Annotated in this window: 61 protein-coding genes and 6 pseudogenes (1 of these 67 cut by a window edge); 13 read left to right on the forward strand and 54 right to left on the reverse strand. The window is 68.8% G+C overall.

Features of this window, described 5'->3' with window-relative positions:
- Positions 1-38 precede the first annotated feature (38 nt).
- The 4 genes and pseudogenes from OIE74_RS14645 to OIE74_RS14660 all read right to left on the reverse strand — a co-directional run.
- Positions 39-1280, reverse strand: coding sequence for a helix-turn-helix domain-containing protein (locus tag OIE74_RS14645; RefSeq protein WP_329383045.1), 1242 nt, complete (start codon positions 1278-1280; stop codon positions 39-41).
- A gap of 84 nt (positions 1281-1364) precedes the next feature.
- The gene (locus tag OIE74_RS14650) at positions 1365-2516 is read right to left on the reverse strand and encodes a DNA-binding protein (RefSeq protein WP_329383047.1); all 1152 of its coding nucleotides are present in this window, start codon (positions 2514-2516) and stop codon (positions 1365-1367) included.
- A 314-nt stretch (positions 2517-2830) separates the two neighbouring features.
- Positions 2831-3040 carry a DUF397 domain-containing protein gene (locus OIE74_RS14655; protein WP_329383050.1) on the reverse strand — a complete coding sequence of 70 codons (210 nt, stop codon included), beginning with the start codon at positions 3038-3040 and terminating at the stop codon, positions 2831-2833.
- Positions 3037-3645, reverse strand: a pseudogene (locus OIE74_RS14660) (DUF5753 domain-containing protein); the annotation flags it as partial. The gene OIE74_RS14655 and the pseudogene OIE74_RS14660, both read right to left, overlap by 4 nt.
- Before the next feature lie 27 nt (positions 3646-3672).
- On the opposite strand from OIE74_RS14660, the gene OIE74_RS14665 reads away from it, so the two are divergent.
- Entirely contained in the window at positions 3673-4125 is a 453-nt protein-coding gene (locus tag OIE74_RS14665) for a hypothetical protein (RefSeq protein WP_329383052.1), read from the forward strand.
- Positions 4126-4976: 851 nt separating this feature from the next.
- Here OIE74_RS14665 and OIE74_RS38625 read toward each other — a convergent pair.
- Positions 4977-5349 (reverse strand): annotated as a pseudogene (locus OIE74_RS38625) (ABC transporter ATP-binding protein); the annotation flags it as partial.
- 103 nt (positions 5350-5452) lie between these two features.
- Here OIE74_RS38625 and OIE74_RS14670 point away from each other — a divergent pair.
- Positions 5453-5830, forward strand: a complete 378-nt coding sequence (locus OIE74_RS14670) for a nuclear transport factor 2 family protein (RefSeq protein ID WP_329383055.1) — start codon at positions 5453-5455, stop codon at positions 5828-5830.
- Positions 5831-6024: 194 nt separating this feature from the next.
- On the opposite strand, the gene OIE74_RS14675 is transcribed toward OIE74_RS14670, so the two are convergent.
- From OIE74_RS14675 to OIE74_RS14685, 3 genes are all read right to left on the reverse strand, one after another.
- Positions 6025-7086, reverse strand: coding sequence for a WxL protein peptidoglycan domain-containing protein (locus OIE74_RS14675; protein WP_329383057.1), 1062 nt, complete (start codon positions 7084-7086; stop codon positions 6025-6027).
- Positions 7087-7175: 89 nt separating this feature from the next.
- Positions 7176-9152: a metallophosphoesterase family protein gene (locus OIE74_RS14680; protein ID WP_329383060.1), complete on the reverse strand. Its 1977-nt coding sequence runs from the start codon at positions 9150-9152 to the stop codon at positions 7176-7178.
- 150 nt (positions 9153-9302) lie between these two features.
- A complete protein-coding gene (locus tag OIE74_RS14685; RefSeq protein WP_329383064.1) occupies positions 9303-10544 on the reverse strand; it encodes a HupE/UreJ family protein in 1242 nt (413 codons plus the stop codon).
- Between the two features lie 178 nt (positions 10545-10722).
- Here OIE74_RS14685 and OIE74_RS14690 point away from each other — a divergent pair, with 178 nt between their 5' ends.
- The gene (locus tag OIE74_RS14690; RefSeq protein ID WP_329383066.1) at positions 10723-11394 is read left to right on the forward strand and encodes a hypothetical protein; all 672 of its coding nucleotides are present in this window, start codon (positions 10723-10725) and stop codon (positions 11392-11394) included.
- A 24-nt stretch (positions 11395-11418) separates the two neighbouring features.
- On the opposite strand, the gene OIE74_RS14695 is transcribed toward OIE74_RS14690, so the two are convergent.
- Positions 11419-12282 (reverse strand): LysR family transcriptional regulator, encoded by an 864-nt coding sequence (locus tag OIE74_RS14695; RefSeq protein WP_329383070.1) that lies wholly within the window; start codon positions 12280-12282, stop codon positions 11419-11421.
- Between the two features lie 93 nt (positions 12283-12375).
- Here OIE74_RS14695 and OIE74_RS14700 point away from each other — a divergent pair, with 93 nt between their 5' ends.
- Positions 12376-13113, forward strand: coding sequence for an SDR family oxidoreductase (locus OIE74_RS14700; RefSeq protein WP_329383073.1), 738 nt, complete (start codon positions 12376-12378; stop codon positions 13111-13113).
- A 29-nt stretch (positions 13114-13142) separates the two neighbouring features.
- Here OIE74_RS14700 and OIE74_RS14705 read toward each other — a convergent pair whose 3' ends face one another.
- The 3 genes from OIE74_RS14705 to glmS are packed head-to-tail and all read right to left on the reverse strand — an operon-like array spanning position 13143 to position 16897.
- Positions 13143-14597: an NAD(P)H-hydrate dehydratase gene (locus OIE74_RS14705; RefSeq protein ID WP_329383075.1), complete on the reverse strand. Its 1455-nt coding sequence runs from the start codon at positions 14595-14597 to the stop codon at positions 13143-13145.
- 54 nt (positions 14598-14651) lie between these two features.
- Positions 14652-15020 carry a holo-ACP synthase gene (locus OIE74_RS14710; RefSeq protein ID WP_329383078.1) on the reverse strand — a complete coding sequence of 123 codons (369 nt, stop codon included), beginning with the start codon at positions 15018-15020 and terminating at the stop codon, positions 14652-14654.
- A gap of 29 nt (positions 15021-15049) precedes the next feature.
- The gene (gene glmS, locus OIE74_RS14715; protein ID WP_329383080.1) at positions 15050-16897 is read right to left on the reverse strand and encodes a glutamine--fructose-6-phosphate transaminase (isomerizing); all 1848 of its coding nucleotides are present in this window, start codon (positions 16895-16897) and stop codon (positions 15050-15052) included.
- A 187-nt stretch (positions 16898-17084) separates the two neighbouring features.
- Between glmS and OIE74_RS14720 the strand changes: the two genes are divergently transcribed.
- The 3 genes from OIE74_RS14720 to OIE74_RS14730 all read left to right on the forward strand — a co-directional run bounded on the left by OIE74_RS14720 (position 17085) and on the right by OIE74_RS14730 (position 21042).
- Complete coding sequence (locus OIE74_RS14720) at positions 17085-18962, forward strand: hypothetical protein (RefSeq protein ID WP_329392300.1); 1878 nt, start codon at positions 17085-17087, stop codon at positions 18960-18962.
- A gap of 88 nt (positions 18963-19050) precedes the next feature.
- Positions 19051-20058 (forward strand): type I pantothenate kinase, encoded by a 1008-nt coding sequence (coaA, locus tag OIE74_RS14725; protein ID WP_329383083.1) that lies wholly within the window; start codon positions 19051-19053, stop codon positions 20056-20058.
- A gap of 27 nt (positions 20059-20085) precedes the next feature.
- Positions 20086-21042 carry a DUF389 domain-containing protein gene (locus tag OIE74_RS14730; RefSeq protein ID WP_329383085.1) on the forward strand — a complete coding sequence of 319 codons (957 nt, stop codon included), beginning with the start codon at positions 20086-20088 and terminating at the stop codon, positions 21040-21042.
- 18 nt (positions 21043-21060) lie between these two features.
- Here the strand turns inward: OIE74_RS14730 and glmM are convergent, their stop codons facing one another.
- The 4 genes from glmM to OIE74_RS14750 form a co-directional block, all read right to left on the reverse strand.
- Positions 21061-22428, reverse strand: a complete 1368-nt coding sequence (glmM, locus tag OIE74_RS14735; RefSeq protein ID WP_329383088.1) for a phosphoglucosamine mutase — start codon at positions 22426-22428, stop codon at positions 21061-21063.
- A gap of 219 nt (positions 22429-22647) precedes the next feature.
- Complete coding sequence (gene rpsI, locus OIE74_RS14740; RefSeq protein WP_329383091.1) at positions 22648-23175, reverse strand: 30S ribosomal protein S9; 528 nt, start codon at positions 23173-23175, stop codon at positions 22648-22650.
- 42 nt (positions 23176-23217) lie between these two features.
- A complete protein-coding gene (rplM, locus tag OIE74_RS14745) occupies positions 23218-23661 on the reverse strand; it encodes a 50S ribosomal protein L13 (RefSeq protein WP_189107638.1) in 444 nt (147 codons plus the stop codon).
- Positions 23662-23905: 244 nt separating this feature from the next.
- Complete coding sequence (locus OIE74_RS14750; protein ID WP_329383093.1) at positions 23906-25537, reverse strand: ABC-F family ATP-binding cassette domain-containing protein; 1632 nt, start codon at positions 25535-25537, stop codon at positions 23906-23908.
- Between the two features lie 75 nt (positions 25538-25612).
- On the opposite strand from OIE74_RS14750, the gene OIE74_RS14755 reads away from it, so the two are divergent.
- Positions 25613-26494 (forward strand): hypothetical protein, encoded by an 882-nt coding sequence (locus tag OIE74_RS14755; protein ID WP_329383096.1) that lies wholly within the window; start codon positions 25613-25615, stop codon positions 26492-26494.
- On the opposite strand, the gene truA is transcribed toward OIE74_RS14755, so the two are convergent.
- The 31 genes from truA to rpsJ form a co-directional block, all read right to left on the reverse strand.
- Positions 26462-27370: a tRNA pseudouridine(38-40) synthase TruA gene (gene truA / locus OIE74_RS14760; RefSeq protein WP_329383098.1), complete on the reverse strand. Its 909-nt coding sequence runs from the start codon at positions 27368-27370 to the stop codon at positions 26462-26464. The two genes, OIE74_RS14755 and truA, sit on opposite strands and share 33 nt — an antisense overlap.
- Before the next feature lie 82 nt (positions 27371-27452).
- Positions 27453-27992, reverse strand: coding sequence for a 50S ribosomal protein L17 (rplQ, locus tag OIE74_RS14765; RefSeq protein WP_329383100.1), 540 nt, complete (start codon positions 27990-27992; stop codon positions 27453-27455).
- A gap of 133 nt (positions 27993-28125) precedes the next feature.
- On the reverse strand, positions 28126-29148 hold the full coding sequence (locus OIE74_RS14770) for a DNA-directed RNA polymerase subunit alpha (protein WP_003956430.1): 1023 nt from the start codon (positions 29146-29148) through the stop codon (positions 28126-28128).
- A gap of 116 nt (positions 29149-29264) precedes the next feature.
- Complete coding sequence (gene rpsK, locus OIE74_RS14775; RefSeq protein WP_003956432.1) at positions 29265-29669, reverse strand: 30S ribosomal protein S11; 405 nt, start codon at positions 29667-29669, stop codon at positions 29265-29267.
- A 64-nt stretch (positions 29670-29733) separates the two neighbouring features.
- A complete protein-coding gene (gene rpsM / locus OIE74_RS14780) occupies positions 29734-30114 on the reverse strand; it encodes a 30S ribosomal protein S13 (RefSeq protein WP_329383102.1) in 381 nt (126 codons plus the stop codon).
- A 188-nt stretch (positions 30115-30302) separates the two neighbouring features.
- Positions 30303-30416, reverse strand: a complete 114-nt coding sequence (gene rpmJ / locus OIE74_RS14785) for a 50S ribosomal protein L36 (RefSeq protein ID WP_003956441.1) — start codon at positions 30414-30416, stop codon at positions 30303-30305.
- 55 nt (positions 30417-30471) lie between these two features.
- Positions 30472-30693 carry a translation initiation factor IF-1 gene (gene infA / locus OIE74_RS14790; RefSeq protein WP_003956442.1) on the reverse strand — a complete coding sequence of 74 codons (222 nt, stop codon included), beginning with the start codon at positions 30691-30693 and terminating at the stop codon, positions 30472-30474.
- Between the two features lie 177 nt (positions 30694-30870).
- Positions 30871-31707: a type I methionyl aminopeptidase gene (map, locus tag OIE74_RS14795; RefSeq protein WP_329392301.1), complete on the reverse strand. Its 837-nt coding sequence runs from the start codon at positions 31705-31707 to the stop codon at positions 30871-30873.
- Positions 31708-31875: 168 nt separating this feature from the next.
- Complete coding sequence (locus OIE74_RS14800; protein ID WP_329383105.1) at positions 31876-32538, reverse strand: adenylate kinase; 663 nt, start codon at positions 32536-32538, stop codon at positions 31876-31878.
- Positions 32538-33857 (reverse strand): preprotein translocase subunit SecY, encoded by a 1320-nt coding sequence (secY, locus tag OIE74_RS14805; protein WP_078075536.1) that lies wholly within the window; start codon positions 33855-33857, stop codon positions 32538-32540. Before secY ends, OIE74_RS14800 begins: the two co-directional genes overlap by 1 nt.
- Positions 33858-34121: 264 nt before the next feature.
- Positions 34122-34577 carry a 50S ribosomal protein L15 gene (gene rplO, locus OIE74_RS14810; protein WP_023539328.1) on the reverse strand — a complete coding sequence of 152 codons (456 nt, stop codon included), beginning with the start codon at positions 34575-34577 and terminating at the stop codon, positions 34122-34124.
- Position 34578: 1 nt separating this feature from the next.
- Positions 34579-34761 carry a 50S ribosomal protein L30 gene (rpmD, locus tag OIE74_RS14815; protein ID WP_329383108.1) on the reverse strand — a complete coding sequence of 61 codons (183 nt, stop codon included), beginning with the start codon at positions 34759-34761 and terminating at the stop codon, positions 34579-34581.
- Entirely contained in the window at positions 34761-35363 is a 603-nt protein-coding gene (gene rpsE / locus OIE74_RS14820) for a 30S ribosomal protein S5 (RefSeq protein WP_023539330.1), read from the reverse strand. The genes rpmD and rpsE overlap by 1 nt, the downstream gene beginning before the upstream one ends.
- Positions 35364-35409: 46 nt before the next feature.
- A complete protein-coding gene (gene rplR, locus OIE74_RS14825) occupies positions 35410-35793 on the reverse strand; it encodes a 50S ribosomal protein L18 (protein ID WP_329383110.1) in 384 nt (127 codons plus the stop codon).
- 2 nt (positions 35794-35795) lie between these two features.
- Entirely contained in the window at positions 35796-36335 is a 540-nt protein-coding gene (rplF, locus tag OIE74_RS14830) for a 50S ribosomal protein L6 (RefSeq protein ID WP_329383113.1), read from the reverse strand.
- 21 nt (positions 36336-36356) lie between these two features.
- Complete coding sequence (rpsH, locus tag OIE74_RS14835; protein ID WP_023539333.1) at positions 36357-36755, reverse strand: 30S ribosomal protein S8; 399 nt, start codon at positions 36753-36755, stop codon at positions 36357-36359.
- Between the two features lie 264 nt (positions 36756-37019).
- The gene (locus OIE74_RS14840) at positions 37020-37205 is read right to left on the reverse strand and encodes a type Z 30S ribosomal protein S14 (RefSeq protein ID WP_003948630.1); all 186 of its coding nucleotides are present in this window, start codon (positions 37203-37205) and stop codon (positions 37020-37022) included.
- Between the two features lie 2 nt (positions 37206-37207).
- Positions 37208-37768 carry a 50S ribosomal protein L5 gene (gene rplE, locus OIE74_RS14845; RefSeq protein WP_329383115.1) on the reverse strand — a complete coding sequence of 187 codons (561 nt, stop codon included), beginning with the start codon at positions 37766-37768 and terminating at the stop codon, positions 37208-37210.
- The gene (rplX, locus tag OIE74_RS14850; protein WP_329383118.1) at positions 37768-38091 is read right to left on the reverse strand and encodes a 50S ribosomal protein L24; all 324 of its coding nucleotides are present in this window, start codon (positions 38089-38091) and stop codon (positions 37768-37770) included. Before rplX ends, rplE begins: the two co-directional genes overlap by 1 nt.
- A gap of 2 nt (positions 38092-38093) precedes the next feature.
- The gene (rplN, locus tag OIE74_RS14855) at positions 38094-38462 is read right to left on the reverse strand and encodes a 50S ribosomal protein L14 (RefSeq protein ID WP_023539336.1); all 369 of its coding nucleotides are present in this window, start codon (positions 38460-38462) and stop codon (positions 38094-38096) included.
- Positions 38463-38581: 119 nt separating this feature from the next.
- On the reverse strand, positions 38582-38872 hold the full coding sequence (gene rpsQ, locus OIE74_RS14860) for a 30S ribosomal protein S17 (protein WP_329383121.1): 291 nt from the start codon (positions 38870-38872) through the stop codon (positions 38582-38584).
- Positions 38872-39096 carry a 50S ribosomal protein L29 gene (gene rpmC, locus OIE74_RS14865; RefSeq protein ID WP_031230018.1) on the reverse strand — a complete coding sequence of 75 codons (225 nt, stop codon included), beginning with the start codon at positions 39094-39096 and terminating at the stop codon, positions 38872-38874. The genes rpsQ and rpmC overlap by 1 nt, the downstream gene beginning before the upstream one ends.
- Positions 39096-39515 carry a 50S ribosomal protein L16 gene (gene rplP, locus OIE74_RS14870; protein ID WP_023539339.1) on the reverse strand — a complete coding sequence of 140 codons (420 nt, stop codon included), beginning with the start codon at positions 39513-39515 and terminating at the stop codon, positions 39096-39098. Before rplP ends, rpmC begins: the two co-directional genes overlap by 1 nt.
- Positions 39516-39520: 5 nt before the next feature.
- Positions 39521-40381, reverse strand: coding sequence for a 30S ribosomal protein S3 (gene rpsC, locus OIE74_RS14875; RefSeq protein WP_329383124.1), 861 nt, complete (start codon positions 40379-40381; stop codon positions 39521-39523).
- Positions 40381-40728 (reverse strand): 50S ribosomal protein L22, encoded by a 348-nt coding sequence (gene rplV, locus OIE74_RS14880; protein WP_189107821.1) that lies wholly within the window; start codon positions 40726-40728, stop codon positions 40381-40383. Before rplV ends, rpsC begins: the two co-directional genes overlap by 1 nt.
- A 43-nt stretch (positions 40729-40771) precedes the next feature.
- Complete coding sequence (rpsS, locus tag OIE74_RS14885) at positions 40772-41053, reverse strand: 30S ribosomal protein S19 (RefSeq protein ID WP_003966956.1); 282 nt, start codon at positions 41051-41053, stop codon at positions 40772-40774.
- 14 nt (positions 41054-41067) lie between these two features.
- Positions 41068-41904 carry a 50S ribosomal protein L2 gene (gene rplB / locus OIE74_RS14890; protein WP_329383126.1) on the reverse strand — a complete coding sequence of 279 codons (837 nt, stop codon included), beginning with the start codon at positions 41902-41904 and terminating at the stop codon, positions 41068-41070.
- A 47-nt stretch (positions 41905-41951) separates the two neighbouring features.
- On the reverse strand, positions 41952-42269 hold the full coding sequence (rplW, locus tag OIE74_RS14895) for a 50S ribosomal protein L23 (RefSeq protein WP_078075546.1): 318 nt from the start codon (positions 42267-42269) through the stop codon (positions 41952-41954).
- A complete protein-coding gene (gene rplD, locus OIE74_RS14900; protein ID WP_329383129.1) occupies positions 42269-42931 on the reverse strand; it encodes a 50S ribosomal protein L4 in 663 nt (220 codons plus the stop codon). Before rplD ends, rplW begins: the two co-directional genes overlap by 1 nt.
- A gap of 4 nt (positions 42932-42935) precedes the next feature.
- The gene (gene rplC, locus OIE74_RS14905; RefSeq protein WP_329383132.1) at positions 42936-43580 is read right to left on the reverse strand and encodes a 50S ribosomal protein L3; all 645 of its coding nucleotides are present in this window, start codon (positions 43578-43580) and stop codon (positions 42936-42938) included.
- 14 nt (positions 43581-43594) lie between these two features.
- The gene (rpsJ, locus tag OIE74_RS14910; RefSeq protein WP_003948644.1) at positions 43595-43903 is read right to left on the reverse strand and encodes a 30S ribosomal protein S10; all 309 of its coding nucleotides are present in this window, start codon (positions 43901-43903) and stop codon (positions 43595-43597) included.
- Positions 43904-44588: 685 nt separating this feature from the next.
- Between rpsJ and OIE74_RS14920 the strand changes: the two genes are divergently transcribed.
- Both OIE74_RS14920 and OIE74_RS14925 read left to right on the forward strand, forming a co-directional pair.
- Entirely contained in the window at positions 44589-44780 is a 192-nt protein-coding gene (locus tag OIE74_RS14920; protein ID WP_329383134.1) for a DUF1059 domain-containing protein, read from the forward strand.
- Positions 44781-44838: 58 nt separating this feature from the next.
- Positions 44839-45540 carry a methyltransferase domain-containing protein gene (locus OIE74_RS14925; protein WP_443076117.1) on the forward strand — a complete coding sequence of 234 codons (702 nt, stop codon included), beginning with the start codon at positions 44839-44841 and terminating at the stop codon, positions 45538-45540.
- Here the strand turns inward: OIE74_RS14925 and OIE74_RS14930 are convergent.
- The 3 genes and pseudogenes from OIE74_RS14930 to OIE74_RS14940 form a co-directional block, all read right to left on the reverse strand.
- Complete coding sequence (locus OIE74_RS14930; protein ID WP_329383141.1) at positions 45529-45738, reverse strand: DUF397 domain-containing protein; 210 nt, start codon at positions 45736-45738, stop codon at positions 45529-45531. The two genes, OIE74_RS14925 and OIE74_RS14930, sit on opposite strands and share 12 nt — an antisense overlap.
- Positions 45739-45768: 30 nt before the next feature.
- Positions 45769-46662, reverse strand: a complete 894-nt coding sequence (locus tag OIE74_RS14935; RefSeq protein WP_329379891.1) for an IS982 family transposase — start codon at positions 46660-46662, stop codon at positions 45769-45771.
- A 55-nt stretch (positions 46663-46717) separates the two neighbouring features.
- A pseudogene (locus tag OIE74_RS14940) lies at positions 46718-47578 on the reverse strand (helix-turn-helix domain-containing protein); the annotation flags it as partial.
- Positions 47579-47710: 132 nt separating this feature from the next.
- On the opposite strand from OIE74_RS14940, the pseudogene OIE74_RS14945 reads away from it, so the two are divergent.
- From OIE74_RS14945 to OIE74_RS14955, 3 genes and pseudogenes are all read left to right on the forward strand, one after another.
- A pseudogene (locus OIE74_RS14945) lies at positions 47711-48091 on the forward strand (ATP-binding protein); the annotation flags it as partial.
- 183 nt (positions 48092-48274) lie between these two features.
- The gene (locus OIE74_RS14950; protein ID WP_329392302.1) at positions 48275-49135 is read left to right on the forward strand and encodes a hypothetical protein; all 861 of its coding nucleotides are present in this window, start codon (positions 48275-48277) and stop codon (positions 49133-49135) included.
- A gap of 123 nt (positions 49136-49258) precedes the next feature.
- Complete coding sequence (locus OIE74_RS14955) at positions 49259-49879, forward strand: HD domain-containing protein (RefSeq protein ID WP_329383143.1); 621 nt, start codon at positions 49259-49261, stop codon at positions 49877-49879.
- Between the two features lie 268 nt (positions 49880-50147).
- Here the strand turns inward: OIE74_RS14955 and OIE74_RS14960 are convergent, their stop codons facing one another.
- The 4 genes and pseudogenes from OIE74_RS14960 to OIE74_RS14975 form a co-directional block, all read right to left on the reverse strand.
- Complete coding sequence (locus tag OIE74_RS14960) at positions 50148-50831, reverse strand: GOLPH3/VPS74 family protein (protein WP_329383145.1); 684 nt, start codon at positions 50829-50831, stop codon at positions 50148-50150.
- A 176-nt stretch (positions 50832-51007) separates the two neighbouring features.
- A pseudogene (locus OIE74_RS14965) lies at positions 51008-52258 on the reverse strand (poly(A) polymerase); the annotation flags it as partial.
- 247 nt (positions 52259-52505) lie between these two features.
- Complete coding sequence (locus tag OIE74_RS14970) at positions 52506-52868, reverse strand: hypothetical protein (RefSeq protein ID WP_329383148.1); 363 nt, start codon at positions 52866-52868, stop codon at positions 52506-52508.
- A gap of 358 nt (positions 52869-53226) precedes the next feature.
- Positions 53227-54767: pseudogene (locus OIE74_RS14975) on the reverse strand (polymorphic toxin-type HINT domain-containing protein); its annotated part runs 5039 nt beyond the window's last position; the annotation flags it as partial.

Raw genomic sequence — 54767 nt, forward strand, 5'->3', positions numbered from 1 at the left:
GACTTATGTCCTCAGCCGGGGCCGAGCGCCACCGCCGGTCACAGTGGCAGGCCGATCCGGTGGGCCAGGCCCCGCAAGTCCCGGGAGATGTTGGCCGGCAGTTGCCGGTCGGTGAGGAACTCGACGGTGTTTCTCACCGGCGCGTTGGCGTGGATGCGCTGGGGGGCGATCCGCTCGGCGGTCAGCAGGGCCGCGACCGCCTCGGCCTCCCGGCCCCGCAGATGGGCCAGGGACCGGCCCAGATCGGCATGGAAGGCGGCCTGCCGCCCCGGAGCCTGTTCCAGGGCCTCGGGATGCACCCTGCCCCCGGCGGTGACGGCATCGCCGTGCAGACCAAGGTCGGTGTTCAGGCTCACCTGGTGGATACCGACGTTGGTGGGGCCGAAGTTCAGGTGCCAGGCCCGCGTCTCGCCGGTGCTGCTGGCGAGGTTCGCGGCCTCGGCGAGGTGGCCGCGGACTTCAGCTGCCCGGGCCTTCCCGGGCCGGTGCCGGTCCTGGGTCAGCGAGGTGGCGGAGATCAGGTGGAGTTCGCCGAGCAGAGCATGCGCGTCTGGGCTGTTCAGATGTGCTTCCAGGCTGTTGGCGGCGGCGGTGGCCTGGGCCAGGGCCTGGGTAGGGCTGCCGACCGACATCAGCACATGCGTGTGGAAGAAGCCGGAGAGTGCGGAGTAGACCGGGTCGTCGAGTTCCGCGATTCCCTGGGCGGCGCGGGTGACCGCGATGAACGCCAAGTCGGTATAGCCGAGGTTCTTCAGCAGCAGCGTGCAGGCCGGGTGGTAGGCGTCCGCCAGCAGCTTCAGCAACTCGCGCCGGGCGCCTCCGACAGCGGCCTCGGCCGCAGCATGCAGGTCGGACAGCAGCGCGGGCAGCCCGGCGGCGAGGGTGCCGTACTCGGCAGAGTGGTAGAGCCGATTGGCCTTCTCCACTCGCTCGGCCAGGACCGACGCCGGAACCTGGGGCGGGCGGCGGTCCGGCGGGGTGGCCATGGTGATCCCCATCAGCGTCAGCCGCAGGGCCGGGATCGCCTCATGGGCCGCAGTCGCGTGCGGGGCTGCCGGGGCGAAGGGCTGACCAGTCAGCTCGGACGGGGCGACCTGCAGGGCCTCGGCGAAGGAGGTGATGTGACTGGAGCGGTCCAGCAAGCGCCGACCATTCTCCACCATCGACAGATAGCCGACCGAAACCCCGGCCAGGCCCGCGAGGTTACGCAGGCTCATCCCCCGCTGGCGACGGGCCGAACGCAAACGCTCGCCGATCCGCCTCGCCTGCTCTTCGTCCATCGCCCCCGCCTCAACTCCCGTACCTCAGCCGTAGCGTAGGGCGAGCCTGGCGCCCCAGGGGTCTTTCCCGCCAAGACGGGGGCGTCACCGCACCCCAGCCTGCTCGGCCAGATTCCGCACCGCTGTGGCCTGGACGGTGTCGGTGGTGCGGGCGGCGAGCACGGCGACCAGTTCCCGGGCGAAGGGGTCCAGCCGCAGCCGTAGCGGCGCCGCCGCGTCGGCCTCGACGAGCCGGGCGACGGCCCCATCGGTGTGACCCTGGCGGGCCTCGGCCGCCGCGGCGACCAGCAGCAGGCCCGAACGCTGGGCACCGCCGAGTCCCGACTGATCCGTCGCGCGGGCGCGGCTCGCGGCCTCGGCGGCGTCCCCGTACTCGGCGGCGACGGCGGCGCGCGCCGCGTTGACCAGGGTCGACTCCCGCACGTCGGCGGCCCGTTCGGTGGCCGTCGCAATGAACTTGTCGGCCTCCGTGCGGCGTCCGGCCATGGCCTGGGCGACGGCGGCCAGCGCCGGAAGCTCCCACCCGGCTCCGGCGTCCTCGGCACGTACGGCGCGGGCCAACGCGTACTCCGGCAAGCCGAGGTCGATCAACAGCCGCACCTCCTCGACCAGCACCGGCAGCGGTTCCCGGGGACCGGGGCTGGCCCTGTGTAGCAGCATCCAGGCAAGTTCCTTGTAGCCCAGGCGCCGCAGCAGCCCAGCGCCCAGCACATGCACCCGGACCCGCAGCCGCATCGCCTCCTCCCGGCAAGACGGCGAGGCAGCGGCAACCGCTTGGTCCGCGCCGTCGATCAGCTTCGGCAGCGCGAGCGCAAGGCCGACCTCATCGCCGGCCGCATCGGCCTGTGCGGCGGCCCGGGTCCGCTCACCCAGCTCATCCAGCATCAGACCGGCGGCCGTATCCGGGTGCGGGCGAGCGATGCGGCGCCGCAGATGGAAGGCGACGGCCCGCACCGCCGCGTGCTCCTCCCCGCGCGGCGGGTAGGGCTGTCCGGTCAGGTCCGCGACATCCAGCCGCAAGGCGGCGGCCAGCGCACCCAACCGACCGCGGCGGTCCACCCACTCCCCGCCCGTCTCCAGCCCGGCAACGTAATCGAGCGGCAGCCCGGCGCCGGAGGCCAGATCCTCGCGGGTCAGTCCGCGGCGAAGGCGCCAGACACCCAGGCGGGCCCCGACCGGGCCGCGGGCGGCCGTCTCGTCCAGCTCGCGCATCACCAGATTGCTCGCATACCCCACCGCCCGGACCGTGTGCTCTGCCAGGGCAGAGGCCCGCTCATGTCGCTCAGGGGATCTCCGCGATGAGCGCGTATGCCCTTCGCGCGACACATTAGTCACACCGCTGAAGGCGATGCGCGTCCGGCGGTTGATGCGTCGGGTCAGGACCCGGATCTGATTGGCGTAGGCGACCAGGGTTCCTTCAGATCGCGGACCTCGGAGGCATGTTCTCGGCGAAGCTCGCGCTCCGCCTTCTTCATCCGGGCTACCTCCGCCCGCAGTTCCGAACACGGAGTCGAACTCCTCCGCCACGAGGTCGCCAGGGCGAGGTGAGGTCAGAAGGAGCCGAACTGCCCTGCCTTGACGCCCGCGACGAACGAAGCGAAGGAGCCGGTGGTGAAGTCGAGGACCGGGCCGGCCACGGACTTGGAGTCACGGACGGGGACGATGCCGCGGGTCGCGGCGAGATTGGCGGCGACCTCGACGCATGCGCCGCCGTTGTTGCTGTACGAGGACTTGAACCAACGCGGGGTCTCGGTGCTCACGGGGTGCCCTTTCGTACCTCATTGATCATGGCCACGGATGCAGCTTGTGACAGCGCTTCGGCCTGTAGTTGATGGTAGGCCGTCAGCATGGGCAGCACGAACGTACTTTCCCGTTCAAGATGCCCTCGTTGAGCCGACTCGGCGTACGACATCAGCGAGCGATCCGGCATCGTCAGAATGTACAGCGGCAGATCGAAGGGACGGCGGGCACCCATGTCGAAGGGGGCGACTTGGAGGACGGTGTTCGGCAACGCGGCGAACTCCACCAAGAGCTTCAACTGAGCGTCCATGACCCCGGGTTCCCCGATGGGCCGACGGATGCAGCTTTCGTCCAGCATCACGAACACCATCGGCCGATTTTTTCTGGCGAGCGAAGCTTGTCGCTCCGCAACGAGCGCGACCCGCTCAAGCGCCTGGTCTGCGGTGATCGCTCCCCGTTTGACGGCACTGTCGGCAAGTACGTCCGCGTACTCCGGAGTCTGGAGCAAACCGGGGATGACTCCTACCTCGTACAACCGGATCTCAGCCGCTCGGCCTTCATGCCCCACGTACTCCGGGAAGCCTTCCAACAACGACCCCTGTCGGATGTCGCGCCATTCGCGCTCGACCGCCACGGAAACCTCTGGATCCGCATGCAGGAACCCACCGAACCCGGCCGTGTCCGCTACGACTCCCTGCACCCCGCCCGCCAACGCGCCTGCATGGAACAACTCCTCTGCCAGATCTGCGCCCAGCCCGCCGACCGTAACAAACACGGCTGGCTCTTCATCGACTGGCGCCGCCCGGACTCACCCCCCACCTGGCCCGAGAAATCCATCACCGCCATGCCACCCCTCTGCACCGAGCACGTCCAACTCTCCCTGCGCCAATGCCCCTTCCTCCGCCACACCGAACACGCCGTACTACGCGTACGCAAACCCCACCTCCACGGAATCTCCGGCACCCTCTACCGCCTCACCCAACACGGCTGGCACACCTCCGAACGCGACACACTCACCCCCTACAACAAACCCCAACACCCCGGCATGCTCGCCACCCGCCTCCACCGCCAACTACGCCACGTCACCGTTGTAGAGACCCCTTGAGGAAGGCACTCATTCGCCAGGGAGTCGCCGCGGTGGCAACCACTCCGAGTTGGTGGGCACGCCCGTGGTGATCCCTCCGCTGCCGATGGAGGGCACCGCGATACGGGTACCGCCGAAGAAGGCCGAGAGAAGGGCAACAGCGGCCACTCCGGCCAGGACTGTTGCTCCCCGGTGGACCGACAGCGGCCGATTGACTCGGTGAACACCTGGTCGGCCATGGCAATCGCCGCAGGACGTACGTGTCCTTCGGCGATGTCGAAGCCGCGGTCGCCCCACCGGGTCCGGCGCAGCCCGAACTCGTAGAACTCCTCGGGTGCCTTCATCCAGGGGTGGGCAGACTCGTTCAGGCGCGCGGCCATGCGGGTCAGCTCCGGCAGGTACTTGCGGTGCTCGGGCCATACGCACACCTGCGGCGCACTTTCATCGGCACGGTCGCACACCGGGCCGACCGCCGAGGCCGGGCGATCCTCGCGCAGGTCGCCGGCGGCCGGCACTGCGAGCAGCCCGGCGAGTGACGCGGCTGCCGCGCCGATGACGACGAGGCGGATGAGCGGTGGGGTTCCCCAGCGGGGCATCCGGCGTTCGGCACCCCTGCGCAGCGGCGGTGCCGCCACCGCCAGCACAGCGAGCACCAAGGCGAACAGCAGACGTATGGCGACCGGGAGTTGGTGCGGTTGTTGGTCCGGCGGCCCCGCGAGGACGTTGAACTTGAAGGGGAGCGCCAGCATGCTGATGAAGCAGCCCAACGCACAGACGATGGGACCGTCCAAAAAGAACCGCGAGATCCACGGCGATCATCACCGGAAAGGCGATCAGTAGCGGGGAGCGCCGCAGTTCGATGCGGTAGGCGTTCAGCACGCGGCTCCCTCGCTCGGTCGGCGGTCACCGAGAACCGTCATGTAGCCCCTCTCCAGGGGACCGTCGCTCAGCACAAGCACGGTGTCGCAGGCAGCGCCCACGTCCTCCACCAGGTGGGTACTGAGCACGATGGCAGCCCCCGCCCGCGCGGCGGAGCATGCCGCCGGGCAGCGACTTCATACGGTCCCGGGCCCGATCGGCAAGACCGACGGCGGCAAGGGCCTCCCGGGTTGCGGACTCGGCCTCTTTGGAGGGAACTTCACGTAACCAGGCGCAGTAGCGGACGAAATCGCTGACGGAGAAGGCCGGGTAGTAGCCGAAGTCCTGCGGGAGATAACCGATGCGAGGACGGGCTCGGTGGCGCCCCGGCACCGCGGGCTTTAACTGGTGCTGTGACCGGGATGGTCCACCGTGATCGGAAGGCGGCTCGCGGGACAAGCGCACGCGCAACGGCTGGTATTACTGGGGTATGCAGGAAGAGACGGCACGCTCCGCGATCGACACGTTCATCTCCGCGTTCAACGCCTCGGACGACAGCTATGTGACTGCCCTGCTCTCCCAGGCCCTGACCTCAGACGTGGTCTTCTGGGGGCCGTTGGGTCGCAGCGAAGGAGTCGCGGCGGTCGAGCGGTTCGTGCTGGACATCCGGCGCCACCCGGCGGGGACCGGCACGATGGTGCGCTGCTCAGCGGTGGACATGCCTGACGAGTGGGCCCGGTACCAGTGGGTCTTCACCACGCCGGACGGCGGCCCCCGCCTGGCGGGAACGGACGTCGTCCATCTGCGGCGCGGCCTCATCGACCAGGTCATCGTCTTCGCGGGGGAGATCGAACCGTCCGCCTCCTGAGTCGTCCTTCTGGTGGTTCGGCTCAAGGCGGTGACCAGGTGGTGTGGGTTTCCCTGTAAGGGCTGCTCGGCGCCGGGGGTGCCTCCTTCGCACCCGAGTCCACACAAGGCAGCACCTCGCGAACCACACTTGCGTCTGACGCCATGGCGAGCGTGCGTGCCAGGGGTCGCGAGCCCGGCAAGATCGGCAAGACCCTACGACGTCCGCTCCTTCTCGCGCAGCGCCTGCTCCACCGCGTCCTGGACGCGGGCGTCCTCGCGGGCCCTGCGGCGGGTGCGGGTGCGGCGGCGGAGGAGGAACGAGGCGACGGCCGCAGCGATCAGGAGGATGATCAACAGCAGCAGCGTCCACGGGACGGCCCAGCCGTGAGCCGTCGACTCGGTCGGCTTCAGTGCCGTGGTGGAGCCCGCTGCGTCCGTGAGCAGGGGGGTGAGCGTCGCTGTCGCGGAGAGGGTGACCCCGGGGGTCACTCCGTGGACGGGGACCTTCACCTTCCAGCTCTCGCCCGGCAGGAGTTCCGGTGGTGCGGCGATGTCGCCCGCCTTGGCGCGCAGCCAGCCGAACGGGCCCGCGACCGAGACCGATTGGCGGGCCGAGAGCAGGGCGTTGCCCGTGTTGTGGATCGTGTACGTGACCGTGGCGTCGCCCTTGGCGAACGGGTTGAGCGAGCCCGCGTAGTCCACGTCCAGGTTCTCGATCGAGAGCTTCGGCTTGAGCTCGCCGCTGACCCGGAGCTTGACCCGGATGCCCAGGCGCCGGTCGACGTTGATGCCCTCGGCGTCGTCGGCCTGCTTCAGGGAGGTGAGGACGCCGCCCACGTAGTCGCCGGGCGTGGCGTTGGCCGGGACGCGCACCGTGAAAGGGACTTCGGCGGACTTGCCGGGCTTGATCACGAGGCTGTCGCGGGCAGCGTGTGCCCAGGCACCGACGCCGAGGGACTTCTTGTCGCCCGTGAGCAGGTCGAGTTGGCCGGTGTCGGTGGTGAAGCCGTCGGCGGCGTACACGGTGAGTTCGAGCGGGGACTCGCTGCGGTTGGCGACGACCATGGCGTCCTTGATCTCGCCGCCGGGGTTGACGGTGTAGCTGTAGCTGGAGCGGTCGTCGCCGTACCCGTTCGCGGCCGTCCTGACCGTCCAGGTGACGTCGCCGTCGGCGGCACGGGCGGGCCCGGCGCACAGGCCGGCCGTCGCGAGGGCCATGAGCGCGATGAGCAGGAGGAGGGGGCCGGGCTTCCGGCGCGTTGCGGGCGTGAGCATGATGGGTTTCCTCTGGCACGGGAGGCTCTGGAACGGGAGGCGGGGCAGACCGCCCGAAGGCGCCTGCCCCGCCAGTGGAGCGGGTCGGATCAGCTGCTCAGAGCGGTGATCGTGAGAGTGGCGCGGTAGCCACCCTTCGCGACGCTGTCCGGGATCTTCAGACCCAGGTCGGCGCCGAGCTTGGCCGTGCCCCGTGCGTGGCCCTGGTCGGCGGAGCCGAGGCCGCGTGAGACGGAGAGACCCTCGCCCTGGTCGTCGTAGCGGGAGGCGACCTTGACGCCCGCCTTCGACCCCGCGCCGTTCACGAGCACGCGCGGCGTCCAGCCGAGGTAGGAGCCGGAGAACGTCTTGCCGGCGTCCTTGAAGTCACTCACGTTGGCCGAGATCGACCAGGGGGCGAGCGAACGGCGGCTGTCCGAGACGGCGATCGGGTTGATCTTGCCCGCCGCCTCGAAGTGGGTGCCGCCGGTCTCCTTGGCGGTGCCGAGGTCCACCAGGCCGTTGTAGCCGTCGATCGTCCAGCCGAACTCGCCCGGGGCGACGTTCGGGACGTCGACCTGGAGGTCCTGGCCGTCACCGTGGTACGGGTGCACCGTCACCTTGTCCACGAGGGAGCCGACCGGCTGGCCCTCAGCGGTGTTGTTGCACCAACTGCCCTTCTCGACGGCGGCGTTCGGAGCGGCACAGGTGCCACTGCGGACGTTCTCGACGACGAGCTTGTCGTTGCGCACCTGGACCTTGACGTAGGTGCGGACGTGCTCCTGGTTCTGGACCGAGTTGTACCAGTAGCTGTCCGGGTTCAGCGGGTCCGGGCCGTTGCCTGCGCCGCTCGTGCCGCTGCTGTCCGGCTTGGTGATGTCGTAGTACTTCGAGCCCGAGGCGGAGTTGCCCGTCACGTACAGGACACCGCCGGGACCGGCGTACACGTCGGAGGCACCGGGCTGCTCGGCCGGGTCCGCCTTCTCGCCGTTCTTGATCAGGTAACTGCGCGAATAGCTGTGGTCGTGTCCCTGGAGCACCAGGTCGACGCCGAGCTTGGAGAACGCGGTCGGGAAGTCCGTACGGCGGATCTTGTTGTCGCCGTCCTTGGCGTGGGAGGCCGGCGAGTAGATCGCGTGGTGGTAGGTGAGCACCTTCCACTTGGCCTCGGCGCCGTGCTTGTTGATGATGTCGGTGACGTACGCGAGGTGCGCCGCGTCGCCGCCGCCGCCCTGGGAGGTGGCGTAGCTGTTGCTGTTGAGGTCGATGAACAGCACATCCTTGTAGATGTACCAGTAGTCACCGCCCGAGGTGTTGGACGCCGGGTTGCCGTTGGAGTACAGCGGGGCCGAGCGGTCCGTGTTCGGGGTGGAGAAGTGCTGCTCGTACGCCTTGCCGCCGACGTCGTGGTTGCCGATGGTGGCGGCCCAGGGGTACTGGCGCAGCTTGTCGGGGGCCAGGAAGGAGTTCCACTGGGACTCGTTGTTCGCGGTCTCGACCTGGTCACCGCCCGACACCAGGAGTTCGGCGTCCGGGTTGGCCGCGAGCGACACGTCCACGGTGTCCTGCCAGCCGGCCTGGTCCTTGGCGAGGTCGCCGGACGAGCCGATCTGCGGGTCGCCGTAGAACAGGAAGTCGTACTCGCCCTCGAAGTCCTGCGTCTTGAAGGCGTACGCCTTCGACCAGTTGCCCTCGGTGCCGACGCGGTAGGAGTACTGGGTGTGCTCCTTCAGGCCGGTGATCGTGGCGTGGCGGTTGAAGCCGCCGCTCGTGGCGATGTTCGCCGCACCGATGGCGTCGAAGGTGGCGGCGCCGGCCGGGAACTCGCCGTCGGCCAGCTCCGCGGTCGGGGCGACCTGGAGCTTCTGCGCGGTGTCGGCGGAGGAGTACCAAGTCACCGTGCGCTGCGACTCGTTGGCGCCGACGCCGAGGATGATGCCGGTGAGCGTCGCGGGCTCGGCCGCACCGGCGGGGGTCGTCATGCCGCCGCCGAGGGCGACGGCCAGGCCCAGGAATGCCGCGGCGGCCCCGGTGGCCACACGGCGTCGCACGGGCCGGGAGGCCCGCGAGGAAGGTCTGAGTGTCATTAGTTTACGTTCCTTTTACCCACATGGGTGGATGTATTGGGCATCCACAACGTCGCCGCCGTTGGTGAACCTTGGACGACCGCGGCTAGCGGGTCAGTTGAACTTCTGGACCTCTCACAACCCCCATCACCGTGCGAGTCACCGTCCGAGTCACAGCCCGAACAGCCGTTGCGTGAACCAGACCAGCCCCATGACGCACACACCCGCGGAGATCACCCCGGTCACCCAGAGGCCGGTCATCGGCGCCCGGCGCCGCAGCACGGCCAGCAGCGGGAAGACGAGGGCGATGATCGCCAACTGCACTGCCTCGATACCGACGTTGAACACCAGGAGCGACCAGAGCAGGGTCCATGAGAACGCCTCGTCGATGCCGAGCGCACCCGCGAAGCCCAGGCCGTGCACGAGGCCGAAGCAGAACACGACGGCGAGGCGCAGCCGGCCCGCACGGTCCAGACCGAGGCGACCGCGTCCTGCGGCAAGAGCGCCGAGTTCGCCGAGTTCATCGAGTTCGCCGGCGTGACCGCCCCGCCGCCCGATCCGCCAGAGGTACCAGCCGGCCACCACCGCGATCGACAGCGCGATCACGGGCTCCACGACACTCGACGGCACATCGACCAGACCGAGCGCGGCGAGCATGAACGTCACCGAGTGCGCGAGAGTGAAGCTGGTCGCGGCGAGCACGATCTCGCGCAGCCGCCGGGACCCGGCGATCAGCGCCAGCAGGAACAGGATGTGATCGATCCCGCCCAGCAGATGCTCGGCGCCCAGCCGGAAGAACTCCCAGAACCGCTCGTACCACGCCTGCCCCAGGGAGAACGAGGGATGAGCGGCGTCGAGCGCGGCGCTGCCCGACCGGCCGCCGATCTCGTACGTGACGATCGTCTTGGTGCCGGTGACATAGGTCTCGGCGTCGGGGAACAACTCGCTGCGTATCCCGCGGTCGTCGCCCTCCCCGGGACAGTCCCAGTCCAGCCGCAGTTCGGCGTACGGCACGCCCTCCTGCCGGCCCATCGTGAAGTCGCCGACCCGGGTCGGCGTGCATGCACCGCCGTCCGAGGTGACCGAGAAGCGCTTCGTGACATACGAAACGGCCGACTCCGCATGGGTGTTGAGCGCGGCGGCCTGAGCGCCGGTGTCACCGTCCTCGAACGCCGCGTTGCCCGTACGGAAGAGGGGGTCGTCCCCCTCGGTGTCGGCGGCGGACACGACGAACAGGTCGTACTCAAGCTTCAGTTCGGTGCGTATATGACCCTCTTCGCCCGACGTGACGTCGGCGTAGACGGTGGAGGTGAATCCGTGGGCCTGCGCCGACGGGGCGAGGCCGCCGAGGCTCAGGAGAGCGATCACCGCGGCGGTGACCCCGACGAGGGCGCGGCGGAGGTGTCTTGACATGTGACTGGCTCCTTCAGGTTGCCAGTGCACGGTGGACGTCATGGATGAACACGGACCGGCCGGTCGGCGAAGACCGGAAAAACAAGCGCGATGACGACACCTGCTGATGAAGGAGTCAGAAGACGGGATAGCAGGATGTAGGCGAACCGTCCGCCATCTCTCTCGGAGGAAGATCGCCTTGCGCCCCCCGCTTCGGGCCGTCGCCGCGCTGGCCGCGACAGCCGCGCTGGTCACCGGATGCAGCTCCGGCGACGACTGGTCCCAACCGCGCCCCGAGCCCACCCCCGTCGGCACTCTCGGCCAGGGGTTCACCGGCCCCGCCGCCTCACTCGCCCCCGAGGCGACCGCGACACCGCGGCCCGGGTCCTGGGACGGGGTCCATCCCCCGGAGGACTACCGCGTGGTGCTCCTCACCACGGGTGACGACCGTCCGGCCAAGGCCCTCGTGACGGCGGTCCGGGAGTGGGGCGAGGAGGAGGACGTCGACCTCAGAACGGTCGTCGCGGACAACCCGCACGACCTCATACCGAGCATCACCGAAGCGATGGAGATGCACCCGGACCTCGTCATCAGCGCGGGCAACGACCTCATCGACCCCCTCGCGACGGTCACCCCCAACCACCTGTCGCAGCATTTCCTCGTCGTGGGGGCGGAGCTGGCCGAGCCCACCGGCAACGTCACGGCGGTCGACTGGACGGGCGCGTCGTTCCGCGGCGAGGGGCTCGGCGCGTCATCGGCGTACGACCCCGCCTCGTTCACCGCCGAGCGCTGCGCGGCGGCCGTCAGGGCGGGCGTCGCGGCTGTGCTGGGCGGCCTGACGGGGATCGTGATCTGGCTCGACAAGGTCTAGTACGGCGCCGCGGGGCGTACGCGGTCAGAGCCTGGTGGCCGTACGCACCAGCCCCGCGAGCGCGAGCGAGCGGCTGTGCGCCGGCCAGGCGATATGCGTGGTGACGGGCGGCGCGTCGGTCAGGGGTACGGCGGCGTGCTCGGCCCACAGCCAGGCGCGGGCGGAGTCGGGGAAGACGGCCATGGTCCGCCCGAGGGCGATCAGTTGGGCCAGCTGCGTCTGGTCGTGGATCTCCGGTCCTGGACCGGGGGCGTACGTGCCGTGGCGCGGCCAGCGGGCGTGCGGAAGACCGGGAAGGTCGCTGACGTCGGCCATGGTCAGCGTCTCGCGCGCGGCGAGAGGGTGCCCGGCCGGCAGGACGGCGATCTGCCCCTCGGACATCAGTGCCTCGCTGTCGAACCCGGCGAGTGAGTCGAACGGCGCGTGCATGAACGCCACATCGGCGCGGCCGTCGCGCAGCATCTCTTCCTGCTCGCACATGCCGCTCGGCAGCACCTCGATGGAGGCGGCGTCGGGCTCGGCCGCGTAGGCGGCGAGGAGCTTCTGGAGCAGTTCGTGAGAGGCGGCGGCCTTCACCGCCAGCACCAGGCGGTTGCGGGGGCCGCCCGGACCGTCGGCGCCACCGGCGCGACGGGCGCGGCGAGCGGCGGCGGTGGCCGCGTCGAGCGCCGCGCGGCCCTCGTGCAGCAGGACCTCTCCGGCGCCGGTCAGGGAGACACCGCGGCGGTCGCGCTCCAGCAGGGAGACGCCGAGGCGCCGTTCGAGCCGCTGGATCGCCCGGGACAGCGGTGGCTGGGCCATCCCGAGGCGCTCGGCGGCGCGGCCGAAGTGCAGTTCCTCCGCGACGGCCAGGAAATACCTCAGCTCGCGGGTCTCCAAGGTGTCCATCGCCCCACCGTAACGCGGTGATACCCGCCGGGTATGACAGAGCACCGTATCGGTGTTGGCCGCACCGCTCCCCCGCGAGCCAGCATCGACGTCATGAGCGAAACAAAAATCGCGCTGGTGACCGGCGCGAACAAGGGAATCGGCTACGAGATCGCGACCGGGCTCGGCGCCCTCGGGTACCGCGTGGGTGTGGGAGCCCGCGACGGGGCCCGGCGCGATGCCGCCGTCGAGAAGCTGCGCGCGGCCGGGGCGGACGCCTTCGGCGTACCGCTGGAAGTGACCGACGACCGCAGTGTCATCGACGCCGCGGCACTGGTCGAACGGCAGGCCGGGCGGCTGGACGTCCTGGTCAACAACGCCGGCATCTCCGGTCCGATGGGCCCGGGGTGGGAGCAGGACCCGACCACGCTCGACCTCGACGTGGTCCGCACGGTCGTGGAGACCAACGTCATCGGTGTCATCCGGGTGACCAACGCGATGCTGCCGCTGCTCAGGCGCTCGGCGTCGCCGCGCATCGTCAACGTCTCCAGTTCCGTCGGCTCCCTGACCCGGCAGGCGGACCCGGACATCGAGATCGGGCCCGTCATGGCGGCCTACTCACCGACGAAGACATTCCTCAACGCCGTCACCGTGCACTACGCCCGGCAGTTCGCCGACACGAACATCCTCATCAACGCCGCCTGTCCGGGGCTGGTCGCGACCGATTTCACCGGCTTCCAGGCGCCCCGTACGCCCGAGCAGGGCGCGGCCACGGCGATCCGTCTCGCCACGCTGCCCGACGGCGGCCCGAGCGGTTCGTTCTTCGAGGACGCCGGCGTCGTCCCCTGGTGATCCGGGCCGTATGAGGGGGCGCGGACAGGTCACCCCTCCCGCGACACGTCCCGCCACGCCCCCCGCAGCGCGGCCCCCACGTCCTCCGCGCTCACCGGTGCCCCCTGCGCCGCCGCCCGCGCCGCCAGGCCGTGGAGGTACGCCCCCACCGATCCCGCGTCCCGCGCCGTGAGGCCCGCCGCCAGCAGCGAACCCGTCAGCCCCGAGAGCACGTCGCCGCTGCCCGCCGTGGCCAGCCACGGCGTGCCCGTCGGGTTGACGCGGACCGGGTCCGCGGTGTCCGGGGACGCGACCAGGGTCGTCGAGCCCTTGAGCAGTACCGTCGCGCCGTAGCGCGCCGTCAGTTCCCGCACCGCCGCCAGCCGGCCCGCCTCCACCTCCTCGCGGGGCACCCCCAGCAGCGCGGCCGCCTCCCCGGCGTGCGGGGTGAGCAGCGTCGGTGCCGTACGCGCCCGTACGGCACCGGCGTCCAGCCCGCGCAGGCCGTCCGCGTCGATCAGGACCGGTACGTCGGAGGCCACGGCGTCCCGTACGCCCGGCTCGTCCCCGAGGCCGGGCCCGACCACCCACGCCTGCACGCGGCCCGCCTTCGCCGGCGGCCCCGCGTGGACCAGGGTCTCGGGGAAGCGGGCGATCACCGCGTCCCCGGCGGGCCCCACGTACCGCACCGCGCCGGCGCCCCCGTGCAGCGCGCCCGCCACCGCCAGCACCGCCGCCCCCGGATAGCGCGCCGAGCCGGCGACGACACCCACGACCCCCCGCCGGTACTTGTCGCTCTCCCCCGTCGGCACCGGCAACAGCCGTGCCACGTCCGCGTGTTGGAGCGCCTCCAGCTCCGGCACCGACGGCAGCACCGCGCCGAGCCCGATGTCCACGAGCCGTACCGCGCCCACGTACTCCCGCGCCGGGTCGATCAGATGCCCCGCCTTGTACGTGCCGAACGTCACCGTCGCGTCCGCCCGCAGCGCCTCCCCCACCACCTCGCCGCTCCCCGCCTCGACCCCGCTCGGCAGGTCGACGGCCACCACCACCGCGCCGGAGCCGCGCGCGGCCCGCGCCACCGGCACCGCGTCCGGCCGCAGCCCGCCGCGCCCGCCGATGCCGGTGATGCCGTCCACGACGAGATCCGCGGCGGCCAGTACGTCGAACGGGTCGGACGAATTGTCGAGGAATCGTCCGCCCGAGCCCACCAGCGCCGTGAGCCCCCCGGCGTGCGCCCGTCCGGGGTTCAGCAGCACCGCCGACACCCCGGCCCCGCGCCGCGCGAGACGGGCCCCGGCGTACAGCGCGTCGCCTCCGTTGTCGCCGCTGCCGACGAGGAGGACGACCCGCGCCCCGTACACCCGGCCCCGCCGCCGCAGCAGATCCACGCAGGCGGCGGCCAGCCCGGCCGCCGCCCGCTGCATGAGTACGCCGTCGGGGAGCCGGTCCATCAGCTCCCGTTCGGCGGTCCGTACGGTCTCCACGCTGTAGGCGATACGCATGGCACCGAGTCTGCCGCACCCGGCACCGGCCCACCCCTCCGCCGGCGGGAGGCGTCACCCCTCGGCGATCACCACCGCCGACGCGACCCCCGCGTCATGGCTGAGCGACACATGCCAGTTCCGTACGCCCAGTTCCGCCGCGCGCGCCGCCACCGTGCCCCGTACCCGCAGCCGTGGCTGCCCGCTCTCCTCCACGTACACCTCGGCGTCCGTCCAGTGCAGCCCGGCCGGCGCGCCCAGTGCCTTGGCCAGCGCCTCCTTGGCCGCGAAGCGCGCGGCCAGGGAGGCGATCCCGCGCCGTTCCCCGCTGGGCAGCAGCAACTCCCGTTCCGAGAAGAGCCGTTCGGCCATGGCCGGCGTACGCTCCAGCGACGCCGCGAACCGTTCGATCTCCGCCACGTCGATCCCCACCCCGATGATCACTGCGGTCCTGCCTCTCACTCCACGGTGGCTCACTCCACCGTCACGGACTTCGCCAAGTTTCTCGGCTGGTCCACCTCGTTGCCGCGGGCGGTCGCCAGTTCGCAGGCGAAGACCTGCAACGGCACCGTCGAGACCAGCGGCTGAAGGAGCGTCGGCGTGACCGGGATGCGGATGAGATGGTCCGCGTACGGCACCACCGCCTCGTCCCCCTCCTCCGCGATCACGATCGTCCGCGCCCCCCGCGCCCGGATCTCCTGGATGTTGGACACGATCTTGTCGTGCAGCACCGAACGGCCGCGCGGCGACGGTACGACGACCACCACCGGCAGGTCCTCCTCGATCAGCGCGATCGGACCGTGCTTCAGCTCACCGGCGGCGAAGCCCTCGGCGTGCATGTACGCCAGTTCCTTCAGCTTCAGCGCGCCCTCCAGCGCCACGGGGTGGCCGACGTGCCGCCCGAGGAAGAGCACCGTGCGCTTGTCGGCGAGGGAACGCGCCAGCTCCCGTACGGGCTCCATCGTCGCCAGCACCCGCTCGACCTCGTGGGAGATACGCGACAGTTCGCGGATGACGGCCCGGATCTCGTCACCGTACTTCGTGCCGCGCAGCTGCCCCAGATACAGCGCGACCAGATAGCAGGCCACGAGCTGCGTCAGGAACGCCTTCGTCGAGGCGACCGCGACCTCGGGGCCCGCGTGCGTGTAGAGGACGGCGTCCGACTCCCTCGGGATGGTCGAGCCGTTGGTGTTGCAGATGGCCAGAACCGTGGCGCCCTGGTCGCGCGCGTGCCGCAGCGCCATCAGCGTGTCCATCGTCTCGCCGGACTGGGAGATCGCGACGACGAGCGTACGGGTGTTGAGGATCGGGTCCCGGTAGCGGAACTCGCTCGCCAGCTCCACCTCGCAGGGGATACGGGTCCAGTGCTCGATGGCGTACTTGGCGATCAGCCCGGCGTGGAAGGCGGTCCCGCACGCGACGATGACGACCTTGTCGGCCGCGCGCAGCACGCGCGGCGGGATCCGTACCTCGTCCAGCGTCAGCGAGCCCTCGGCGTTGATACGGCCGAGGAGGGTGTCGGCGACGGCCTTCGGCTGCTCGGCGATCTCCTTGAGCATGAAGTAGTCGTAGCCGCCCTTCTCGGCGGCCGACGCGTCCCAGTCGATGTGGTACTCGCGCACCTCGGCGTGCGCGCCGTCGAAGTCGGTCACCCGTACGCCGTCCCGGCGCAGCTCCACCACCTGGTCCTGGCCCAGCTCGATCGCGGAGCGCGTATGGGCGATGAAGGCGGCGACGTCGGAGGCGAGGAAGGCCTCGCCGTCGCCCACGCCCACCACGAGCGGCGAGTTGCGGCGCGCGCCCACGACGACGTCCGGCTCGTCCGCGTGGACGGCGACCAGCGTGAACGCGCCCTCCAGCCGCCCGCACACCTGCCGCATCGACTCGGCCAGCTCGCCGCAGGCCGAGAACGCCTCGGCGAGCAGATGCGCGACGACCTCGGTGTCGGTCTCGGAGGCCAGGTCGTGCCCGCGGTCGCTCAGCTCGGTGCGCAGGGCGGCGAAGTTCTCGATGATCCCGTTGTGCACGACGGCGACGCGGCCCGCGTTGTCGATGTGCGGATGGGCGTTGGCGTCGGTCGGGCCGCCGTGGGTGGCCCACCGGGTGTGGCCGATACCGGTGGGGCCACTCGGCAACGGCCTCTCCACCAGCGCCTTCTCCAGATTGACGAGCTTGCCCGCCCGCTTCGCCGCGACCACCTGGCCGTCGGCGACGACCGCGACCCCGGCCGAGTCGTACCCCCGGTATTCGAGCCGCTTGAGACCGGCGACGACCACATCGAGCGCTGACTGTCCACCGACATATCCTACGATTCCACACATGAGCGGCAGCCTACGGCGGGGGACCGCGAGGTCCCGGGAACGCTCGCCCCCGACATCCGCGAAGGTCGGCCGACCGCCCCCGACCTGGGGCGACCGCCCTGCCCCACTACTCCATGCGATACGGCTTTGTCACCGAAAGCCTCTGGTGGCGGCCACCTCCCAGCGCCTTCAATGGATGACCGTGACGATGACCGCGACGCTGCGCACCTTGATCACCCTGCCGCGGATGCTCCGCCACGGCGCGGCCGTCGGCGCGTATCTGCCCCCCGACGCGTCCGTCGTCATCGACCCGCCGACGCCGGAGCTGCGCACCGCGCTCACCGCCGCGTACGCGGGTGACCACGTGCCTGCCAGGGACCTGCTCGCGGCCACCCGGCTCGGCGCCGAGTGGGAACGGCGCGGCGGATACGTGCCCCGGCTGGCCGAGAGCGCGCTGCACAGCCCCGGCTGGCTGGACGCGTGGCTCGCCGGGTCGCCGCGGGATCCGGACGCCCTGCTGGTGAAGGCGGAGCACCGCGTCCAGCAGGCGTGGGAGATACGGACGGGGGCCAGGGCGAGCGATGTCTCGCCCGACCAGTTCCGGGCGTTCTTCGCGCTGCTCGACGACGCGGTCCCGGTGATCGACGCGGCGACCGAGCTGAACCCCACCGACCCCGTGCCGTGGCAGGTCGCGCTCACCCACGCGCGCGGCAGCCAGGCGCCGCGCGAGGTCTTCGACGCGTACTGGGCGGAGGCCACCGCCCGCGCGCCGCACCATTACGGCTGCCATCTCTCGGCGCTCCAGTACCTGTGCGACAAGTGGTACGGCTCGCACGAGGAGATGTTCGACTTCGCGGAGCGCGCGGCGCGGGAGGCCCTGCCGGGCTCGAAACTGCACGCGCTGCCGCTGCTGGCGGCCGTCGAGTACGACGTGGTGTCCGACGGCGCCCCGCCGGAGGGCGGCGGCCCGATCGAACGGTCCCGGATCCACGCGGCGCTGAAGCGGGCGCAGGAGCTGTCGGACGCGTACCCGCACGGCGACCCGGAGGTGGCCGGGGTCCGCAACCACCTGGCGCTGATGCTGATCCTGGCGGACCGGCACGGGGAGGCACTGGAGCAGTTCCGGGCGGTGGGGGTGCACGCGACGGAGTACCCGTGGGCGTATCTCGGGGACGCGCGGGGGGAGTTCCTGGACTTCCGGGCGGGCGTACGGATGCATGTGGCGGCGCGGATGCCGTTCTTCTCCCGCCCGAAGCCGTACGAGTCGAAGCCCGCCGCTTCCGCCTTGCCCGCCCCCTCCGCCCCGTACTGTCTGGCGCTGGTCGCGGCCCCGCCGCACGCCGTCGTGGACGCGGCGCTGATGTGCGGTGTCCCGCTGCGGATAGCCCCGGCGCCGGGAAGATCCTCGTACGTCGAGCTCGCCGCCGAATCCGAGCCCGGCGTGCGCGCCACGCTCCTCGGCGAGGACCGGCTCACGGCCGCGGCCGACAACATCACCACCGGCGAACCGTGGCCGGCGCTGATCCTGCGCCGCACGGGCGACCGCTACGGCTTCACCCTCCTCCGGCGGGGCAAGAAGCTCGCCGACCACAACTGGGACCCGGCGGCGCCGGTCCCCGACCACGCGGCCGTCACCGCCACGGCGGACGCGCTGGCGGAGGCGTACGGCGTCACCGACACCCGCCCGCTCACCAACCTCCTGCGCGGCTCGGACGCCCCGGCCCGCCGCCAGTCGGCCCTGGTCGCGGCGCTCGGACTCCCCCCGGTCCCCCCGGGCTTCGGCACCCGCGACGAGATCCTCACCACCCTCCCCGACGCCCAGATCCTGGCCCGCCGCGGCTTCCTGGCAGGCATCCTGGACACCCTCTCCGGCGACCCCGCGGGCCGCCCGCCGCTCCCACGCCGCCGCCGCTGGTGGGCCCTGCGCGTCACGGCGCTGCTGCTGTTCACCCCGGTGACGGCGTACGCCTGGTGGGACCCGGACATCGGCTGGCCGCGCGCATCCCTGTCGACGATCGCGACGTGCTACATCGCGGGCCAACTGACGGGCGCGTGGCGCCGCCGCGGGCGGATCGCGAAGGGCTGAGCCCCGGGCCGCCCCGGGCCAGGGGGATCTGACGCCACGTGACCCACCCCACCCCCCACAACCACCCCCCACCCCCGACAATGGCGACGTGATCACACCGTCTTCGTCAGCACACCCACGGAGCGCCCAGCGGCGCGCCGAGCACGGGCCGACCCCCTTCGTCGACCTCAGCCGCGCCGAGTGGAGCGCGCTGCGCGACAAGACCCCGCTGCCGCTCACCGCCGAGGAGGTCGAGCGGCTGCGCGGGCTCGGGGACGTCATCGATCTGGACGAGGTACGGGACGTCTATCTGCCGCTCTCCCGGCTGCTCAATCTGTACGTGCAGGCCACCGGCCGGCTCCGGGGCGCGCTCAACACCTTCCTCAAGGACACCGGCAACGGCCACGGCGCCCAGCGCGGCACCCCCTTCGTCATAGGCGTCGCCGGAAGCGTGGCCGTCGGCAAGTCGACCGTCGCCCGGCTCCTCCAGGCGCTGCTCGCCCGCTGGCCCGAGCACCCGCGCGTGGAGCGCGTGACCACCGACGGGTTCCTGCTGCCGATGAAGGAGCTCCAGGCGCGCGGTCTGATGTCACGCAAGGGCTTCCCGGAGTCGTACGACCGCCGGGCCCTGACCCGCTTCGTCGCCGACATCAAGGCCGGCAAGGACGAGGTGACGGCGCCCGTCTACTCACATCTGAAGTACGACATCGTGCCGGACGAGCAGCTGACCGTACGGCGCCCCGACATCCTCATCGTCGAGGGCCTGAACGTCCTCCAGCCGGCCCTCCCCGGCCAGGACGGCCGTACCCGCGTCGGTCTGGCCGACTTCTTCGACTTCAGCGTGTACGTCGACGCGCGCGCCGAGGACATCGAGACCTGGTATCTGAACCGGTTCCGCGAACTGCGCCAGACGGCCTTCCAGAACCCGTCCTCGTACTTCCGCAAGTACACCCAGGTCTCGGAGGAAGAAGCTCTCGACTACGCGCGCACCACCTGGCGCACCGTCAACCGGCTCAATCTCCTGGAGAACGTGGCACCCACCCGCAGCCGTGCCACCCTGGTCCTCCGGAAGGGCGCCGACCACAAGGTCCAGCGCCTGTCCCTCCGTAAACTCTGAACTCCGTATGAGTGTCTGAGAGCCGCCGTGCTGCATCTGCGCCTGATAGTCCCCGCCGACCTGACCGACCGCGTCGTGAGCACCCTGGAGCGGACCGTCGGCACCACCCATCTGGTGGTCGTCCCGGGCGCCGCCCGCGACCCGGCGGGTGATCTCGTGCTGTGCGACGTCGCGCGCGAGGCGGGCGACGGGCTCATCGCCGAACTGCGCAAGCTCGGAGTGGACGAGAAGGGCTCGATCGCCGCCGACAACATCGGTCTCTCCCTGTCCAGGCGCGCCGATCAGGCGGAGGAGGACTCCCCCGGCGAGGGCGTCGACGCCGTGCTGTGGGAGCAACTGGCCGACGCGACCCACGAGGAGTCCACCCTCTCGGTCACGTATCTCGCCTTCCTCACCCTCGCGACGATGATCGCCGCCTGCGGTGTGGTCCTGGACAACGCGATCCTGATCGTCGGGGCGATGGCCGTGGGGCCCGAGTTCGGGCCGCTCGCCGGGCTCTGTACGGCGGTGGTACGGCGCTCCGCGCGGCTCGCCCTGCGCTCAGTGGCCGCGCTGCTCGTGGGGTTCGCCGCCGCGATGGTGCTGACGACCGGTTTCAGCCTGCTGATGAACGCCTTCGGCCTCTTCCACAGGTCCATGCTGGAGGCGGACCGCCCGAACACGTCCTTCATCTTCAACCCGGACCTGTTCTCCCTGGTGGTCGCGGTGCTCGCCGGTATCGCCGGCATGCTCTCGCTGACCTCGGCGAAGTCCGGCGCGCTCGTCGGCGTCGCCATCTCGGTGACCACGGTCCCCGCCGCCGCGAACGCCGCCGTCGCCCTCGGTTACGGCGATCTGAGCCAGGTGTGGGGTTCCAGCGGCCAGCTCCTGATCAACCTCGGCGGTATCGTCGCCGCCGGGACGCTCACCCTGCTGGTCCAGAAGGCGCTCTGGGCCGGAGGACGCGGGAAGCCGGTGCCCGGGACGGTGCCCGAGAGCCACTGACCTCCCGCCCCGACTCCCTTACCCCAGCGCCGACTTCACCACGTCCGCCAGGCGCCCCGCCACCGCGCGCGCCTGTTCGATGTCGGCCGCCTCCACCATCACCCGTACCAGCGGCTCCGTGCCCGAAGGCCGCAGCAGCACCCGGCCCGTCGAACCGAGCTGTTCCTCCGCCTCCGACACCGCCGTCGCCAGCTCCGCCGATGTCGTGACGCGCGACTTGTCCACGTCCGGCACATTGATCAGCACCTGCGGCAGGCGCCGCATCACGCCCGCCAGGTCCGCCAGCGAACGGCCCGTGCTCGCCACGCGCGCCGCCAGCATCAGGCCGGTCAGCGTGCCGTCGCCGGTCGTCGCGTGGTCGAGGACGATGACATGCCCGGACTGCTCGCCGCCGAGCGCGTAACCGTGCTCCTTCATCGACTCCAGCACGTAACGGTCGCCGACCGCCGTCTGTACGAGGCTGATGCCCTCACGCTCCATCGCGATCTTGAAGCCGAGGTTGGACATCACCGTCCCCACGACCGCGTTCTCGCGCAGCGTCCCCGCCTCGCGCATCGCGACGGCCAGCACCGCGAGGATCTGGTCGCCGTCGACCTCCTCGCCCGCCGCGTCCACGGCCAGACAGCGGTCCGCGTCGCCGTCGTGCGCGATGCCGAGGTCCGCGCCGTGCTCGACGACCGCGGCCTTCAGCAGGTCCAGATGGGTGGAGCCGCAGCCGTCGTTGATGTTCAGGCCGTCCGGCTCGGCGCCGATCGTGACGATCTCGGCGCCGGCGCGCGTGAACGCCTCCGGCGACACGCGGGCCGCGGCGCCGTGCGCCTCGTCCAGGACGATCTTGAGCCCGTCGAGCCGGTTCGGCAGCACCCCGATGAGATGCGCGACGTACTGGTCGAAGCCCTCGTCGTAGTCCCGGACCCGGCCCACGGCCGCCCCGGTCGGCCGCGCCCACGGGGCACCCGTGCGGTGCACGGTGTTCTCCAGATACGCGGCCTCGATCCGGTCCTCCAGCTCGTCGGCCAGCTTGTGACCGCCGCGCGCGAAGAACTTGATGCCGTTGTCCGGCATGGCGTTGTGGCTCGCGGAGAGCATCACGCCGAGGTCGGCGCCCAGCGCACCGGTGAGATACGCCACCGCGGGGGTGGGCAGCACACCGACGCGCAGGACGTCCACGCCCGCGCTCGCGAGACCCGCCACCACGGCGGCCTCCAGGAACTCACCCGAGGCGCGCGGATCGCGCCCCACCACCGCTGTCGCCCGATGGCCCTCGAACGTGCCCGCCTCGGCGAGTACGTGTGCCGCCGCGACCGAGAGGCCGAGCGTCAGCTCCGCCGTCAGATCCGCGTTGGCAGTACCGCGCACGCCGTCCGTGCCGAAGAGTCGTCCCACAGCTGTCCCTCCGAAAAACGCTCAGAAATTGCCCCGAAGAGCTCCACCAAGATCCAAGGAGAACACGGGGATTGCCCGGCGGATCATCCAGGGGATCGGGAAGCTCGGAAAACGAACGCCCCGGCAGCACGGAGTGCCGCCGGGGCGAACATATGCCATACATACGCCGTGAAGCCGTAAGTGCCCTGGCTCCTGGCGCGGTAAGGCCGAGCGAGCGGTTTAGCGCTTGCTGTACTGCGGCGCCTTGCGGGCCTTCTTGAGACCGGCCTTCTTGCGCTCGACCGCGCGGTCGTCACGGCTGAGGAAGCCGGCCTTCTTCAGCGGGGCGCGGTTGTTGTCCACGTCCGCCTCGTTCAGCGAGCGGGCCACACCGAGGCGCAGCGCGCCGGCCTGGCCGGAGACGCCGCCACCCGAGATACGGGCGACGACGTCGTAGCGGTTGTCGAGTTCGAGCACCTTGAAGGGCTCGTTGACAGCCTGCTGGTGCACCTTGTTGGGGAAGTAGTCCTCAAGGGTGCGCCCGTTGATCTTCCACTTGCCGGTGCCCGGAACGATCCGGACGCGGGCGATGGCGTTCTTGCGACGGCCCAGGCCGGCGGCCGGCTGGGGGTCGCCGAAGCGGGAAGCCAGCGACTCGGAGGTGTACTCACCCTCGACGGGGGTCTCCGACTCGAAGGTCGTCACCTCGGCGAACGTCTCCTCGCCCTCGGGGGCGTCGACGGGGGTCTCTGCGGTGGTCTCGGCCACGATGTTCCTCAGATTTCTTTTCGTCTTAGGCGGTGGCCGGGATTACTGCGCGACCTGGGTGATCTCGAACGGGACCGGCTGCTGGGCGGCGTGCGGGTGCTGGTCCCCCGCGTACACCTTCAGCTTCGAGAGCATCTGACGGCCCAGGGTGTTCTTGGGGATCATGCCCTTGATGGCCTTTTCCACAGCCTTCTCGGGGCTCTTCGCGAGCAGCTCGTCGTAGCGGACGGAACGCAGACCACCCGGGTAGCCGGAGTGGCGGTACGCCATCTTCTGGGTCTTCTTGTTGCCGGAGAGGTGGACCTTCTCGGCGTTGATGATGACGACGAAGTCGCCCATGTCCATGTGCGGGGCGTAGGTCGGCTTGTGCTTGCCCCGGAGGAGGTTCGCTGCCGTAGTCGCCAGACGGCCCAGGACGATGTCCTGCGCGTCGATGATGTGCCACTGGCGCGTGACATCGCCGGGCTTGGGGCTGTACGTACGCACGGTCGTAGCCTTCGCTTCTTCAGTGAGTGGGTCCTGACAAGGCCACCCGGACGATCACGACAGCCCTGGCAGACATACGGGGACGCAACCCGTGCCTGCCGCTGGATCATCGGCCCGGTGGACCGGCGTAAGGGCCTCTCACGTGAGAATGAACAAGCCAATACGCATAACGAACCAGAAGGATACCCAGGGTGCGCCGTACGGGTCAAAACGAGGCCCCGCCCACGTAACCCACGGACCCGCCCTACCGCGCCCGCACCACCCGCCGCTCGTCCCACACCGGCTCCGCCGTCTCCCGCACCACCCCGTCCGACCCGAAGACCAGATAGCGGTCGAAGGACTTGGCGAACCACCGGTCGTGCGTGACGGCGAGCACCGTCCCCTCGTACGCCTCAAGCCCGTCCTGAAGGGCCTCCGCCGACTCCAGGTCCAGGTTGTCCGTCGGCTCGTCCAGCAGCAGCGCCGTCGTCCCGCCCAGCTCCAGCAGCAGGACCTGGAAGCGTGCCTGCTGCCCGCCCGACAGCTTTTCGAAGGGCTGGTCCCCCTGCCGCTCCAGCTCGTAGCGCCGCAGCACGCTCATCGCGCCGCCCCGGTCCTTCGCGTGCTCGGTCCACAGGATGTCGACCAGGGTCCGTCCCAGCAGCTCCGGATGGGCGTGCGTCTGCGCGAAGTGGCCTGGCACGACGCGCGCGCCCAGCTTCCACCTGCCCGTGTGCGCGACCGACGGGTCGCCCGCGAGCAGCCGCAGGAAGTGCGACTTGCCGGAGCCGTTCGACCCCAGGACCGCGACCCGCTCGCCGTAGAAGATCTCCAGCGAGAACGGCTTCATCAGACCGGTCAGCTCCAGATTCTCGCAGGTCACCGCCCGTACGCCGGTACGTCCGCCCTTGAGCCGCATCCGGATGTCCTGCTCGCGCGGCGGCTCAGGCGGCGGCCCGGCCTCCTCGAACTTCTTGAAACGCGTCTGCATGGCGCGATAGCGCGACGCCATGTCGGGGCTGATCGCCGCCTGCTGCCGCAGCCGGTGCACCAGCGCCTTCAGCCGCGCGTGCTCCTCGTCCCAGCGCCGCTTCAGCTCCTCGAAGCGCGCGAAGCGCTCGCGCCGGGCCTCGTGATACGTACCGAAGCCGGCGCCGTGCACCCACACGTCCGACCCGGCCGGGCCCGGCTCCACGCTCACGATCTTCTCCGCCGCCCTGGCCAGCAACTCCCGGTCGTGGGAGACGAACAGCACAGTCTTGCGCGTCTCTTTGAGCCGCTCCTCCAGCCACCGCTTCCCCGGTACGTCGAGGTAGTTGTCCGGCTCGTCCAGCAGCAGGACCTCGTCGGGCCCGCGCAGCAGCGCCTCCAGCACCAGCCGTTTCTGCTCGCCGCCCGACAGCGTGGTCAGCGCGCGGAACTGCGCCTTCTCGTACGGGACACCCAGCGCGGCCGTCGTGCACACGTCCCACAGGGTCTCGGCCTCGTACCCACGCGCCTCCGCCCAGTCGCTGAGCGCCTGCGCGTACCCCATCTGCGCGGCCTCGTCGTCGACCGTCATGATCAGGTGCTCGGCCTCGTCCACCGCGCGGGCCGCCTCGCGGATCCGTGGCTGCGCGACCGAGACCAGCAGGTCACGGACCGTACGGTCGTCGCGCACCGAGCCCACGAACTGCGACATGACACCGAGCCCGCCGCTGACCGTCACCGTGCCGCCGTGCGGCTGGAGCTCCCCGGCGATCAGCCGCAGCAGCGTCGTCTTACCCGCGCCGTTGGCTCCCACGAGCGCCACGACGGCGCCCTCGCCGACCCGGAACGAGGCATCGCCGAGAAGCACCCGTCCGTCCGGTAGGTAGTACTCCAGATGCGCGGCCTCTAGATGTCCCATGCTCCGCATTGTCACCGCCAAGGTCCCGCTCTCCAACCGAATTCCGCTTACGGCGGCGGGCTCGTCCGGCGCTAAACTCCCGCCATGAGCTTTGGTCAAGGGGGGCCCTACGGACCGCCCCCGCAAGGGCCGTACGGATCACGCGACCCGCAGGGGCAGACACCGGACTGGGCCGCGCTCGCCGACGCGTCGGCACAGCGGGCGAGGCGCAGGCGGTGGATGCTGATAGGCGGCGGCGCGCTCGCCACCGCCGCCGTCGCGGCGATCGTCGCGACGGCCGTCGTGTCCACGAACGGCGACGGTGACCGGGCGGGCGGCAAGAACGCGAGCGACCTGCCCGCGCCGCCCGACCTGCCCAGCGAGAGCGCCGAACCCGAGCCGTCCTTCTCCGAGGCCGTGCCGCTGCCGCCGCCGGACCCGAAGGACTTCATCTCCACCGAGGACAAGGACACGGCGCCCCTCGGCGCCGACACCCTCTTCCCCGGCTCCAAGCTGACGATGGGCGACCGCGAGTACACGAAGGGCGCCACGAACCGCACCACGAACTGCGCGGGCGCGACCCAGGGCGACCTCGGCTCGATCCTCGCCTCCAACACCTGCGACCAGGTCATCCGCGCCACGTACACCCGCGAGGGCACGGCCGTGACCGTCGGCGTCGCCGTCTTCTCCACCGAGACGCAGGCGCTGAAGGCGAAGAAGGAGGCGCGCGGCGGCCTGGCCTCGCTCTCCGGGTCGGGGGTCCCGACGTTCTGCCGGGGCGGCACGATCTGCCGCAAGACCACCAACTCGGTGGGCCGGTACGTGTACTTCACCGTCGGCGGCTTCACCAACGGCAAGGACGTCGTGAAGACCGACAAGGACGTCTACACCACCGGCGACGATGTCGCGGAGTTCACCTTCCTCCAGATCCGCAAGCGCGGCGAGACCCAGGCGTCAGCAGCAGCCACCGCACCCGTCGACCAGTGACGTCGTAGCACCCGTGCCCGTCCCCCCGGCAGCCGGCAGGGTCCGCTTGTTGCGGGCCAGCCGGTTGCGCTCGGCGAGCTGGTCGTCGGCCGGGTAGCCGACCTCCTCCAGGGTGAGTCCATGGGGCCGTACGACATGGACGGCCGAGTCCCGCACCCCGGCGGCCAGCACCTTCGCCGGCCACTCCACGGGCCGGTGCCCGTCGCCGACGAACAGCAGCGCGCCCACCAGCGAGCGCACCATGTTGTGGCAGAAGGCGTCGGCGCGCACGGTCGCGGTGACGACGCCGTGCGCGTCCCGCTCCCACTCCAGCCGCTGGAGCGTACGGATGGTCGTCGCGCCCTCTCGCCTCTTGCAGTACGCGACGAAGTCGTGCTCCCCGAGCAGCCCCGCCGACGCGGCGTTCATCGCGTCCACGTCCAACGCCCAGTCGTGCCACAGGACATGACCGCGCAGCAGCGGGTCGACGCCGCCGGGGTCGTCGGTGACGCGGTAGGCGTAGCGCCGCCAGACCGCCGAGAAACGGGCGTTGAAGCCCGGTGGGGCCTCCTCGACCCGCCACACCCGCACATCGTGCGCGAGGCGCCCCGCGAGGCGCCGCAGCAGCTTCTCCCGGTGCTCGGCCCACAGCTCGACGGGCAGGTCGACGTGCGCGACCTGGCCGCGCGCGTGCACGCCCGCGTCGGTCCGCCCCGCGACGGTCAGCTCGTACGCCCGCGCGGACCGTGTCACCACCTTCAGCGCGTCCTCGATGTCCCCCTGGACGGTCCGCCGGGTGGCCTGCCGCGCCCAGCCGGAGAAGTCCTTCCCGTCGTAACTGAGGTCCAGCCGCACCCGTACGAACCCGGGCGCCGCCCCCTCGATGTCCTCACTCACCCGCAGCTCCTCTCGCAACGGAACGGGCCCGCCCCCGTGAGGGAGCGGGCCCGTCCGTCGGCCGGACACGTCATGGGGACGCTCAGGCGTCCTTGGACTCGTCCTTGGCCTCGTCCTTGGCCTCGGTCTTGGCCTCGGTCTCGACCGCCTTGGCGTCCTCGACGGGGGCGTCCTCCGTGGAGTCCGCCTCCTTCTTGAGGGCGTCTTCCTTGACGGCGCGCTTCGTCGCGGCCTCGGCCTCACCGGTGGCCTTCTGCGCCACGGTCAGGGCCTCGACCAGCTCGATGACCGCCATCGGGGCGTTGTCGCCACGACGGGGACCGATCTTGGTGATACGGGTGTAGCCACCGGGGCGGTTCTCGTACCGCGGAGCGATCTCGGTGAAGAGCGTGTGCACGATGCTCTTGTCCGTGATCGTCTGGAGAACGAGGCGACGGTTGTGGATGTCGCCCTTCTTCGCCTTGGTGACCAGACGCTCGGCGACCGGACGCAGCCGGCGGGCCTTGGCCTCGGTCGTCGTGATCTTGCCGTGCTCGAACAGCGCCTTCGCGAGGTTCGCGAGAAGCAGCCGCTCGTGCGCGGCGCTGCCGCCCAGACGGGCACCCTTGGCGGGCTTCGGCATGGTGTTACCCCTTCATATCTGCACCGGCCGTATCAGGTACCGGTGTCAGTTCCCCGCGGACGGATGTCCACGGAAAGAAAATCCCAGCCCGTCCGGCGTTTGAGGACAAAGCCCCAGCCCCGGGCCCGGGGTCCTAGTACTGCTCGGTCTCCACGAAACCCGCGTCCGCGTCGTCGTCCGCGCCGAACGCGTCAGCGGCGGCGGTGGGGTCGAATCCGGGCGGGCTGTCCTTGAGGGCCAGGCCCATGCCGGCCAGCTTCGCCTTGACCTCGTCGATCGACTTGGCGCCGAAGTTACGGATGTCGAGCAGGTCCGCCTCGGACCGCGCCACGAGCTCACCCACGGAGTGGATGCCCTCGCGCTTGAGGCAGTTGTACGACCGGACGGTGAGCTCCAGCTCCTCGATCGGCAGCGCCAGATCCGCGGCGAGCGCCGCGTCCGTCGGCGACGGGCCCATGTCGATGCCCTCGGCGTCGATGTTGAGCTCGCGCGCCAGACCGAACAGCTCGACCAGCGTCTTGCCGGCGGACGCCATGGCGTCGCGGGGGCGCATGGCCTGCTTGGTCTCGACGTCGACGATCAGCTTGTCGAAGTCGGTGCGCTGCTCGACACGGGTCGCCTCGACCTTGTACGTGACCTTGAGCACCGGCGAGTAGATCGAGTCGACCGGGATACGGCCGATCTCCTGGCCCACCTGCTTGTTCTGGACGGCGGAGACGTAGCCGCGACCGCGCTCGACGGTCAGCTCCATCTCCAGCTTGCCCTTGCCGTTCAGCGTCGCCAGCACGAGGTCCGGGTTGTGGACCTCGACACCGGCCGGAGGCGCGATGTCGGCGGCGGTGACCAGGCCGGGGCCCTGCTTGCGCAGGTACATCACGACCGGCTCGTCGTGCTCCGAGGAGACGACCAGCTGCTTGATGTTGAGGATGAGGTCGGTGACGTCCTCCTTGACGCCCGGCACGGTGGTGAACTCGTGCAGGACCCCGTCGATCCGGATGCTGGTGACAGCGGCTCCGGGGATCGAGGAGAGGAGCGTACGGCGCAGAGAGTTACCGAGCGTGTAGCCGAAACCCGGCTCCAGGGGCTCGATCACGAACCGCGAACGGTATTCGTCGACGACCTCTTCGGTCAGCGACGGACGCTGAGCGATAAGCATGGAAATGCCTCCAGTCTTGGCACCCGCTATTTGATGCCAACAGAACAAGGATACGGGCGGCACGGGGCGAAGGCCCCGTACCGCCCGCGACCCATACCCCTAGGGGGTACGGAAGATCAAACGCGGCGACGCTTCGGGGGGCGGCAGCCGTTGTGCGGGGTGGGGGTGACGTCCTGGATCGAACCCACCTCCAGGCCCGTGGCCTGGAGCGAGCGGATCGCGGTCTCACGGCCGGAGCCGGGACCCTTGACGAAGACGTCGACCTTGCGCATGCCGTGCTCCTGCGCCCGGCGGGCGGCCGACTCGGCGGCCATCTGCGCGGCGAAGGGGGTGGACTTGCGCGAGCCCTTGAAGCCGACGTGGCCGGCGGAGGCCCAGGAGATCACGTTGCCCGAGGGGTCGGTGATCGAGACGATGGTGTTGTTGAACGTGCTCTTGATGTGGGCGTGCCCGTGAGCGACGTTCTTCTTTTCCTTGCGGCGCACCTTCTTGGCAGCGCCCTGACGACCCTTGGGGGGCATCTATTACTCCTACGGGAGGTGGTCGGTCCTACAGCGAAGACCGCTGATGAGCGTCCGCTGAGGACTACTTCTTGCCCGGCTTCTTCTTGCCGGCGATGGCGCGACGCGGACCCTTGCGGGTACGGGCGTTCGTGCTCGTGCGCTGGCCGTGGACCGGCAGGCCGCGACGGTGGCGCAGACCCTGGTAGCAGCCGATCTCGACCTTGCGGCGGATGTCGGCCTGGATCTCGCGACGGAGGTCACCCTCGGTCTTGAGGTTGCCGTCCACGTACTCGCGGAGCTTGACGAGGTCATCCTCGGCGAGGTCGCGGACGCGCACGTTGGGGTCGACGCCGGTGGCGGCGAGGGCTTCCTTGGACCGGGTGCGCCCGATGCCGAAGACATAGGTGAGGGCGACCTCGACGCGCTTTTCGCGCGGGAGGTCAACGCCTGCGAGGCGTGCCATTCATGGCTCCTGAGTGATTTCGGAGGTCTTCCGCAGTGACTCTCCCGGACCGCTGTGCTCTCTCCGGGTCCCCGGCCTCCGCCGGAGGTGTCGGCGCCATCAGCTGGTGCGGATGGCGTCGGACACTGCGTATATACGTTTTCGCTCGCGTCGCGCGAAGTACTGCGAGATGCAGAGGGGGTCGTGCGTCAGCCCTGGCGCTGCTTGTGGCGCAGGTTGTCACAGATGACCATGACCCGACCGTGGCGGCGGATCACCTTGCACTTGTCGCAGATCTTCTTGACGCTCGGCTTGACCTTCATGGTGTGAGGTTCTCCGGGTCAGTGCCGGCACCCCGGGAAGGGGGTGAGGCAAGATCTACTTGTATCGGTAGACGATCCGGCCACGCGTCAGGTCGTAGGGAGACAGCTCCACCACTACCCGGTCATCGGGAAGGATTCGGATGTAGTGCATCCGCATCTTGCCACTGATGTGCGCGAGGACCTTGTGACCGTTCTGGAGCTCCACCTTGAACATGGCGTTCGGGAGAGACTCGATCACGGTGCCCTCAATTTCGATGGCACCTTGCTTCTTGGCCACGCTTCGCCCTTCGAATCGGCTACCTTGATCGATTCTGGGCCCCCGAATGCGGACACACGGGTACACCAGAGCCGACGCGTCAGTCTACGGCAGGGCTCCCGAAAACACGAATCGGTGAGTTTGCCCACCCTTGGAGATCGTCAATCCCCTGATCCCCCGGATGCCCCGGGGGTCCGCTCACGCCAGCGGGTCCGGCGCGGCCGTGACACCCAGCTCCGCCAGCTTCGCTTTACCGCCGTCGACCGCCGTCAGGACCAGGGGGCCGTCCTCCGTCAGGGCCACCGAGTGCTCCCAGTGCGAGGACCACGTGCCGTCGGTCGTGATGACCGTCCACTCGTCGGACAGGACCTCCGTGTGCGGCGTGCCGAGCGAGACCATCGGCTCGATCGCCAGGCAGAAGCCGGGGACCAGCTTCGGGCCCTTGCCGCGCTTGCGGGAGACGTAGTTCAGCAGATGCGGGTCCATGTGCATCTGGGTGCCGATGCCGTGGCCGCCGTAGTCCTCGACGATGCCGTACTTGCCGCCGCCCGGCTTCGGCTGGCGGCGGATGTACGTCTCGATCGCCCGCGAGACGTCGACCAGCCGGGCACCGCCGCGCATCGCCGCGATCCCCGCCCACATCGACCCCTCCGTCACGCGCGAGAGCTCGATCAGCTCCGGGGCGTGACCGCCGCCCACGAACGCCGTGAAGGCCGCGTCGCCGTGCCAGCCGTCCACGATCGCGCCGGCGTCGATCGAGATGATGTCGCCGTCCTTCAGTACGGTCGTGGTGTCCGGGATCCCGTGCACCACCACCTCGTTGACCGAGGTGCAGATCGTCGCGGGGAACCCGCCGTAACCGAGGAAGTTGGGCTTCGCGCCATGGTCGGCGAGGACCTTGCGCGCGACCTCGTCCAGGTCCTTCGTGGTGGCGCCGGGCACCGCGGCCTCGCCGGTGGCCGCGTGGATCGCGGCGACGACCAGCCCGGCCTCGCGCATCTTCGCGATCTGCTCGGGGGTCTTGATCTCCACCATGACGGCGGCCTGCCTCACTCGGTCGAAGAAACGTTGTCTCAGCCGCGCGGCGTCCGCGCGGGCACATCTACGGTAGTCGCCCGGACAGCAGTACGGCCGTGGTGCCCACTCGGGCGCCCCGGCCGTATCACTGTGCCGTACAAGGTGGTACCGCGCTGAGAACCGGACCTAGGCGGCCCGGCCCCCCTCCTCCAGAGCCGCCATCGCGCGCTTGGTCACCTCGGCGACCTTGCCCAGCGCCGAGATGGTGACCACGAGGCCCTGCTCCCGGTAGTGGTCGATGATCGGCTCGGTCTGCGTGTGGTAGACCTCCAGCCGCGTGCGGACCGTCTCCTCGGAGTCGTCGTGCCGCTGGTACAGCTCACCGCCGCACACATCACACACACCCTGCTCCTTCGGCGGGCTGTAGGTGAGGTGGAAGACGTGCGAGCTGTCCTTGCGGCAGGTGCGCCGACCGGCGATCCGCTTGACCACCTCGTCCTCGTCGACCTCCAGGTCCAGCACGGCGTCCAGATGCAGCCCCTCGGCCGTGAGCGCCTTGTCGAGCGCCTCGGCCTGGAAGACGTTGCGGGGAAAGCCGTCCAGAAGGAAGCCGTTCGCGGCGTCCGGCTGCCCCATCCGTTCCAGCGCCATCGCGATGGTGACCTCGTCGGGAACCAGGTTCCCGGCGTTGATGTAGCTCTTCGCCTGTTTGCCGAGGTCGGTGCCCTGGCTCATGTTGGCGCGGAACAGATCACCGGTGGAGATGTGCGGAATGGAGAGGTTCTCGGCGAGGTACGCAGCCTGCGTTCCCTTGCCGGCACCGGGCGGTCCGACGAGGACAATTCGCATCAGCGGAGGAACCCTTCGTAATTACGCTGCTGGAGCTGGCTCTCGATCTGCTTCACGGTCTCCAGACCCACACCCACGATGATCAGGATGCTTGTCCCGCCGAACGGGAAGTTCTGGTTCGCGCCGCCGAAGCCTGCCAACGCCATCGTTGGGACGAGAGCGATCAACCCCAGGTACAGCGAGCCCGGCCAAGTGATCCGGTTGAGTACGTAACTCAGATACTCGGCAGTAGGTCGACCGGCCCGGATGCCCGGGATGAAGCCACCATACTTCTTCATGTTGTCCGCTACTTCTTCGGGGTTGAACGTGATGGCCACGTAGAAGAAGGCGAAGAACACGACCAGCACGAAGTAGGTCGCGATGTAGTACGGATGGTCACCCTTGATGAAGTGGGCTTCGATCCAGGTCTTCCAGCCCGACTGCGAGCTGGAGAACTGCGCGATCAGCGCCGGGATGTAGAGCAGCGACGACGCGAAGATGACGGGGATCACACCCGCCTGGTTCACCTTCAGCGGGATGTACGTGGACGTACCGCCGTAGGACCTGCGGCCGATCATCCGCTTCGCGTACTGGACGGGGATCCGGCGCTGCGCCTGCTCGACGAAGACGACGAGACCCACCATCACGAAGCCGATCAGAATGACCGTGCCGAACTCGATCCAGCCCTGGGCGAGCTTGCCGCTCTCCTTGATGGCCCACAGCGCGCCGGGGAAGCCGGCGGCGATGGAGATGAACATCAGGATGGACATGCCGTTGCCGATGCCCTTGTCGGTGATCATCTCACCGAGCCACATGACGGCGGCCGTACCGGCGGTCATCGTGATGACCATCGTGACGGTGATGAAGATCGACTGGTCCGGAACGATCTCCGAGGCGACGGGGCAGCCGCTGAAGAGCGCGCCGCTGCGTGCGGTAGCCACCAGACCGGTGCCCTGGAGCACCGCGAGGGCGACTGTCAGGTATCGGGTGTACTGAGTGATCTTGGCCTGACCGGACTGCCCTTCCTTCTTGAGGGCTTCGAGTCGGGGGATGACCACGGTCAGCAGCTGCAGGATGATGCTTGCCGTGATGTACGGCATGATGCCGAGCGCGAAGATCGTAATCTGCAGCAGCGCTCCGCCGCTGAACATGTTCACCAAGCCGAACAGGCTGTTGTTGCCCTTCTGGGCTGCGTCGACACACGTCTGAACGTTCTCGTAGCTGACGCCCGGGACGGGGATGTGCGCCCCGAACCGGTACAGCACGATGATGAACAGCGTGAAGAGCAGCTTCTTGCGCAGGTCGGGCGTCTTGAACGCCCGGGCGAACGCGGTGAGCACGGTGCCTCCTGCGACCCCCGCGCTCGCGCGTCAAGGGTGACGGTCTTGAGGATCGACGGATACATATCAGGCAAAAAGCCACGCGACCACCCCTGCGGAGAGTCCGCGTGGCTCGGGGTCCGGGGGCGGACCCCCGGGTTCATACAGCAATAGTGCACGCCACCTTACCGGCGTACCTGCTCCCCTGGAACGACCAACCGGGGATGCCCCTTTTGAGAGGCACCCCCGGTTGGTGTTCAGTCCATCGAATTCGTCCGAGACGTCTCAGACGAGTTCGGTGACGGAGCCGCCGGCGGCGGCAATCTTCTCCTTGGCGGAGCCGGAAGCGGCGTCAACCGAAACCGTCAGTGCCACGGAGATCTCGCCCTGGCCCAGGACCTTGACGAGGCTGTTCTTACGGACCGCGCCCTTGTCGACCAGATCGGCCACAGTGACCTCGCCACCCTGCGGGTAGAGCTCGGCCAGCTTGTCCAGGTTCACGACCTGGTACTCGGTGCGGAACGGGTTCTTGAAGCCCTTGAGCTTCGGGAGACGCATGTGGAGGGGCATCTGCCCGCCCTCGAAGCGCTCCGGAACCTGGTAACGGGCCTTGGTGCCCTTGGTGCCACGACCCGCGGTCTTGCCCTTGGACGCCTCGCCACGGCCCACACGGGTCTTGGCGGTCTTGGCTCCGGGGGCAGGACGGAGGTTGTGGACCTTCAGCGGCTTCTGCTCCGCCATGTCAGTCGACCTCCTCAACCGTCACGAGGTGCCGCACGGTGTTGGCCATGCCGCGGAACTCGGGACGGTCTTCCTTGACAACCACGTCGTTGACCCGCTTGAGGCCGAGCGAACGAAGGGTCTCGCGGTGGTTCTGCTTGCTGCCGATGTACGACTTCGTCTGCGTGATCTTGAGACGGGCCATCACGCACCCGCTCCCGCACGCGCCCTGAGCAGAGCCGCGGGGGCGACGTCCTCAAGGGGCAGACCGCGGCGGGCCGCGATCTCCTCGGGACGCTGCAGACCCTGAAGGGCCGCCACGGTCGCGTGCACGATGTTGATCGGGTTCGACGAACCGAGCGACTTCGACAGGATGTCGTGGACGCCGGCGCACTCGAGCACCGCACGCACCGGGCCACCGGCGATGACGCCGGTACCGGGGGACGCGGGCTTGAGCAGGACGACGCCCGCCGCCTTCTCACCCTGGATCGGGTGCGGGATGGTGCCCTGGATACGGGGGACCTTGAAGAAGTGCTTCTTGGCCTCCTCAACACCCTTGGCGATGGCGGCCGGCACCTCCTTGGCCTTGCCGTAACCGACACCCACGGTGCCGTCACCGTCGCCCACCACGACCAGCGCGGTGAAGCTGAAGCGACGACCACCCTTCACGACCTTGGCGACACGGTTGATCGCGACGACACGCTCGACGTACGCGGTCTTCTCGGCGGCAGCGCCACCGTCACGGCCCTTCCGGTCCCGCCGCTCGCCGCCACCGGCACCGCTTCCGCGGCGCTGGGGTCCAGCCATTGGATTTACCTCTCTCTGTTACGTCCGCTAGCTCCGGAACCGGGGCTTAGAACTTCAGCCCGGCTTCACGGGCGGCGTCAGCCAGAGCGGCAATCCGCCCGGCGTACTGGTTGCCACCACGGTCGAACACGACGGCCTCGATACCGGCGGCCTTGGCGCGCTCGGCGACCAGGGCACCCACCCGCTGTGCCTGGGCGCTCTTGTCGCCCTCGCCACCGCGGATCGAGGTGTCCAGGGTCGACGCCGAAGCGAGCGTGTGGCCCGCGATGTCGTCGATGACCTGGGCCACCATGTGGCGGTTGGAACGCGTCACAACGAGCCGGGGGCGCGCCTGCGTGCCCGAGACCTTCTTGCGTACGCGGATGTGCCGGCGCTTGATGGCAGCGGCCTTGTAGGCCTTGCCCTTGGCGATCTTCACACCGTATGCCATGGCTACTTACCCGCCTTTCCGACCTTGCGGCGGATGACCTCGCCGGCGTACTTGACGCCCTTGGCCTTGTACGGGTCGGGCTTCCGCAGCTTGCGGATGTTCGCCGCGACCTCGCCGACCTTCTGCTTGTCGATGCCCTCGACACTGAGCTTCGTCGGGGACTCGACCTTGAAGGTGATGCCTTCGGGCGCCTCGACGGTGATCGGGTGGCTGTATCCGAGCGCGAACTCCAGGTTGGAGCCCTTCGCCTGGACGCGGTAGCCGACACCGCTGATTTCGAGCGCCTTGGTGTATCCCTGGGTCACACCGGTGATCATGTTCGCCACCAGCGTGCGGGACAGGCCGTGGAGGGCCTTGTTCTGACGCTCGTCGTTCGGGCGCAGCACCTTGAGGGTGCCGTCGTCGCCCTTGGTGACCTCGATCGGCGCCGCCACGGTGTGCGAGAGGGAACCCTTGGGGCCCTTCACCGCGACCGTACGGCCGTCGATGGTGACGTCCACACCGGTGGGAACCTGGATGGGGAGCTTGCCGATTCGCGACATGAGCTTTTCCTCCGTTCCCGACTACCAGACGTAGGCGAGGACTTCCCCACCTACGCCCTTCTTGCCTGCCTGCTGGCCCGTCAGAAGACCGTGGGACGTGGAGATGATCGCCACGCCCAGGCCGCCGAGCACCTTGGGCAGGTTGGTGGACTTGGCATACACGCGCAGACCCGGCTTCGAGATGCGCTTGATGCCGGCGATCGAACGCTCGCGGTTCGGGCCGAACTTCAGCTCAAGGGTGAGGCTCTTGCCGACCTCGGCGTCCTCGACCTTCCAGCCGGTGATGAAGCCCTCCTGCTGGAGGATCTCCGCGATGTGCGACTTGATCTTGCTGTGCGGCATCTCGACGGTGTCGTGATACGCCGAGTTCGCGTTACGCAGACGCGTGAGCATGTCTGCGATGGGATCAGTCATGGTCATGAATTGGCCTTCGGCCTCTCTCGCCGGGGTTTCCTGTATGCGCCATCCCTCTCCCCGCTCGATGGCGGGACGGGTGCGGTGCGGGGACCTACGGCGTAGTAAGTTTTGGGCGCCGGACGCCCAACCCCGCAAGCCTACGGCATGTGGGGCAGGGCATCCGCCGACCAGTTGCTTACCGAGAGCGTCTGGTTGATTCTCGAATCCAATCCGCCGGCCGTAGGCCGCCCTTGAGGGGCGGTGGTCGGGTGACGGGTGGGCGGAGAACTACCAGGAGCTCTTGGTGACGCCCGGCAGCTCGCCGCGGTGTGCCATCTCACGAAGGCAGACACGGCAGAGGCCGAACTTGCGGTAGACGGAGTGGGGGCGCCCGCAGCGCTGGCAGCGGGTGTAACCGCGCACGCCGAACTTCGGCTTGCGGGCGGCCTTAGCGATCAGAGCCTTCTTCGCCACGGTCAGTTCTCCTTGAACGGGAAGCCGAGGTGACGAAGGAGGGCACGACCCTCGTCGTCGTTGGTCGCCGTGGTCACCACGGTGATGTCCATGCCCCGGACCCGGTCGATCTTGTCCTGGTCGATCTCGTGGAACATGACCTGCTCCGTGAGACCGAAGGTGTAGTTGCCACGGCCGTCGAACTGCTTCGGCGACAGGCCGCGGAAGTCACGGATACGCGGCAGCGCGAGCGACAGCGTACGGTCCAGGAACTCCCACATGCGGTCACCGCGGAGGGTGACGTGGCAGCCGATCGGCTGCCCCTCGCGCAGCTTGAACTGCGCGATCGACTTGCGGGCCTTGGTCACGGCCGGCTTCTGGCCGGTGATCGTGGTGAGGTCCTTGATGGCACCCTCGATCAGCTTGGAGTCGCGGGCGGCGTCGCCCACACCCATGTTGACCACGATCTTGACGAGACCGGGGATCTGCATGACGTTCTCGTACGAGAACTCCTCACGCAGCTTGCCGGCGATCTCCTCGCGGTAGCGCAGCTTCAGACGCGGCGCGGTGGTGGTGGTCGTCATCAGATGTCCTCACCGGTCCGCTTGGCAACGCGGATCTTGTTGCCCTCGTCGTCAAAGCGGTACCCGACGCGGGTGGCGACCTTCTTGCCGTCCTTCTCCACGACCAGCTGAACGTTGCTGACGTGGACAGGGGCCTCGGTCGTCACGATGCCGCCGGTCTGCGAACCACGAGCGGTCTGGCCGGCCTTGGTGTGCTTCTTGACCCGGTTGACACCCTCGACGAGGACGCGGTCCTGCGTGGGGTAGGCCACGATGACCTTGCCCTGCTTGCCCTTGTCCTTGCCGGTGATGACCTGAACCAGGTCGCCCTTCTTGATCTTCATGCTTACAGCACCTCCGGCGCGAGCGAGATGATCTTCATGAACTTCTTCTCGCGCAGCTCACGGCCCACCGGGCCGAAGATACGGGTGCCACGAGGGTCGCCGTCGTTCTTCAGAATGACGGCGGCGTTCTCGTCGAAGCGGATGTACGAGCCGTCCTGGCGGCGGCGCTCCTTCACGGTGCGAACGATGACCGCCTTGATGACGTCACCCTTCTTCACGTTGCCACCGGGGATCGCGTCCTTGACGGTGGCGACGATGACGTCACCGATACCCGCGTAGCGGCGACCCGAGCCACCGAGAACACGGATGCAAAGGATCTCCTTGGCACCAGTGTTGTCGGCGACACGCAGTCGCGACTCCTGCTGGATCACGTCTATCTCCTGATCGTCTGCCGGTTCCCGGCGGGGGCCGTCCTCTTACGGCCGGCCCCCGCCGAGCCTGGCGGAACTACTCCCAGAGAATGCCCTGGGAGGGATTACTGCGGCCTGGACTACTTGGCCTTCTCAAGGATCTCGACGATGCGCCAGCGCTTCGTCGCGGACAGCGGCCGGGTCTCCATGAGGAGGACACGGTCGCCGATCCCGGCGGCGTTCTGCTCGTCGTGCGCCTTGAGCTTGTTCGTACGGCGGATGACCTTGCCGTACAGGGCGTGCTTCACGCGGTCCTCGACAGCGACGACGACGGTCTTGTCCATCTTGTCGCTGACGACGAGACCCTCACGGGTCTTGCGGAATCCGCGCTCGCTCTTCGCGGTCGTCTCGGTCACGTTGCTCTCAGTCATCAGGCGCTCTCCACCGTCTCGATGCCCAGCTCGCGCTCACGCATCAGGGTGTAGATCCGCGCGATGTCCTTCCGGACCAGCTTCAGCCGGCCGTGGTTCTCAAGCTGACCGGTCGCCGCCTGGAAGCGGAGGTTGAACAGCTCTTCCTTGGCCTCGCGAAGCTTGTCGACAAGCTCCTCGTTGCCCAGTTCACGCAGCTCGGACGCCTTGGTAACGGCCGCCATCACGACTCACCTGCCTCGCGCCGAACGATGCGGCACTTCATCGGAAGCTTGTGGGCGGCGCGGGTGAGCGCCTCCTTGGCAACCTTCTCGTTCGGGTAGGACAGCTCGAACATCACCCGGCCGGGCTTGACGTTCGCGATCCACCACTCGGGAGAACCCTTACCGGAACCCATGCGGGTCTCGGCGGGCTTCTTCGTGAGCGGACGGTCCGGGTAGATGTTGATCCAGACCTTGCCGCCACGCTTGATGTGGCGGGTCATCGCGATACGAGCCGCCTCGATCTGGCGGTTCGTCACGTACGCCGGGGTCAGCGCCTGGATGCCGTACTCGCCGAACGCAACCTGCGTACCACCCTTGGACATTCCGCTGCGCTTCGGGTGGTGCTGCTTGCGGTGCTTGACCCTACGGGGGATCAGCATTTCGGTCAGGCCTCCGTTCCGCCGGTAGAAGTGGGCGCGGCCTCCGCTGCCGGAGCAGCCGTGGCACCGGCCTTCGCCGACTCGGGAGCCTCGGCACCCGGAGCCTGCTGCGGCTTGCGGCCACCACGACCGCCGCGCTCGCCACCGCGGCCACCGCGGCCGGCGGGGCGGTCGCTGCCGCCGCCACGGGCCGGACGGTTGCCCGCGCGCGCCGCGGCGTTCTCGGCGCGCACCTCGGCGATGTTCTTGACGTCGCCCTTGTAGATCCAGACCTTCACGCCGATACGGCCGAAGGTCGTCTTGGCCTCGAAGAAGCCGTAGTCGACGTTGGCACGGAGCGTGTGCAGGGGCACGCGGCCCTCGCGGTAGAACTCCGAGCGCGACATCTCGGCGCCGCCGAGGCGGCCACCGCACTGGATCTTGATGCCCTTGGCGCCGGCCTTCATCGTCGACTGCATGCTCTTGCGCATGGCGCGACGGAAGGAGACACGCGAGGACAGCTGCTCGGCGACGGCCTGGGCCACCAGCTGAGCGTCCACCTCGGGGTTCTTGACCTCAAGGATGTTCAGCTGGACCTGCTTGCCGGTCAGCTTCTCCAGCTCGCCGCGGATACGGTCGGCCTCGGCGCCGCGGCGGCCGATGACGATGCCCGGACGTGCGGTGTGGATGTCCACGCGGACGCGGTCACGGGTGCGCTCGATCTCCACCTTGGAGATACCGGCACGCTCCATCCCCTTCGTCATCATGCGACGAATGGCGACGTCTTCCTTGACGTAGTCCTTGTACAGCTTGTCGGCATACCAGCGGGACTTGAAGTCCGTGGTGATACCGAGCCGGAACCCATGCGGGTTAACCTTCTGGCCCATTACCGGGTTCCTTCCTTGCTGCTGACGACCACGGTGATGTGGCTGGTCCGCTTACGGATCCGGTAGGCGCGGCCCTGGGCACGCGGCCGGAACCGCTTCAGGGTCGGACCCTCGTCCACGTACGCCTCGCTGATGACCAGCGAAGTGGCGTCGGAGTGGTCGTAGTTGTGCGCGGCGTTGGCAATGGCGCTGTCCAGCACCTTGCCGACCGGCACGCTCGCGGCCTGCGGGGCGAAACGCAGGACCGCCTGAGCCTCCGTGGCGTCCATGCCACGGATGAGGTCCACCACGCGGCGGGCCTTCATGGGCGTGACGCGGATGTACCGCGCCTGGGCCCTGGCTTCCATGGTTGTCCCTTCGGTGTAAGTCATAGTCGTTTCCACCCCGCGGTTAGCGGCGCTTCGACTTCCGGTCGTCCTTGACGTGGCCGCGGAAGGTGCGAGTCGGCGAGAACTCGCCGAGCTTGTGGCCGACCATCGACTCGGTGACGAACACCGGGACATGGATCTTGCCGTTGTGCACCGCGATGGTGTGGCCCAGCATTGCCGGGACGATCATCGAGCGACGGGACCAGGTCTTGATGACGTTCTTGGTGCCAGCTTCGTTCTGGACGTCCACCTTCTTGATGAGGTGGCCGTCGACGAAGGGCCCCTTCTTGAGACTGCGCGGCATCTGAAAACCCGCTCCTAGCGCTTCTTGTTCGTCTTGCGGCGGCGGACGATGTACTTGTTGCTCGCCTTCTTCGGCGAACGCGTACGACCTTCCTTCTGACCCCACGGGCTGACCGGGTGGCGACCACCAGAGGTCTTGCCCTCACCACCACCGTGCGGGTGGTCAACGGGGTTCATGGCGACACCGCGGACGGTCGGGCGGACGCCCTTCCAGCGCATACGGCCGGCCTTGCCCCAGTTGATGTTCGACTGCTCGGCGTTGCCGACCTCACCGATGGTGGCGCGGCAGCGGACGTCGACCAGCCGGATCTCTCCGGACGGCATACGAAGGTGGGCCATGGAGCCCTCCTTCGCCAGCAGCTGTACGGAAGTGCCCGCGGAACGGGCGAACTTCGCGCCGCCGCCGGGACGCAGCTCGATGGCGTGGATGGTCGTACCGACCGGGATGTTGCGCAGCGCCAGGTTGTTGCCGGGCTTGATGTCGGCGGACGGGCCGTTCTCGACACGGCTGCCCTGCGCCAGGCCACGCGGCGCGAGAATGTAGCGCTTCTCGCCGTCCGCGTAGTGCAGGAGCGCGATGCGCGCGGTGCGGTTCGGGTCGTACTCGATGTGGGCGACCTTGGCCGGCACACCGTCCTTGTCGTGACGACGGAAGTCGATCAGACGGAAGGCGCGCTTGTGGCCGCCGCCCTGGTGGCGAACGGTCACACGACCGGCGTTGTTACGGCCGCCCTTGCTGTGCAGCGGGCGGACCAGCGACTTCTCCGGCGTGGACCGCGTGATCTCGACGAAGTCGGCGACGCTGGAGCCACGACGGCCCGGGGTCGTCGGCTTGTACTTGCGGATACCCATTTCTCAGTCCTCGGAATATTCCGGACTTCGATTCGATCCGACTTCCGTTAGGAAGTCGGGCCGCCGAAGATGTCGATACGGTCGCCCTCGGCGAGGGTCACGATGGCGCGCTTGGTGTCCGAGCGCTTGCCGAAACCGGTGCGGGTGCGCTTGCGCTTGCCCTGCCGGTTGATCGTGTTGACCCCGGTGACCTTGACCGAGAAGACCGCCTCGACGGCCTGCTTGATCTGGGTCTTGTTGGAGCCGGGCGCGACGATGAACGTGTACTTGTTCTCGTCGAGCAGCGCGTAGCTCTTCTCGGACACCACGGGCTTGACGAGAACGTCACGCGGGTCCGTGAAGGTCTTGCTGGTGATCTCGGCCATCAGGCTTCGCTCCCCTCGGTCTCGGCAGTCTGTCGCGCAGCCCCGCCGGACACGAAGGACTCGAAGGCGGCCTTGGTGAAGACCACGTCGTCGGAGACAAGCACGTCGTACGTGTTGAGCTGTCCCGGGTCCAGCAGGTGGACCTCGGGGAGATTGCGCGCGGACAGCCACGCGTTCTCGTCGCTCCGCTCGACGACCAGGAGCACGTTCTTGCGCTCGCTGACCTTGCCGAGCAGGGTCTTGGCGGCCTTGGTGGACGCCACGCCCTCGACCACGTCGGAGACGACGTGGATACGGGCGTTGCGGGCCCGGTCGGTGAGGGCCCCGCGCAGGGCGGCGACCTTCATCTTCTTCGGGGTCCGCTGCGAGTAGTCACGCGGGGTGGGGCCGTGTACGACGCCACCGCCGGCGAACTGCGGCGCACGGGTCGAACCCTGACGGGCGCGGCCGGTGCCCTTCTGGCGGTAAGGCTTCTTGCCACCACCACGGACCTCGCCACGGCGCTTGACCTTGTGCGTGCCCTGACGGGCGGCGGCCAGCTGCGCGACGACGACCTGGTGGATCAGCGGGATGCTGACCTTGGCGTCGAAGATCTCGGCCGGGAGCTCGACGGTCCCGGTCTTGTCGCCCGAGGGCGACATGATGTCGATGGTGCTGCTCATGTCTTCAGGCCCCCTTCGCCGCGGTGCGGACCAGGACGAGGCCGCCGTTCGGACCGGGGACCGCGCCCTTGATGAGGAGCAGGCCCTTCTCCGCGTCAACGGCGTGAACGGTCAGGTTCTGGGTGGTGACCCGCTCGTTGCCCATGCGACCCGCCATGCGGAGGCCCTTGAACACACGGCCCGGGGTGGCGCAGCCACCGATGGAGCCGGGAGAGCGGTGCTTGCGCTGGGTTCCGTGACCGGCGCCGAGGCCCTTGAAGTTGTGACGCTTCATGACACCGGCGAAGCCCTTGCCCTTGCTCTTGCCCGTGACGTCGACCTTGACGCCGGACTCGAACGCGGCAGCGGTGATCTCCTGGCCGAGCGTGTACTCGCCGGCGTCGGAGGTGCGGAGCTCCACCAGGTGGCGGCGGGGGGTCACGTCGGCCTTGGCGAAGTGGCCCTTGAGGGGCTTGTTCACCTTGCGCGGGTCGATCTCGCCGAAGGCGATCTGGACCGACTCGTAGCCGTCGGAGTCATTCGTACGGACCTGGGTAACGACGCAGGGTCCGGCCTTGACCACGGTCACCGGGACGACACGGTTGTTCTCGTCCCAGACCTGGGTCATGCCGAGCTTCTCGCCCAGGACACCCTTGATCTGCTTTGCCATCTCTTCCGCGCCTCTCAGAGCTTGATCTCGATGTCGACGCCGGCCGGAAGGTCCAGGCGCATCAACGAGTCAACGGTCTTGGGCGTCGGGTCGAGAATGTCGATCAGGCGCTTGTGCGTGCGCATCTCGAAGTGCTCGCGCGAGTCCTTGTACTTGTGCGGCGACTTGATGACGCAGTACACGTTCTTCTCAGTGGGCAGCGGCACCGGGCCCGCGACCGACGCACCAGTGCGAGTCACCGTCTCGACGATCTTCTTCGCCGAAGAGTCGATGACCTCGTGGTCGTAGGCCTTGAGCCGGATGCGGATCTTCTGTCCCGCCATGGCTACTCAGTAGTCCTGTCTCTCGAAACGCTCTGGCTCCCGGGGGGCCTGTGCACTGCCCATCTCCGACCCACGCGGTCGGGCGTGTCGCATTCCCTCTACAGACGAATCCCGAAGGATTTCCCTGACCAAGGGGTTGCGGGCCCGAAGTCCGCGAGACCGGGGACGAACGCCCACCGGGTGCCTGGCCGGTACCCCGCTGACACTTCCCGGAAGATTCCCGTACGTCCGCCCCAGCGCTGCCGTGAGAGGCAGATGGGACGACGAGTACTGTGGGACTCGCTTCCGGTCCCCCCGGCGGGAGGCGCGCAGCATCGGCACTCAACCGAGCAACCTGAGCAGTGTGCCATATGGCCCGGAGCCCTGGCCAATCGCGGCGAGAGAGCGTACCCCACGGGGGGAGGGGCGAACCCTGGGGCTGACGCGGAGCGCCGTTGCCCGCGCGGGCCCGCCTGTACGGTGCGGTCGTGATGGCGGCAATGGACGACTACGAGTCCCTCAACGAAACGGCCCACCTGCTCGCGAGCCCGGAGAACGCCCGCAGACTGCTGGCCTCGATCGACCAGCTCGAAAAGGGCGGCGGCACCGGATCGCGGCCTGCCGCTGCCACTACGGCTGCTGACAGCCACCCATCGCTGCCCTGCCTCCCCGAAACGGAGGAAAATGGGTGGTGGAGGTGTGCATCATGCGGAAAGTAGTCGACTCCCGGGACATGCCGAGCGAGACGAACTGCACCCTCGCCATCACGGGCGAGGAGGACGAGGTCGTCCGCGCCGCGAGCGAACACGCGACTTCGGTGCACGGCCACGAGAACACGGCGGAACTACGGGCCCAGATCCGGTCCAACCTGAAGGACGAGATGCCGCAGCAGGTGTGAGGTCCGGGGCGGGTGAGATTCCGGCGAACCAGCCCGCCGCCGACCGGCGCCCGCCACGATGAGGCGGGTGACCAACACGGACCTCTGGCACCACTACGGCCGCAACCGCGCCGAGCGCGACCGGACAGTCCCCGAGAGCTTCCACTGGATCTGGAGCCAGAACGGCGGTCCCGGCGCGGAAGCCCTCGGCGATCTCACCGGCCAACGCGTCGTCGACCTCGGCGCCGGATCCGCCAGACACGCCGCCCACCTGGCGGCTCTTCACCGTCCCGCCCAGGTGGTCGCGGTCGACGCCTCCGCCGCCCAGCACGCCATGGCCACCGACCTGTACGCCCAACTCACGCCACGCCTGCGCCTGGTGCACGCCGATGTACCGGCGCACCTGCGCATGGCTCCGCACACCTACGACGTGCTGTACAGCGTCTTCGGGGCCGTCGACTTCACCGAGCCGCGCAAGCTGCTCCGAGCGGCGTTCACCGCACTGCGGCCCGGCGGCCGGCTGGTGTTCTCCACGCTCGCCCACTACCTCAACGGTGAACCGGCGGAAGCCGATGTCGTACCTGCCGAGGTCTCCGCGAAGACGCCCGGGGGTGAGCCGGCCGTCATGCGCCGCTGGGTGCTCCAGGAGCACGTGTGGACGAAGATCCTTGACGAGGCCGGATTCACCGGGATCGACACCGACCTCCTGCCGCCCACCACGACCGGCCCGCACACGGCAGACACACTGCTCGTAACGGCTTCCCGGCGGTCAGCGCTCTGACGCGTACGTGAGGAAGCTCGCCCACGCGGTGGGGGTGAGGCCGAGGCGGGGGCCGTGCGGGTTCTTGGAGTCACGGACGTGGACGGCGGCGGGGGTGGCGGCGACCTCGACGCAGTCGTTGGGGTTGCTGCTGTCGCTGTAGCTGCTCTTGAACCACGTCAGCTCGTTCGCGTCCTCGGCAGAGGTGCTGCGGATCATGTCTCCCCTAGACGAGTCATTCCGATGTGATCAGTGGTCATAGGCGATCAGGGATCGCAGGACGGGCTGGCCGGTCTTGTGGTTGTGCCAGATCGCGGCGGCCATCGCGAGGACGCGCTGAGCGACGCGGACTGCGACGCCCTCGAAGGTCCGGCCGCCGTGCTGTTCCAGGTCGAGCTGGCCTTTGAGGGTGTCGTTGACCGACTCGATCAGTTGCCGCACTGATTTCAGGAGACTCTCGCCCTTGCGTTTCTTCTCGCGCTTGAACGACGGCCGCAGCAACTCGGCACCCCTCAAGGCCAAATCGGCCTCGAACTCCTTGGCGGCGAAACCCTTGTCGGAGATCACCAGCAGCCCCGGCCGGTTCGTGACTGTCTCGGGTTCGCGGTCGAGCATCGCGGTCAGTACCTCGCGCTCGTCCATCTTCGGGGTCGCCAGCGCCCACAGGATCGGCATCCCGGCCGGAGTGCACACCAGGAACAGGCGCAGGCCCCAGAAGAACCGGGAGTGCGAGGCGCAGTACCCGTATCCGGCCCAGCCGGCCATGTCCGACCGCTTCACCGTCGGACGCGAGCGGCCACACTCCACCGGCGTGGAGTCGACGATCCAGTGGTTGTCGAACCAGAAGTCCGTATCGACGGCCAGCAGCCGTATCGCCTTCCTGACCAGTGGCAACGCGGCTCTGAGCCGCTTGTTCCAGCCCGGCTGCCTGGGCACGTACGGGAACATCCGGCCCAAGCGGGAGTCCACGAACCGCAGCCACCGCGACTCTGAAGTGAAGCCCAGCAGCGCCTGCGCGACAGCGAGGCAGACAAGCTCGGAATCCGTCAGCTGCGGCGGTCGGCCCAGCCACCGGGTACCCCCGATCTCGTCGTCGATCTTCACGTACAGTGCGGTCAGCAGGGCGTCCAGGTTGTTCGTCACACAACGATCTTGGACGCCCTGTCTGCGTTCCCGGACACACCGTCAGCATTCGGAATGACTCGTCTAGGGCTTCCTCGATGAAGGCCAGAGACTCACGCGCGTTAAGAGCCTCGGCCCGGATGATGCCATAACGCAGCTCCAAGATCCTTAGCTGCCTCGGATCGGAGACAGGGCGGCCACCGAACTCCTCGTCAGTGCGGCCAACCGATGTGCCGTCCCCGAACTTCAGCACCTGGATCCGCCCGCTCGTCCCTGGATGGTCTCCACGAGCGGTCGGCACAACCTGGATCTCGACATTACGCAACTGCCCCACTTCCAGTAGGTGTTGGAGCTGTCGGCGCAGCACCATTTTGCCACCGACGGGGCGGCGGAGTGTGACCTCTTCCTGGACAAAGCTCAGCTCGGGCGCAGGTGAACGGTCGAAGACGGAACGCCGAGCCATTCGCGCCGCCACCGCCCGCGTCAGCTCGTCGTCCGACAGGGCGGGCCTCCTCGTGGCGAGCAGCGCACGTGCGTACTCCTCTGTCTGGAGCAGACCGTGCAGGTTGTGGCTGCCGTACGACAGCAGCTCGACCGCCCGCGCCTCCATCCGTGCCAGATCACGAACCTTTTTCGGATACCGGACCTCCGCCACGTCCTGCTTCATCGCGGAGATCATCCCCTCCGCCCGCAAGACCTTGTCCGCCTTGTCCAGGTACTCCTGGCGGGGAATCCGCGTGCCCGCCTCGACCTTGTAGACCAAGTCCTCGCCGTAGCCGATCGCCTGGCCGAACTCCGCCGCCCGTAGGCCGGCCGCCTCGCGGCGCAGCCGTAGTTGCCTGCCGACCGTCGCGACCACCGCCGCGCCCGACTCGTCGTCGGGGTCGACCTCCCAACCCGGCTCGTCCGTCTCCGTACCCTCCGCGTCCACGCTCACCGCACACCCGCCTCCTTCGTACCGCTGTCCCCTCCGGACAGGTTGGACAGCACTGGACAAGCTCGGGACAGTCACCGTACGTACCGGAGTCATCACTGGTCAGCGTATGTGCGGACCGCCACGCTGAGTGACGTGAATCAAGAAATCACCCAACTCGGTCTTTCGGAACGCCACTTCGGCGTACTCCTGTCACCCACGCCACGCGGCGCCCGTCTCGCCCGGCGGCTCACCACAGCACATCTGCTCGCCTGGGACCTGCCACCCCGAACGATCGAAACGGCGGAACAGGTCACCGCCGAGCTGGCGACCAACGCGGCCACGCACGGCCGGCTGTCCGGGCGGGACTTCCTGCTGGAGCTGCGCAGGGCGGAGGACGGGCACGTCCTGCGTATCGAGGTCACCGACACCCGGGGCGACCGCCTCCCCGGGCTCAACCCCCAACTAACGCCCCCGGACGACGAGTCGGGCAGAGGGCTGCTGCTGGTCGAGGTGCTGGCGGACCGGTGGGGGGTGACGTCCGGGCCGGTGCCCCGCAAGACGGTGTGGGCGGAGCTGGATCTCCTACGGGGCGTCCTCATCCTTGCGGGTGAATATGCCCAACTGAGTTGGAAATGGGGCGGATTATCTGCTTACGCTCAGCGAGACAGTGGCATATGCCAAAGGCAGATCCCCATCAACTCACCCACAGAAACCCGCATGGTCAGCGCGCCCCATGAGGCGATGCACCGCATCTTCCAGGAGTACCCGGGGCTGTTCTCCCGCGTCTCCGAGGTGCTGGGTGTCAATTTCTCCCCGCCCACCTCGGTCACGATCCTGCCGACCGACCTCACCGAGTCCCGACCGGTGGAGCGCCGGGTGGACACGCTTATGCGTCTGGAGACCGAGAACGACGAGCCCTTACTTCTCGCTGTGGAAGCGCAGGGGAAGAAGGACTTGGACAAGCCCGCCAGTTGGATGTACTACCTCTCGTATCTGTACGCGAAGTACAAAGTGCAGCCGGTCCTTCTGGTCGTGTGCCAGGACCGCGCGACGGCGGAATGGGCGGCCCACCCGGTACACATCGGGCCCAGACAGTGGTCGTCGCTCACGCTGCGCCCGCTCGTCGCCGGCCCGCACAACATGCCGTTGATCACGAACGCGGCCGAGGCGCGCAAGGACCTGGCGCTTGCCACTCTTTCGGCGATCACACACGCCGACGATCCGGACATCGGTGCCATACTGAAATCGCTGTCCGCCGCACTGCGGGAGGCGCCGGAATCTCTCACCGGCCCGCTCGTCGAACTCACCGCACAGGGCTTGGGCAAGCGCCCAGCCGCACAACAGTGGAGGAACCTGGTGGCCGTGGACCTTTCTTTCTACAAGTCACCCATCTCGCAGGAGATCCGGGCGCAGAGCCGAGCGGAAGACGTCCTTTTCGTCCTGGAGCAGCGCGGCATCGAGGTCGATGAAGAGATCCGCGCACGCATCACCGAATGCCAGGACCCCGAGATCCTGCTCGGGTGGCTCGCCCGCGCCATCACCGCGTCCTCCGCCGAGGAGATCTTCACTACGGAGTGACCCCAGACCCCACCGACAGGGCCGACCGCACCTCGCGGTCGGCCCTCCCCCGTGCCTCGTCCTGTCAGTGCCATCCGCCACCATGGACCCTCGGAACAGCGCTCGCCTGTGAGGAGTCGCGGAATGCTGGTCGAGGTAGCCGGGGTGCGAGCACCCGCCGGGCGGGCGGCGGAGGCCGCGCGAATCGTCTGCGCGGAGTACGCGGACGCCGCGCTGTACCACCACTCCGCACGGTCCTACTTCTTCGGCGCGGCCTGGGCGGAGGCGCGCGGCCTGGACTTCGACCGCGAACTGTTCTTCGTCGCGGCGATGCTGCACGACTTGGCTCTCACTCCACCCTTCGACAGCCACACGCTCGCTTTCGAAGAGGCCGGCGGCCATCTGGCGCGCGTCTTCACCGCCGGTCTCGGCTGGCCGACCGAGCGACGCGACCGGACGGCCGAGCTGATCGTGCTCCACATGCGGGACGACGTCGCGCCGGAAGTGGACGTGGAAAGCCGGTTGTTGCAGGTGGGAACCAGCGCGGATGTATCCGGGACGGGCCTGGAGGCGTTCGATTCCGCCTTCACGGACGCGCTCGTCGGGGCGTACCCCCGGCTGGGCTTCGCCCATTCCTTCATCCGCCTGTTCCAGGACCAGGCGCAGCGCAAACCGGGCTGCGCAGCCGCGGAGTTGGTCGCAGGAGGGTGGGCGGAACGGACCGTTTCCCATGCGCTCGACGCCAACCGCAAGCCGCGACCGTAGCGGGCGTCTCCTGGTGAGGTGACGTGCTTCTTCGGCACCAGAGTCACGGTGCCGACGGCGTGGGAGCCCACCGACACCGATCTTCTGATCGTGGATCGGCCGGCCGTTGAGGCTCCGGCGTGGTCCGTGGCGCAAGTCCGGCGAGCGCGACCAGTGTCCTGGCAACGTTCTGAGCAGGCACAACCGTCTCGTGGCTGTGGTCGAGCCCCATACACCCCTTCCACGACATGCCTGTCCGCGGCGCCTGGGTTTTCGCGGGCGCGGGACTCTAACTCGTCGCAGCGACGGCCGTCCCCACGGTCACCGCCGTCACGGTCCGCAGCACCGCGGTGTTCACCGCTTCGGCGCCCCAACTGGTCTGCTCCAGCTCCTTCGCACGCTTGTAGACCTTTCCCGACCACGGGATGGAGCGGTGCAGGGTCGGCAGGGTGCCGCTGGCGGAGAGCAGCCCGATCAACGCCGTCGTACGGGTATCGGGCTCCGCGCCGTCGACCAGGACGGCACGGACCGTCTCCATGAGGAACTTCTTGTGCCCGGTGTCGCCGGCGACCGTGGCGGTCGTATGGAACAGCCCCAGCCTCTTCCTGCTCTCCCGGCGCAGCATGCCCCGCTCCACGAGCCGGTCGAGCACCGTCTCACGCATCCCCGTGCCGATCTCGATGAGGAGCGTCTGGACACCGCGCTTCCGCTCGGCGATCTTCTCGTGGGCGGCCCGGAGCACGGGATCCGGCAGCGGATCGCCGGCGACGGCGTGCACCTTCAGGCCGTTCAGTCCGGCGTCGTTCTCATCGACCGTGACATGCCCACCGAGCCCGAGCTCCACGAGAACGGCGCCGCCCAGGGTGTAGTACAGCGTGCCCTCTCCCGCGATCGCCCCCGACTTGTCGTCGAACATCAGCAGCGTCAGATCTTCGACGATGAGTGTTTCGTTCGGCATCGTTTCGTTCGGCATGTCACTTCATCCAACCGTCGGCGTGGGGAGGTGGCCCTCGGAAACGGCCCCTCCGGCCACGCTAGGCCTGAGTGGAACGTGGGAGCAGTGGCGGCCTGTCACCACTATTCGTGACACATGTCATGAGGACCCCGCGTCCGGGTCGCGGCCCTCCACGACCGCGCCAGCGCGGCCCAGGACAGTGTCGGTACGTCGCCGCCCCGCGCCCACGTCACCGCGACGTCTCGCAGACCACGGCCCCACGGCTCCACGATGCGTGCGAGCGCCGACGCGTCCGGCGGGGCCGCGCCCAGGCCGATCGCGTAGTGGACGCGGTCCCCCTCCGTCGCGTACGGGCGTGGCCAGGCGTGGGCGTCCCGTACTCCGGACCCTTCGAGCGCGGTGAGCAGTGCCCGTACGCGGCCCCGGAAGCGGCCCAGGGTGTCGGGGCGGCGTGTGTCCACGGTCGCGACCGCCCAGGCCGCGTGTCTGCGGTGCAGGGGTGGGGGTGCGGACAGGGCGGTGCCCGCGGGGCCCGTCTCAAGCAACTCCCAGGCGCGGTACAGCTCTTGGACCAGCAGGTCCCGGAAGCCGGGGCCGACCTGTTCGGTGCAGCTACGGATCGGGGCGGTCGGGGTCAGCACGGTGACAGGGGCGCCAACTCCCGTACCTGAAGCGCTCGTTGTCAGGGCGACAGGTACCCGCCAGTCCCACGCCGCCCATGTCCCGAAGAAGTGCCTCAGCAGGTCGTCGCCCGCCAGATCCCCGGCCTCGCGTGTCGTGTGCGCCGCCAGCACCGCCCAGGCCAGGCCGGGCAGCCCGCCAAAGGGAGCGGAGTCCAGCCCACGGGCGCTCGCCCAGGTCTTCACGTCCCTCGCCAGCGCGGCGAAGGCACCGTGCCGGTCGCCGACCGCCTCCCGTATCGCCGCCGCGTCGCTCACCGCGCTCAGCGCGACGGCCGCCGCCTCGCCCAGTTCGGCGCGGCGTTCCACGGCCCGCGCCGGGTCGATGTCGCCGGTCGCGACCACGGCCAGGTCGACGCCCAACTCGCCCACCGTGAACCGCAGTCCGGGCACGCGCGCCCCGACCACTTCACGCACCCCGGATGCGCCCCCGGGAAGCGCGGCCGTCATCCGCCGCCGGATCCCGTCCATGTCCACCGCCGCGCCGGGCAGCGCCGCCACCAGGTCCAGATCCGCCCCGGCGGACGCGCAGCCCATCCTGCGGGACCCGACGATATGTACGGCCCCTTCGGCGAGAATGCGCGCGAGCAGCCGCGCGGTCTCATCGATGTCAGCGCTGGGCTTTCTCGGTGGCTGATGATCGGCGAGCCAACTGATCTCCCCCGTGCCGAGCGCGACCGTCGCCCGTACGCGCATCGGCTCCTCACCTCTGCGTGACAGCAGCGCCAACTCGCCTACACCCGCCGACACTTCGCCGAGCCTTGCTTCAGACGGCCAATAGCGACCGGCTTCACGCCCTGTATGAACTCCCCTACGTACCGGAATCCGCAAAGGCGATCTCCTCGGCCACGCCCACATCGGCGTCACCGCCAGCGTCTTATTTCTCGCCGAAAACTTGAGAGTAATACTCACGGAGAGTTCCTAGAATTCTGCGATGACACTCGGAAGGAAACCCTCACGTTTCACTTGCAAGAAGGCGAGGAAAGGGACCTTCAGATCCGACTAATCGAAACTATTCTGTCCCCCTGAGCGGGCCGAACTTCGAGGGGGCCTGGTGATCGCCAAGATCCTCGTGCCAGGAGCATCGTCGCGCCAGAACATAGCCTTCTCCCCCGTTAAGGAGGTATAGCACCCCGCCGGGGAGCTCTGCCGCCAGTTGGTCACCCAAGATCTTCCCCCTTTCCGCGCTGGTCGCCTCGCTAATTTCCAGGCGAGCACAGTAGGGCTGCAGATGCATCAGCTCAACCGCAGTGAAGAGAACATCGATCCGCGTCTCAAAACCTTCCACGTTCACGCTGCGCAGGAGCAGCATGGAGTGGCTGACGGAGTACTGCCAAACTTGGAACTCGCGTTCCCACCCTGCGATCTTCGCCATGTCACCCTCCGGAAAGAAAACCAGGCTTAGGCACCTGCACTACGGACCCACCTCGATAGAATGTGATGCTATCCCACGATCGATCACCAACTCGCACGGACTTCCCCACGTGGTACATCTCCCGTTCCGTCGCAAACCAGTTACTCCCACTGCCGTTGCGATAAGCGCTAGAGAACTGCTCGCCGGGATTAGCTCCACGAAACCCGTCAAGTGACACATGAAGCTTGACGTTCGGATTGTGAGCGGCTGCACGAACCTCAGCCTCCCAAATATCGCTATCCAGGTAGTGGGAGTACCCCTTGCCTTCGGCAAATCCTCTCAAGCCATTCTTGCGGAGCCCCAATGCCACGTCCGTCGGGCATCCACCGGAATTATGAACTAGGACCGGAGTGTTCCCTGCCAGCACATAGTAGGTGTGGATGCCTTCGACAGTCAGGTCGTACGTCCGCTGCCGCTCGTCGAATGAACGCGCCGCCTCCACCTCGGCGGTGTCGCCGTTCGCCGTGCGGAGCGTCATACCAGCTTTGAGGTCGCCGGCGTCGACCCAACCTTCCGAGGACTCCACCCAGAACGGATGGGTCACCGTCGAGATCAGCTCGGAGGAACGGCCGCCCTCCGATCGCACCGTCAGATCCACAAAGCGCTTGTCGTCCTCGGTCACGATGGTGGCCACAACCTCGCGGGTTGTGGTTTCGCCAGTCAGTGGATCGGTGACGGTAATTGCGTCACCCAGCTTCACGTCTTCGATCAGCTTGGTGGTGCCGTCCGCCAGGAGGACCTCAGTTCCCGGAGGAAAGCTGTGCGGTGCGGCGCAAGCGAGCCTCGCCGCGCCCGCGTTGTCGCCCTTCTTCAGAAGCTTCGAAGCGGTTCCGAGCTTCCCCACCGGAATGAGCCCGGCCACGGTCCAGACACACGCGCTGACACTTCCGCCGTAGCATCTCTGTGCGTCTCGGACTCCGATCACTTCAAGGAAGTCCTTGGTGGGCGACACCCAGCCGAGTTCGTTCACCGCGGCGCAGAGCTGACTGGTCGGATCGTCGCTGCACCGACCGTTGCCCCAGAGGACGAGCAGTTGTGTGTAACTGCGACTCTCGTAGCCCGTCCAGGCGCGGAGTTCCTTCTCCGTCGGGATCTCGATGCCGGCCAGCACCGGCTTCTTACCGCCCCCGCCGCCCCCGCTCGAACCGCCGCCCCCCGAACCGCCCCCGCCCGAACCCACGTTGGGAATGTCGTTCGGCTCGTACGGCACCTCGTCCGTGTAGCCGTCCTCGGACGGCCAGCCCGCGCCGCCGTTGCATGAGTCGCACCACAGGCCGGTCGGGTCGGACCAGGTCAGCGGGTTGTTGTTGGCGTAGGCGTAGCCGTGGATCTGTTGCGGATCGGCGAGGTCCATCACCGGGTCGACGGACAGGAAGCGGCCCGTCGACGGGTCGTACTCCCGGGCGCCCAGGTGGATCAGGCCCGTAGCCGTGTCCGTCGTGCCGCCCACGAAGCCCTTCGTGCCCGGCCACGTCCCCGTCGCCTCGCCGCGGGTGCCGCCGAAGGGCAGCGTGCGGCGCTGGGTGAGCTGCTGGGTCGCCGCGTCGACGGCGAGCTGCGCGGTGCCGTGGTGGTCCGCGATCGTCAGTGAGATGGCTCCGGTGTTCTGCTGCGCGGCCTGGTGACCGCCGCCGAGGTCGACGTAGCGGGTCGCCTTCGGCGTGGTCGATCCCTTGGGCAGCACGATCTCCGTGGTGCCCAGGTAGAGCGTGGTCTCGTCCGGGGTGCGACCGATCAGGCGGTTGCCGTCGGCGTCGTACAGATACGACGTGACCTTCGCAGGTCCGCCCTCGGCGGGCTCCGACACAGTGGCCAGCCGGCCCTCGGCGTCCCAGGTGAGGGTCTGTTCGTCACCGGCGA

Source organism: Streptomyces sp. NBC_01716 (assembly GCF_036248275.1).
GTDB lineage: Bacteria > Actinomycetota > Actinomycetes > Streptomycetales > Streptomycetaceae > Streptomyces.

Coding starts and splice junctions, on each gene's coding strand:
- OIE74_RS14645 (WP_329383045.1), bottom strand. CDS start 1,280: ATGGACGAAGAGCAGGCGAGGCGGATCGGCGAGCGTTTGCGTTCGGCC.
- OIE74_RS14665 (WP_329383052.1), top strand. CDS start 3,673: ATGCAGGAACCCACCGAACCCGGCCGTGTCCGCTACGACTCCCTGCAC.
- OIE74_RS14670 (WP_329383055.1), top strand. CDS start 5,453: ATGCAGGAAGAGACGGCACGCTCCGCGATCGACACGTTCATCTCCGCG.
- OIE74_RS14675 (WP_329383057.1), bottom strand. CDS start 7,086: ATGCTCACGCCCGCAACGCGCCGGAAGCCCGGCCCCCTCCTCCTGCTC.
- OIE74_RS14680 (WP_329383060.1), bottom strand. CDS start 9,152: ATGACACTCAGACCTTCCTCGCGGGCCTCCCGGCCCGTGCGACGCCGT.
- OIE74_RS14685 (WP_329383064.1), bottom strand. CDS start 10,544: ATGTCAAGACACCTCCGCCGCGCCCTCGTCGGGGTCACCGCCGCGGTG.
- OIE74_RS14695 (WP_329383070.1), bottom strand. CDS start 12,282: ATGGACACCTTGGAGACCCGCGAGCTGAGGTATTTCCTGGCCGTCGCG.
- OIE74_RS14700 (WP_329383073.1), top strand. CDS start 12,376: ATGAGCGAAACAAAAATCGCGCTGGTGACCGGCGCGAACAAGGGAATC.
- OIE74_RS14705 (WP_329383075.1), bottom strand. CDS start 14,597: ATGCGTATCGCCTACAGCGTGGAGACCGTACGGACCGCCGAACGGGAG.
- glmS (WP_329383080.1), bottom strand. CDS start 16,897: ATGTGTGGAATCGTAGGATATGTCGGTGGACAGTCAGCGCTCGATGTG.
- OIE74_RS14720 (WP_329392300.1), top strand. CDS start 17,085: ATGACCGCGACGCTGCGCACCTTGATCACCCTGCCGCGGATGCTCCGC.
- OIE74_RS14750 (WP_329383093.1), bottom strand. CDS start 25,537: ATGCGGAGCATGGGACATCTAGAGGCCGCGCATCTGGAGTACTACCTA.
- OIE74_RS14755 (WP_329383096.1), top strand. CDS start 25,613: ATGAGCTTTGGTCAAGGGGGGCCCTACGGACCGCCCCCGCAAGGGCCG.
- rplQ (WP_329383100.1), bottom strand. CDS start 27,992: ATGCCGAAGCCCGCCAAGGGTGCCCGTCTGGGCGGCAGCGCCGCGCAC.
- OIE74_RS14770 (WP_003956430.1), bottom strand. CDS start 29,148: ATGCTTATCGCTCAGCGTCCGTCGCTGACCGAAGAGGTCGTCGACGAA.
- rpsK (WP_003956432.1), bottom strand. CDS start 29,669: ATGCCCCCCAAGGGTCGTCAGGGCGCTGCCAAGAAGGTGCGCCGCAAG.
- rpsM (WP_329383102.1), bottom strand. CDS start 30,114: ATGGCACGCCTCGCAGGCGTTGACCTCCCGCGCGAAAAGCGCGTCGAG.
- rpmJ (WP_003956441.1), bottom strand. CDS start 30,416: ATGAAGGTCAAGCCGAGCGTCAAGAAGATCTGCGACAAGTGCAAGGTG.
- map (WP_329392301.1), bottom strand. CDS start 31,707: ATGGTGGAGATCAAGACCCCCGAGCAGATCGCGAAGATGCGCGAGGCC.
- OIE74_RS14800 (WP_329383105.1), bottom strand. CDS start 32,538: ATGCGAATTGTCCTCGTCGGACCGCCCGGTGCCGGCAAGGGAACGCAG.
- rplO (WP_023539328.1), bottom strand. CDS start 34,577: ATGGCGGAGCAGAAGCCGCTGAAGGTCCACAACCTCCGTCCTGCCCCC.
- rpmD (WP_329383108.1), bottom strand. CDS start 34,761: ATGGCCCGTCTCAAGATCACGCAGACGAAGTCGTACATCGGCAGCAAG.
- rpsE (WP_023539330.1), bottom strand. CDS start 35,363: ATGGCTGGACCCCAGCGCCGCGGAAGCGGTGCCGGTGGCGGCGAGCGG.
- rplR (WP_329383110.1), bottom strand. CDS start 35,793: ATGGCATACGGTGTGAAGATCGCCAAGGGCAAGGCCTACAAGGCCGCT.
- rplF (WP_329383113.1), bottom strand. CDS start 36,335: ATGTCGCGAATCGGCAAGCTCCCCATCCAGGTTCCCACCGGTGTGGAC.
- rpsH (WP_023539333.1), bottom strand. CDS start 36,755: ATGACCATGACTGATCCCATCGCAGACATGCTCACGCGTCTGCGTAAC.
- rplE (WP_329383115.1), bottom strand. CDS start 37,768: ATGACGACCACCACCACCGCGCCGCGTCTGAAGCTGCGCTACCGCGAG.
- rplX (WP_329383118.1), bottom strand. CDS start 38,091: ATGAAGATCAAGAAGGGCGACCTGGTTCAGGTCATCACCGGCAAGGAC.
- rpsQ (WP_329383121.1), bottom strand. CDS start 38,872: ATGACTGAGAGCAACGTGACCGAGACGACCGCGAAGAGCGAGCGCGGA.
- rpmC (WP_031230018.1), bottom strand. CDS start 39,096: ATGGCGGCCGTTACCAAGGCGTCCGAGCTGCGTGAACTGGGCAACGAG.
- rplP (WP_023539339.1), bottom strand. CDS start 39,515: ATGCTGATCCCCCGTAGGGTCAAGCACCGCAAGCAGCACCACCCGAAG.
- rpsC (WP_329383124.1), bottom strand. CDS start 40,381: ATGGGCCAGAAGGTTAACCCGCATGGGTTCCGGCTCGGTATCACCACG.
- rplV (WP_189107821.1), bottom strand. CDS start 40,728: ATGGAAGCCAGGGCCCAGGCGCGGTACATCCGCGTCACGCCCATGAAG.
- rpsS (WP_003966956.1), bottom strand. CDS start 41,053: ATGCCGCGCAGTCTCAAGAAGGGGCCCTTCGTCGACGGCCACCTCATC.
- rplB (WP_329383126.1), bottom strand. CDS start 41,904: ATGGGTATCCGCAAGTACAAGCCGACGACCCCGGGCCGTCGTGGCTCC.
- rplW (WP_078075546.1), bottom strand. CDS start 42,269: ATGGCCGAGATCACCAGCAAGACCTTCACGGACCCGCGTGACGTTCTC.
- rplD (WP_329383129.1), bottom strand. CDS start 42,931: ATGAGCAGCACCATCGACATCATGTCGCCCTCGGGCGACAAGACCGGG.
- rplC (WP_329383132.1), bottom strand. CDS start 43,580: ATGGCAAAGCAGATCAAGGGTGTCCTGGGCGAGAAGCTCGGCATGACC.
- rpsJ (WP_003948644.1), bottom strand. CDS start 43,903: ATGGCGGGACAGAAGATCCGCATCCGGCTCAAGGCCTACGACCACGAG.
- OIE74_RS14920 (WP_329383134.1), top strand. CDS start 44,589: ATGCGGAAAGTAGTCGACTCCCGGGACATGCCGAGCGAGACGAACTGC.
- OIE74_RS14925 (WP_443076117.1), top strand. CDS start 44,839: ATGAGGCGGGTGACCAACACGGACCTCTGGCACCACTACGGCCGCAAC.
- OIE74_RS14930 (WP_329383141.1), bottom strand. CDS start 45,738: ATGATCCGCAGCACCTCTGCCGAGGACGCGAACGAGCTGACGTGGTTC.
- OIE74_RS14950 (WP_329392302.1), top strand. CDS start 48,275: ATGGTCAGCGCGCCCCATGAGGCGATGCACCGCATCTTCCAGGAGTAC.
- OIE74_RS14955 (WP_329383143.1), top strand. CDS start 49,259: ATGCTGGTCGAGGTAGCCGGGGTGCGAGCACCCGCCGGGCGGGCGGCG.
- OIE74_RS14960 (WP_329383145.1), bottom strand. CDS start 50,831: ATGCCGAACGAAACGATGCCGAACGAAACACTCATCGTCGAAGATCTG.
- OIE74_RS14970 (WP_329383148.1), bottom strand. CDS start 52,868: ATGGCGAAGATCGCAGGGTGGGAACGCGAGTTCCAAGTTTGGCAGTAC.